General features: G+C 74.1%; 40 protein-coding genes and 1 pseudogene (1 of these 41 running past the window's edge). 22 read left to right on the top strand and 19 right to left on the bottom strand.

The genetic code is table 11. From position 1 onward, the window contains the following. Positions 1 to 129, top strand: the 3' end of a protein-coding gene (locus tag ACIQUT_RS31910) for a peptidase inhibitor family I36 protein (protein ID WP_403568042.1). 285 nt of this gene lie to the left of the window's left edge; the window shows 129 of its 414 coding nt (coding positions 286-414); its start codon lies beyond the left edge, outside the window; the stop codon is at positions 127 to 129. On the opposite strand, the gene ACIQUT_RS31905 is transcribed toward ACIQUT_RS31910, so the two are convergent. Next, positions 123 to 1,205 (bottom strand): GNAT family N-acetyltransferase, encoded by a 1,083-nt coding sequence (locus ACIQUT_RS31905; RefSeq protein WP_403568040.1) that lies wholly within the window; start codon positions 1,203 to 1,205, stop codon positions 123 to 125. The two genes, ACIQUT_RS31910 and ACIQUT_RS31905, sit on opposite strands and share 7 nt — an antisense overlap. Positions 1,206 to 1,309: 104 nt before the next feature. Here ACIQUT_RS31905 and ACIQUT_RS31900 point away from each other — a divergent pair, with 104 nt between their 5' ends. Next, positions 1,310 to 2,476 (top strand): serine hydrolase domain-containing protein, encoded by a 1,167-nt coding sequence (locus ACIQUT_RS31900; protein ID WP_403568038.1) that lies wholly within the window; start codon positions 1,310 to 1,312, stop codon positions 2,474 to 2,476. Between the two features lie 100 nt (positions 2,477 to 2,576). Here ACIQUT_RS31900 and ACIQUT_RS31895 read toward each other — a convergent pair whose 3' ends face one another. After that, entirely contained in the window at positions 2,577 to 4,010 is a 1,434-nt protein-coding gene (locus ACIQUT_RS31895; protein ID WP_403568036.1) for a M64 family metallopeptidase, read from the bottom strand. A gap of 140 nt (positions 4,011 to 4,150) precedes the next feature. Between ACIQUT_RS31895 and ACIQUT_RS31890 the strand changes: the two genes are divergently transcribed. After that, a complete protein-coding gene (locus ACIQUT_RS31890) occupies positions 4,151 to 5,530 on the top strand; it encodes a helix-turn-helix domain-containing protein (RefSeq protein WP_403568034.1) in 1,380 nt (459 codons plus the stop codon). Between the two features lie 135 nt (positions 5,531 to 5,665). Here ACIQUT_RS31890 and ACIQUT_RS31885 read toward each other — a convergent pair whose 3' ends face one another. Next, positions 5,666 to 5,929, bottom strand: a complete 264-nt coding sequence (locus tag ACIQUT_RS31885; RefSeq protein WP_403568032.1) for a DUF6158 family protein — start codon at positions 5,927 to 5,929, stop codon at positions 5,666 to 5,668. A 153-nt stretch (positions 5,930 to 6,082) separates the two neighbouring features. Here ACIQUT_RS31885 and ACIQUT_RS31880 point away from each other — a divergent pair, with 153 nt between their 5' ends. Both ACIQUT_RS31880 and ACIQUT_RS31875 read left to right on the top strand, forming a co-directional pair. Continuing rightward, positions 6,083 to 6,682: a TetR/AcrR family transcriptional regulator gene (locus ACIQUT_RS31880; RefSeq protein WP_403568031.1), complete on the top strand. Its 600-nt coding sequence runs from the start codon at positions 6,083 to 6,085 to the stop codon at positions 6,680 to 6,682. Continuing rightward, positions 6,679 to 7,998: pseudogene (locus ACIQUT_RS31875) on the top strand (MFS transporter); the annotation flags it as partial. The gene ACIQUT_RS31880 and the pseudogene ACIQUT_RS31875, both read left to right, overlap by 4 nt. On the opposite strand, the gene ACIQUT_RS31870 reads toward ACIQUT_RS31875, so the two are convergent. From ACIQUT_RS31870 to ACIQUT_RS31850, 5 genes are all read right to left on the bottom strand, one after another. Next, on the bottom strand, positions 7,957 to 8,865 hold the full coding sequence (locus ACIQUT_RS31870) for a LysR family transcriptional regulator (RefSeq protein ID WP_403568029.1): 909 nt from the start codon (positions 8,863 to 8,865) through the stop codon (positions 7,957 to 7,959). The pseudogene ACIQUT_RS31875 and the gene ACIQUT_RS31870 sit on opposite strands and share 42 nt — an antisense overlap. A gap of 219 nt (positions 8,866 to 9,084) precedes the next feature. Beyond that, positions 9,085 to 11,493, bottom strand: a complete 2,409-nt coding sequence (locus ACIQUT_RS31865; RefSeq protein WP_403568027.1) for a TIM-barrel domain-containing protein — start codon at positions 11,491 to 11,493, stop codon at positions 9,085 to 9,087. 188 nt (positions 11,494 to 11,681) lie between these two features. Continuing rightward, positions 11,682 to 11,870 (bottom strand): hypothetical protein, encoded by a 189-nt coding sequence (locus ACIQUT_RS31860; protein ID WP_403568025.1) that lies wholly within the window; start codon positions 11,868 to 11,870, stop codon positions 11,682 to 11,684. A 146-nt stretch (positions 11,871 to 12,016) separates the two neighbouring features. After that, on the bottom strand, positions 12,017 to 12,700 hold the full coding sequence (locus ACIQUT_RS31855; protein WP_403568023.1) for a response regulator: 684 nt from the start codon (positions 12,698 to 12,700) through the stop codon (positions 12,017 to 12,019). Beyond that, positions 12,697 to 13,944: a sensor histidine kinase gene (locus ACIQUT_RS31850; RefSeq protein WP_403568021.1), complete on the bottom strand. Its 1,248-nt coding sequence runs from the start codon at positions 13,942 to 13,944 to the stop codon at positions 12,697 to 12,699. The genes ACIQUT_RS31855 and ACIQUT_RS31850 overlap by 4 nt, the downstream gene beginning before the upstream one ends. Positions 13,945 to 14,223: 279 nt before the next feature. On the opposite strand from ACIQUT_RS31850, the gene ACIQUT_RS31845 reads away from it, so the two are divergent. Continuing rightward, complete coding sequence (locus ACIQUT_RS31845; RefSeq protein WP_403568019.1) at positions 14,224 to 16,491, top strand: MMPL family transporter; 2,268 nt, start codon at positions 14,224 to 14,226, stop codon at positions 16,489 to 16,491. Here the strand turns inward: ACIQUT_RS31845 and ACIQUT_RS31840 are convergent. Together ACIQUT_RS31840 and ACIQUT_RS31835 are read right to left on the bottom strand one after the other, a co-directional pair. Further along, the gene (locus ACIQUT_RS31840) at positions 16,484 to 17,224 is read right to left on the bottom strand and encodes a GntR family transcriptional regulator (RefSeq protein ID WP_403568017.1); all 741 of its coding nucleotides are present in this window, start codon (positions 17,222 to 17,224) and stop codon (positions 16,484 to 16,486) included. The genes ACIQUT_RS31845 and ACIQUT_RS31840 overlap by 8 nt on opposite strands. 157 nt (positions 17,225 to 17,381) lie before the next feature. Then, positions 17,382 to 18,971, bottom strand: a complete 1,590-nt coding sequence (locus tag ACIQUT_RS31835) for an IucA/IucC family protein (RefSeq protein ID WP_403568015.1) — start codon at positions 18,969 to 18,971, stop codon at positions 17,382 to 17,384. 118 nt (positions 18,972 to 19,089) lie between these two features. Here ACIQUT_RS31835 and ACIQUT_RS31830 point away from each other — a divergent pair, with 118 nt between their 5' ends. The 4 genes from ACIQUT_RS31830 to ACIQUT_RS31815 all read left to right on the top strand — a co-directional run bounded on the left by ACIQUT_RS31830 (position 19,090) and on the right by ACIQUT_RS31815 (position 24,205). After that, the gene (locus tag ACIQUT_RS31830; protein ID WP_403568100.1) at positions 19,090 to 20,670 is read left to right on the top strand and encodes an IucA/IucC family protein; all 1,581 of its coding nucleotides are present in this window, start codon (positions 19,090 to 19,092) and stop codon (positions 20,668 to 20,670) included. A 115-nt stretch (positions 20,671 to 20,785) separates the two neighbouring features. Further along, positions 20,786 to 21,514: a class I SAM-dependent methyltransferase gene (locus ACIQUT_RS31825; RefSeq protein WP_403568014.1), complete on the top strand. Its 729-nt coding sequence runs from the start codon at positions 20,786 to 20,788 to the stop codon at positions 21,512 to 21,514. 97 nt (positions 21,515 to 21,611) lie between these two features. Next, positions 21,612 to 23,252: an FAD-binding oxidoreductase gene (locus ACIQUT_RS31820; protein WP_403568012.1), complete on the top strand. Its 1,641-nt coding sequence runs from the start codon at positions 21,612 to 21,614 to the stop codon at positions 23,250 to 23,252. A 20-nt stretch (positions 23,253 to 23,272) separates the two neighbouring features. Further along, on the top strand, positions 23,273 to 24,205 hold the full coding sequence (locus ACIQUT_RS31815) for a serine protease (RefSeq protein ID WP_403568010.1): 933 nt from the start codon (positions 23,273 to 23,275) through the stop codon (positions 24,203 to 24,205). A 297-nt stretch (positions 24,206 to 24,502) separates the two neighbouring features. Here ACIQUT_RS31815 and ACIQUT_RS31810 read toward each other — a convergent pair whose 3' ends face one another. Further along, positions 24,503 to 25,087, bottom strand: a complete 585-nt coding sequence (locus ACIQUT_RS31810) for an HXXEE domain-containing protein (protein WP_403568008.1) — start codon at positions 25,085 to 25,087, stop codon at positions 24,503 to 24,505. Positions 25,088 to 25,241: 154 nt separating this feature from the next. On the opposite strand from ACIQUT_RS31810, the gene ACIQUT_RS31805 reads away from it, so the two are divergent. The 3 genes from ACIQUT_RS31805 to ACIQUT_RS31795 all read left to right on the top strand — a co-directional run bounded on the left by ACIQUT_RS31805 (position 25,242) and on the right by ACIQUT_RS31795 (position 28,884). Then, a complete protein-coding gene (locus tag ACIQUT_RS31805; RefSeq protein WP_403568006.1) occupies positions 25,242 to 26,723 on the top strand; it encodes a sensor histidine kinase in 1,482 nt (493 codons plus the stop codon). Further along, the gene (locus ACIQUT_RS31800) at positions 26,720 to 27,400 is read left to right on the top strand and encodes a response regulator (RefSeq protein ID WP_403568004.1); all 681 of its coding nucleotides are present in this window, start codon (positions 26,720 to 26,722) and stop codon (positions 27,398 to 27,400) included. Before ACIQUT_RS31805 ends, ACIQUT_RS31800 begins: the two co-directional genes overlap by 4 nt. A gap of 158 nt (positions 27,401 to 27,558) precedes the next feature. Beyond that, positions 27,559 to 28,884, top strand: a complete 1,326-nt coding sequence (locus ACIQUT_RS31795; RefSeq protein WP_403568003.1) for an acyltransferase — start codon at positions 27,559 to 27,561, stop codon at positions 28,882 to 28,884. A 101-nt stretch (positions 28,885 to 28,985) separates the two neighbouring features. Here ACIQUT_RS31795 and ACIQUT_RS31790 read toward each other — a convergent pair whose 3' ends face one another. Beyond that, positions 28,986 to 29,408: a DUF350 domain-containing protein gene (locus ACIQUT_RS31790; protein ID WP_403568001.1), complete on the bottom strand. Its 423-nt coding sequence runs from the start codon at positions 29,406 to 29,408 to the stop codon at positions 28,986 to 28,988. Between the two features lie 198 nt (positions 29,409 to 29,606). Here ACIQUT_RS31790 and ACIQUT_RS31785 point away from each other — a divergent pair, with 198 nt between their 5' ends. Continuing rightward, a complete protein-coding gene (locus ACIQUT_RS31785) occupies positions 29,607 to 31,508 on the top strand; it encodes an ABC transporter ATP-binding protein (RefSeq protein ID WP_403567999.1) in 1,902 nt (633 codons plus the stop codon). 83 nt (positions 31,509 to 31,591) lie between these two features. Then, the gene (locus tag ACIQUT_RS31780) at positions 31,592 to 31,975 is read left to right on the top strand and encodes a VOC family protein (RefSeq protein WP_403567997.1); all 384 of its coding nucleotides are present in this window, start codon (positions 31,592 to 31,594) and stop codon (positions 31,973 to 31,975) included. Between the two features lie 33 nt (positions 31,976 to 32,008). On the opposite strand, the gene ACIQUT_RS31775 is transcribed toward ACIQUT_RS31780, so the two are convergent. Further along, on the bottom strand, positions 32,009 to 32,947 hold the full coding sequence (locus ACIQUT_RS31775) for a hypothetical protein (RefSeq protein ID WP_403567995.1): 939 nt from the start codon (positions 32,945 to 32,947) through the stop codon (positions 32,009 to 32,011). A gap of 223 nt (positions 32,948 to 33,170) precedes the next feature. Here ACIQUT_RS31775 and ACIQUT_RS31770 point away from each other — a divergent pair, with 223 nt between their 5' ends. Beyond that, positions 33,171 to 33,668 carry a gluconokinase gene (locus tag ACIQUT_RS31770; protein WP_403568098.1) on the top strand — a complete coding sequence of 166 codons (498 nt, stop codon included), beginning with the start codon at positions 33,171 to 33,173 and terminating at the stop codon, positions 33,666 to 33,668. A gap of 129 nt (positions 33,669 to 33,797) precedes the next feature. Here the strand turns inward: ACIQUT_RS31770 and ACIQUT_RS31765 are convergent, their stop codons facing one another. From ACIQUT_RS31765 to ACIQUT_RS31745, 5 genes are all read right to left on the bottom strand, one after another. Continuing rightward, positions 33,798 to 34,034: a hypothetical protein gene (locus ACIQUT_RS31765; protein WP_403567993.1), complete on the bottom strand. Its 237-nt coding sequence runs from the start codon at positions 34,032 to 34,034 to the stop codon at positions 33,798 to 33,800. After that, entirely contained in the window at positions 34,031 to 34,921 is an 891-nt protein-coding gene (locus ACIQUT_RS31760; protein WP_403567991.1) for a hypothetical protein, read from the bottom strand. The genes ACIQUT_RS31765 and ACIQUT_RS31760 overlap by 4 nt, the downstream gene beginning before the upstream one ends. A 63-nt stretch (positions 34,922 to 34,984) precedes the next feature. After that, entirely contained in the window at positions 34,985 to 36,226 is a 1,242-nt protein-coding gene (locus tag ACIQUT_RS31755; RefSeq protein WP_403567989.1) for a cytochrome P450, read from the bottom strand. A 391-nt stretch (positions 36,227 to 36,617) separates the two neighbouring features. Further along, complete coding sequence (locus tag ACIQUT_RS31750; protein WP_403567987.1) at positions 36,618 to 37,406, bottom strand: hypothetical protein; 789 nt, start codon at positions 37,404 to 37,406, stop codon at positions 36,618 to 36,620. 165 nt (positions 37,407 to 37,571) lie between these two features. After that, complete coding sequence (locus ACIQUT_RS31745) at positions 37,572 to 41,177, bottom strand: S8 family serine peptidase (protein WP_403567986.1); 3,606 nt, start codon at positions 41,175 to 41,177, stop codon at positions 37,572 to 37,574. A 189-nt stretch (positions 41,178 to 41,366) separates the two neighbouring features. Between ACIQUT_RS31745 and ACIQUT_RS31740 the strand changes: the two genes are divergently transcribed. The 3 genes from ACIQUT_RS31740 (at position 41,367) to ACIQUT_RS31730 (ending at position 45,113) form a co-directional block, all read left to right on the top strand. Then, on the top strand, positions 41,367 to 43,055 hold the full coding sequence (locus ACIQUT_RS31740) for an MFS transporter (RefSeq protein WP_403567984.1): 1,689 nt from the start codon (positions 41,367 to 41,369) through the stop codon (positions 43,053 to 43,055). A gap of 56 nt (positions 43,056 to 43,111) precedes the next feature. Next, on the top strand, positions 43,112 to 43,348 hold the full coding sequence (locus ACIQUT_RS31735) for a DUF6629 family protein (protein ID WP_403567982.1): 237 nt from the start codon (positions 43,112 to 43,114) through the stop codon (positions 43,346 to 43,348). Between the two features lie 91 nt (positions 43,349 to 43,439). Continuing rightward, positions 43,440 to 45,113 carry a GMC oxidoreductase gene (locus tag ACIQUT_RS31730; protein ID WP_403567980.1) on the top strand — a complete coding sequence of 558 codons (1,674 nt, stop codon included), beginning with the start codon at positions 43,440 to 43,442 and terminating at the stop codon, positions 45,111 to 45,113. A 90-nt stretch (positions 45,114 to 45,203) separates the two neighbouring features. Here the strand turns inward: ACIQUT_RS31730 and ACIQUT_RS31725 are convergent, their stop codons facing one another. After that, entirely contained in the window at positions 45,204 to 48,314 is a 3,111-nt protein-coding gene (locus ACIQUT_RS31725; RefSeq protein ID WP_403567978.1) for a DNRLRE domain-containing protein, read from the bottom strand. Positions 48,315 to 48,888: 574 nt separating this feature from the next. Here ACIQUT_RS31725 and ACIQUT_RS31720 point away from each other — a divergent pair. The 3 genes from ACIQUT_RS31720 (at position 48,889) to ACIQUT_RS31710 (ending at position 57,172) form a co-directional block, all read left to right on the top strand. Further along, positions 48,889 to 56,166 (top strand): ricin-type beta-trefoil lectin domain protein, encoded by a 7,278-nt coding sequence (locus ACIQUT_RS31720; RefSeq protein WP_403567977.1) that lies wholly within the window; start codon positions 48,889 to 48,891, stop codon positions 56,164 to 56,166. A gap of 20 nt (positions 56,167 to 56,186) precedes the next feature. Then, positions 56,187 to 56,762, top strand: coding sequence for a hypothetical protein (locus tag ACIQUT_RS31715; protein WP_403567975.1), 576 nt, complete (start codon positions 56,187 to 56,189; stop codon positions 56,760 to 56,762). Positions 56,763 to 57,016: 254 nt separating this feature from the next. Beyond that, positions 57,017 to 57,172: a hypothetical protein gene (locus ACIQUT_RS31710; protein ID WP_403567973.1), complete on the top strand. Its 156-nt coding sequence runs from the start codon at positions 57,017 to 57,019 to the stop codon at positions 57,170 to 57,172. Positions 57,173 to 57,671: the final 499 nt, after the last annotated feature.

Genomic DNA, 57,671 nt, shown 5'->3' with positions numbered 1-57,671 from the left:
CGCGTGTACGAGCACATCGGCTACGGCGGGGCGTCCACCTGTGCGCCGAACGGCTCGGCCGGGAACGTCCCGTGGGAGTGGAACGACCGGATCTCCTCCCACAAGTGGGTCACCAACTGCGGCTACTGACGGCCGCCTCCGGGGGCCCGCAGGGCGTACCGGACCTCTTCTCCGGCGGTTCCGGTGCGCTCGAAGCCGACCCGTTGGACCACCCCGTGGGAGGGGGCGTTGTCCTCGTCGACCCGGGCGTGCAGGACGACGGCCGGATCGGGCTGCCCGAAGGCCCATGCGGTCAGGCCGTTCAGTGCGTCGGTGGCGAAGCCGTTGCCCCGGGCCGACGGGACGAGGTCGTAGCCGACCTCGGCGTTCCCGTCGGCGTCCGGGGCGCTGTGGAAGCCCATGCCGCCGATCGCGCGGCGGTCCTGCGTGCGGACGACCGCGTACGGGCCCCACCCCGGGCGGTAGGTGCCCTCCCGGTACGCCGCGGCCGTCATCCCGGCGGCGAACCGGGTGCCCTGGCCGGGTCCGTCCTCGGGCCAGGCGAAGCCGCCGCTGCCGCCGGCCTGGAGGTCCTCGGCGACGCCCGGGGTGATCTCGCAGAGCACGACGCGGTCGCCGGCCGGGACGGGGTCGGCGTACCAGCGCCAGGCGCCGAGGCGGGGCAGCCCGGGCAGGGCGGTCCGGCCGGTCGCCCACAGCAGGGTCGGCCAGGGGGCGGCGGCGTCGCGGGGCGTGTGGGGGAAGAGCCGGTCCAGGGCGAAGGTGCAGAGCTCCGGGTCGGGGTCGAAGCCGCGCACGCCGAGGGCGTCGAGGACGTCGTGGGTGTGCACCAGGGCTTCGACGACGCCCATCGCGGCGAAGCCGTCCGCGTCGGCCGTGCCGTACGGGTGCCAGGCACGGTCGCCGGGACCGGCCGCGGCCACGGCGGCGGCCAGCCGGGTGCCGGAGGCCGCTATGGCCTCGGCCAGTTCGGCGGGCGGGGCGTCGGGGGCCGTGTACCGCTCGACCTCCAGAGGGCCTTGCGCGCGGGCCGCGAGCCGGGCTGCGTACACGGTGAAGTCGTTGACGATGTGGACGGCCGTGTCGTGGCAGCTCCATTCCAGACCGGCCGCGGGCACGGTCCAGTCGTGGTCGGCCGCGTCGTGGAGTGCCTGCGTGATGAGGGAAACGGCTCGGTCGATGGCGTGGGTGCCGGTGATCTTCATGGGCGGAACCCTAGGATGCGGCAGGTGCCCGGGCCAGCGGATATCGGGCGAACCTGGGCCGCGCGTCCGGAATCCGGCGATGCCGCGGCGGAGAGGCGGAAGTGATGACCGGTCTGCGCGAGGTCCTGGCGCCGTTCGTGGACGGCGGTGCGGTGCCCGGCGCGGTGGCGCTGGTGGACCGCGCCGGCCAGGTGGAGGTCGCCACGGTCGGGTCCGCCGATGCGGAGGGCACCTCCCCGATGGTCCGGGACTCGATCTTCCGGATCGCCTCGCTGACCAAGCCCGTGACGGCCGCCGCGGTGATGATGCTGGTCGAGGAGGGCCGGTGTGCGCTGGACGACCCGGTCGCGCCGTGGCTGCCGGAGCTGGCCTCGCCCGTCGTGGTGCGGACGCCCGCGAGCCCGGTCGACGACGTGGTGCCGGCGGCCCGCCCGGTCACCGTGTTCGACCTGCTCACCTTCCGCGCGGGGATCGGCTTCCCCGACGACTTCTCGCTGCCCGCCGTCGCGCCGCTGTTCGGCGAGCTGCGGCAGGGGCCGCCGCGGCCGCAGGAGGTGCCGGCGCCGGACGCGTGGATGCGGGCCCTGTCGCGGATCCCGCTGCTGCACCAGCCGGGCGAGGCCTGGCTGTACAACACGTGCTCGGACATCCTCGGCGTCCTGGTCGCCAGGGTGTCGGGGAGGCCCCTGCCCGAGTTCCTGGAGGAGCGGGTCTTCGATCCGCTCGGCATGGCCGACACCGGCTTCGAGGTGCCCGCCGCCGATCTGGGCCGGTTCACCAGCCAGTACCGGGAGGCCGGCGGCGGCCGGCTGGAGCTGGTCGACCCGCCCCACGGGCAGTGGAGCAGCGCCCCGGCGTTCCCGTCCGGTGGCGGCGGCCTGGTCTCGACGGTCGACGACGTGGCCGTCTTCTGCCGGATGCTGCTCGCCGGGGGCGCCCTCGACGGGGGCCGGGGCCGGATCCTGACCGAGGGGTCGGTGCAGCGGATGACCACCGACTGGCTGACTCCCGATCAGCGGGCGGGAGCCGAGCTGTTCCTGGAGGGGCAGGGGTGGGGGTTCGGCGGCTCCGTGGACGTGCTGCCGCGGGATCCGTGGAACGTGCAGGGGCGCTACGGCTGGATCGGCGGCACGGGGACGGCGGCCCACATCACCCCGCTGACGGGCACCGTCGCCGTACTGCTGACGCAGGTGGAGCTGAGGGGCCCGGCCGCGCCCGAGGTGATGCGCGCGTTCTGGACGTACGCCGCCCGGCCGGAGCGGGCGGCGTAGCCGGGGCGGGGCGTGGTGCGGGGCGTGGTGCGGGGGCGCGGTGCCGGCGGAACGTGGTGCGGGCGTGCGGTGCCGGCGGGACGTGGTGCGGGCGCGGTGCTCAGAGGCGGACGGTCCAGCCGACGGTGGCGCGCAGGGTGTCGGCCGTCTTCGGGTCGCGCACGGCGGGGGTGCGGTCCTCGACGGTGACGGACAGCCTGTGGCTGCGCAGGTCGAGCAGCCACAGCTCCACCACGGCGACCTCGGTCCGGCCGGCGAAGCGCTTCAGCTCCCGTCCGTCGAGGTGCCAGCGGACGTCGAGCTGCCGCCCGTCGGCGCCGGCGAGCCGGGGTACGGACACCTTGGCCGTGTGGGGCAGCCGCAGGGTGCGGGTGGTCGGGGTGACGGCGGTGACGGGCCGGGCGTGCCGGTAGAAGCCGCCGATCATCCCCTCGGTGCCGGGCAGGTTGAAGGGCTTGCCGAGGACCCGCATGAGCGAGTTGTCGGTGGGCCGGTAGAGGCCGGTGACGTAGTAGCCGCCGCCCTCGTACGTGCCGACGGTGCCGCCGTCGGGTGACGGCTCGCCGAGCCACCGGTGCCACTTGGCCCGCTCGGCGGCCATCCGGTCGGCGGGCAGCGTGGAGCTGTTGGAGTCGGCGGGCTCGGGTCCCTCGTACTTCTCGTAGCCGGGCGTGCCGGGGTAGAAGTACTCGTCGGCGAGCTTGCCGAGGGAGTGGCCGGTCTCGTGGATGGCGACCTGCCCGGACTTGGCGTTGCCGGCGGAGGCGGTGGAGATGCCCTCGTAGCCGAGGGTGGTGCTGCGCTCGTTGTAGCCGGCGCCGCCGTACTTGGCGCTGTTGGCCAGGACGAGGACGAGGTCGGCGTCGGGTGCCTGCGCCACGTACGCGTCCACCTTCGGCTGGTCGATGCACAGCAGCCGCTCGATGTCCTCGCACCAGAAGTACGAGCCGAGGGCGGTGTCGCGGACGGTGGCGGGGGTGGGGTCGCCGGTGACGCCGGAGTCGTGGGAGACGGCGTCGACGGTCCAGACGTTGAAGAGGCTGCGGTAGGTGGTGTACGGCTCGACGGCGGTGATCTCGGCCCATTTGGCCCGGGCGTCGGCGTGGAAGCGGTCCAGCTCGGCGGCGGTGTAGCCGTCGCCGACGACGACGATGTCGAGGCGGTCCGCGGTGGGGCCGCCGTCGACGATCTTGGTGACCCGGCCGTCGGCGGCCCGGTCGGCCCCGGAGAGGCGGGCGCCGTCCTTGGCGCGGCCGGCGGCGGACACCCGGACGTGGCCGGATCCCGCGACGGTGCCGTCCTCCGGCCCCGGCACCTCCACCCGGGGCCCGGTCCCGGCCGCGGCCGGTGCGGCGGGCGAGGCCGGTGCGGCAGGCGCGGGCGAGGACGGCGGTGCGGCCTGTGCGGCGGGCGAGGGCGAGGACGGCGGTGCGGGCGCGGCGGTCGCTCCGGCCGGGCCCGCGGCCAGCAGCAGCGCGGTCGCACCGGCTGCGGCGACGGCCGCGCGCAGGGCCGTCCGGACGGCTCGGTCCATGAAGTCCTCCCCCGGGAAAGGCGGTTAAGCAGTCGAGTAAGCGCAGTGAAGCGGCTGCTTAACCTAGGGGCGGCCCGGGGACGTGTGCAATGGCCTGCCGCCCCTGAATACTGGGGAGTTGGAACCAGCAGGGGGTCTTCATGGACGAACCGGCCGAGATCGGTCGCAGGGTTGCCCGGATGCGGGCCGAACGCGGGCTGACACAGCGGGCGTTGGCGGAACCCTCGTACACCGCCGCCTACATCTCCACCCTGGAGGCGGGCAAGGTCAGGCCCTCGGAGGCGGCGCTGCGCTTCCTCGCCGAGCGGCTCGGGACCTCGTACGAGGAGCTCGCCACCGGCCGCCCCGCCCATCTGGCCACCGAGCTGCGGCTCGCCCTCACCGACGCCCAGCGGACGCTGGCGACCGGCGACGCCGCCGAGGCCGCGGCCCGCTACCGGCAGCTGCTCGCGGACGCCGAACGGCTCGGCCTCCCCGCCGAGCAGGCGGAGGCGCTGCTCGGGCTGGGCGACTGCGCCCTGGAGTCAGGCGAACTGGCCGCGGCGATCGGGCACTTCGAGGCCGCCGAGCGGCTGCTGGCGGGCGAGCCGCTGCCCCGGCGGGCCCGCGCGGTCCGCGGGCGGGCCGTCGCCCACCTGCTCGCCGGGGAGCTGCGATACGCCTGCTACCTGCTGGAATCGGCGATCGACGAGCTGGACGCGAGCGGGCTGGCCGACCCCGAGGCGCTGGTGCTGCTGTACGCGGCGGTGATCGGCCCGTACATCGACATGGGCGCCCACGCCCGGGCGGCCCGCGCAGCCGAGATCGCCCTCGCCCTGGCCCCGCGGGTCGACGACCCGGCCCTGCTGGCGGGGATGCACCGGCAGGTGGCGCGGACGTTCCTGGCTGCGGGCCGCACGGCCGACGCCGACGCCTCCCTCGCCGAGGCGCAGGCGATCTACCGGCAGCTGCGGCTGCGGACGGACCTGGCGCACTGCCACTGGATGCGGGGGTACGTGCAGGCGCAGAACGGCGACCTGGCGGCGGCCGAGGCCGAGTTGCGCACGGCCCGGGACATGCTGGCGGCCCGGCGGGCGGCCCTGTACACGGCGCAGGTGGAGGTGGAGCTCGCGGACGTGCTGCGCCGGATGGGCCGCGGCGAGGAGGCGGCGGAGCTGCTCGCGGGCCTGCTGGAGCTGGGCGACAGCCACGGGGCGGTGCACGCGGGCGGGGCGCACCGGCTGCTCGGCCTGATGGCGGAGGAGCGCGGGGAGGCGGAGTGCGCCGAGCAGCACTACGTGCAGGCGCTGGCCCTGCTGGAGCGGAGCGGGGCGAGCGGGGACCTGGCGGACCTGTGCCGGCTGCTGGGCGACCTGCTGCGGCGCACCGGCCGCACCGAGGCTGCGCTGGACGCGTACCGGACGGGCCTGGGGCACCGTGCGGCCCCGGGCACGACGACGCTGGGCCCGGCCCCGGCCGCCCCGCCGACGCTGCTCGGGGGCAGTCCGCTACGGCCCGGCCGACCGGACCGGGGCGACTGACCGGGCGACCGAGCGGGATCGGTGAAGTCCGGTGCGGTACCGCGCCCCGCAGGGGCGCGGGGAACTGCGCGACCAGCCCCCGCCGGCCCGCGGTTTCATGGGCCCGCAGTCATGACCGGACTCCCGGCGGAGCGCTCAGGTGCCGTCGGGCTTCTCCTGGTCCGCGCCCGTGCGGGCACGGGCGCCTGTGCGGGTGCGCCCTGCCGTCTGGGCGCGCTGCGGGTGGCGGCGCACGTACTCGTGTTCCAGCTCGTTCATCCGCTGCGTGTGGGTGACCAGCGCGTCGTCCGACCCGTGCAGCAGGGTCTCGTGGCGGGTGCGGTGGATGGCCTCCAGCTCCTTGAGCAGTCTGCCTTCCTCCAGCTTCCGCGCCGACGGACCGCCGTCGTGCTCAGCCATGGCCGCTACACCTCCTGCTCTGCGTGGCCGACGGACCCGGTGACTCCATCATCCCCTCCGCGGGTCCTTTCGGCCCGGCCGCGGCCGGGCCGGGGCGCCGTCACCGCGACCATGGAGTAGACACTGTCTACCCGGATCGGGTAGACAGGGGCCATGGACCAGGAGAGACCGCTCCGGGAGCGGCTGATCGACGTGGGCGTCGAGCTCGTGCTGACCGAGGGCACCGCCGCCGTCGGGCTGCGCGAGATCGCCCGGCGGGCCGGCGTGTCCCACGGCGCGCCCCGCCGCCACTTCCCCACCCACCACGCCCTGCTGTCGGCGATCGCCCGGCGCGGCTTCGAAGACCTCGCGGCCCGGGTCGGAGCCGCGATCGCCGGCAGGACGTCGCCGCGGGCCCGGCTCCGGGCCATCGCGCAGGTGTACGTCGGCTACGCGCTGGAGCGGCGCGGCATGTTCGAGCTGATGTTCCGCCACGACCTGCTGGACAGCACGGGACAGGAGGACACCGGGCAGCCGCAACTGCGCACGTCGACGCTGCCGCTGTTCGAGCTGCTCGTCTCGCTGGTCTCCGCGTGCGGTGCGACGGCGGACGCCGAGGTCACGGCGGCCGCGCTGTGGGCCAACCTGCACGGGGTGGCCCAGCTGTGGGCCTTCGGCAGCCTGCCGCTGGTCCTCGGCGCCGACGGGGAGGAGTACGTCGGGCGGCTCGTCGACGCCGCCCTCGACGCCCACCTCGGCGCGGCCGCGTCATGAGGCAGCGGATCGCACTGGTGGTCAGCGTCGCCGGCGCGATGCTCGTCGCCCTCGACGGGACGGTCCTGAGCGTGGCGCAGCCGGCCCTGCGCCGCGATCTCGGGGCGGACGTGGCACAGGTGCAGTGGACCAGTACCGCCTATCTGCTCGCCGTGGCCGCGTTCCTCGTCATCGCCGGCCGCCTCGGCGACCGGTACGGGCACGCCCGGCTGCTGCTGGTCGGCGTCCTCGGCTTCGCCGCGGCCTCGGCGGGCATCGCGGCGGCCCCCGGGGTCGGCTGGGTGATCGCCCTGCGGGCCGTGCAGGGCCTGTTCGGGGCGCTGCTCCAGCCGGCGACGCTGGCCCTGCTGCGGCTGGCGTACCCTGCCGAGCGGCTCGCCGGGCCGGTGGCCGTCCGTACCGGGGCGATCGGGGTGGCCGCGGCCGCCGGACCGCTGCTCGGGGGGCTGCTGGTCGCGCAGGCGGGCTGGCGGTCGGTGTTCTGGCTGAACGTGCCTGTGGCCGTGGTGATCGCCGTCCTGGTGCTCGCCGTACGGGCACCCGCGCCGGACCGGACCGCTCCCGGCGGGCCGCAGCCGGTGGGCGCGGCGCTGCTCGCCGCCGCCCTCGCGGTCCTCGTGCACGCGCTGGCCGGCGTACCGGGGCACGGGTGGCTGTCCGCGCCGACGCTGCTGGGGCTCGGCGGGGCCGCCGGGATCGGCGTGCTGTTCGTGCGCCGCGAACGGCGGGCCGCGGAGCCGCTGGTGCCGCCCGCCGTGGTGCGGTCGGTGCCGGTCACCGCGTCGATGGCGCTGCTGCTGTGCGTCTCCGCGGGCATGTTCGGGGCGCTGTTCACCGCCACCTTCCTGCTCCAGGAGCGGCGGGGGCTGGGCCCGCTGGCCACCGGCCTGCTCGTGCTGCCGCTCACCGCGTGCATGGTCGCCGGCGCGCCGGCGGCGGGGGCGCTGCTGCGGCGGTGGGGGCCGCGGCGGACCGCGCTCGCGGGCACGGCCCTGGTCGCCGCCGGTGTCGCCGGGCTCTGCCTGTGGTCCGGGCCGGCGGTCACGGCGGCGTTCGCGGTGCTCGGTGCGGGCTTCGCCGCCGTCATGGTGACCGCCACCGGGACCGTGGTCGGGGACGCCCCGCCCGGGTACGCGGGGGTCGTCGGGGGGCTCAAGCAGACCGCGATGAACGTGGGGCCCGCGTTCGGGATCGCCGTCGCCGCGAGCGCGGGGGCCTCGTCGGCGGCGCTCCTCGCACTGGCGGCCCTGGCCGGCGTCGGGCTGCTGCCCGCGTCACTGCTGCCGCGCGGCGCGCGCCCGGCAGCTGCGGGCGACGTCGTCGGCGAAGACCCGGGCCAGCGGGGACAGGGCGGACCAGCGGCGGACCGCCCAGCCGACCGGGAGGGGCGGCAGGGCGGGGATCGGGACGAGCCGCAGCGGCCCGCCGGATCCGGGCACCTGCCAGCCGGGCAGGGCGGGCACCACGGCGTGGCCCAGCCCCAGTTCGGCCAGCAGTAGGGCGGTGTCCCAGTCGGCCACGCCGGTGTCGGAGCGGATGGCGATCCCGGCCGCGGCGAGGGCGTTGTCGAGGTGGGCGCGGGAGGTGGAGTTCTCCGGGAGCCTGATGTGGCGGATGTCGGCCAGGTCGGCGGTGTCGATGCGGGGCCGGGCGGCGAGGGGGTCGTCGGCGCCGACCGCGAGGACCCAGGGCAGTTCCATGACGGGGCGCTGCTCGATGCCGCGCACCGGCTTGCCGATGGTGATCCAGGCGAGGTCCAGGTCGGCGGCGGCGAGGGCGTCGAAGCAGCGGCGGCTGGAGTTCTCGGTCTGGAATTCCAGGCTGACGTTCGGGTGGCGGCGGCGGAAGCCGACGACCGCCTCGGACATGAAGTGGCGGACGGTCGTCGCCCCCGTGGTGATGCGGACCGCTCCGGTGTCCCCGCGGACGAGGTCGTCCAGGTGGCGCAGCGCCCCGTCGAGGCCGGCGATGCCGTCGGCGGCGGCCGCCTGGAGGATGCGGCCGGCCTCGGTGGGGAGGACGCCGCGGGCGTGGCGGGCGAGCAGGGCGGTGCCGATCTGCTTCTCCAGGCGGCGGACGTGCTGGCTGACGGCGGACTGGGTGCAGCCGAGGTCGCGGGCGACGGCGCTGAGGCTGCCGGCCCGGCAGACGGCCACGAAGACACGGAGGTCGTCGAGAGTCATGGATCCAAGCTATCGCTTGGAGGTTGACAGTAATTCAGAGGATTGACTTGGGTGTGCGGGTGGACAACGATCGTGGCGGGTCCCAGGGCGGCAACCCGTCCCCGCCCGCGCCGTCGTCCGGACGCGGGGAGCGGGCGGTGACGGGTGCCGACCCGCTCACGAGAACGGAACCGACGGTCGCGAACGAGCTGGACCTCGCCCCCGGGACGGGGGTCCGGGTCAGCGGGCGGGCGGCGGGGCGGGAGCGGCCGGGACGGGGTCGGCGGCCGGGACGGTGGTGCCGGTGGCGGTGAGGGTGAACGCGCCGGAGGCCGTACCGGACTTCACCCACAGGATGCCGCCGCGGTCGGCGGGGTCGAAGAACCAGCCGGTCGCGGCCGCCTCGTAGGCGGCCTTGGAGGTCAGGCGGGCGAGGGCGGAGCCGTCGACGGCGACCCGGCCGGGGGCGGACGCCACGTGGAGGGTGAACTCGTGGCCGCGGGCGGCGGGCTTGCCCGCGTAGTCGCCGACGCGGGCGCCGACCGAGACGGTGACCGTGCCGGATCCGGCGGCCGGGGCGGTGACGTCGATCCGCTGGCGGGAGTACGCGCCGGACAGGTGGGCGCGGGTGAGCCCGTCGTCCTCGTACAGGCTGAACGAGGAGGCTCCGCGCGGGTGGATGTCGTAGGTGAGGGTGGAGACGGGCTTCTCGCCGGTGTGGTTCATCTGCGGCCACATCGGCACGATCGCGCCGCCCTTGACGAACAGCGGCAGGGTGTCGAGGGGCGCCCGGTATCCGTCCAGCCGGCCGGGCCCGGCGTACGTCCTCCCCGTCCAGTAGTCCGTCCACGTGCCGGCGGGCAGGTGGATGCCGTCGCGGACGGTCGTGTCAGAGACGACCGGTGCGACGAGGAAGGAGTCGCCGGCCATGAACTGGCCGCTGGTGAGGTTGCCGCGGGCGACCGGGTCGTCGGGGTATTCGAGGACCATGGCGCGGGTGCTGGGGACGCCGGTCTCGTGGGCGGTGCGGCTCATCGTGTACAGGTACGGCATCAGGCGCATCTTCAGCCGGAGGTACGTCCGGTTGATCGACCGGTAGGGCTCGGCGAACCGCCAGGGCTGCTTGTCCCGGTAGCCGGCGGACGGGTTGGCGGCGCCCCAGCCGGACATGGTCATGAAGGCCGGGGTGAACGCCTTCCACTGCAGGTCCCGGGTGTACGTCTGCGGGCTGCCGCCGAAGATGCCGTCGATGTCGCCGGCGGCGTAGTTGAGGCCGGAGAGGCCGGCCCCGGCGATGGCGGGGACGTGCCAGCGCATGTCGTCCCAGGTGCCGTGGGTGTCTCCGGTCCACACGACGGCGTTGCGCTGGGTGCCGGCCCAGCCGTCGACCGTCCACACGAACCGGCGGGCGTCGGAGTTCCCCTCGATGCCGTCGACGGCCTGCCGCACTCCGTCGAAGGCCTGCTGGTAGCCGCCGCCGATCCAGGCCACGTCGGTCTTCACGGCGCGGGAGCCGGCGGTGCCGACCTCCTGGGCGATGTCCGCCAGCCCGGTGGAGGTCCACAGGCCGGTCCGGAAGCCCCTGGCCTGCAGGGCGTCGACGGTCTCCTTCAGGGGTGCGGTGTAGCCGCAGCCGTAGCCGTCGTTGGGCAGGAACCAGCCCGAGGGCATGTCGGCGGCCCGCGCGTCGTCCGCGTACCCGACCACGTCGGGGGTGGTCTGGTGGCGGGGCCGGCCGTGGTCGCCCTGGTAGTCGGGGTTGGAGGCGTTGAAACAGTCGGCGTTGCCGAGTTCCAGGCCCCACAGCGGGGCGAGGAACGGCTTGCCGCTCACGTCGGTGTAGGCGTCGAGCACGGATTTGGGGGAGTCGCCGGTGAAGTACCAGGCGTCGAACCGCTTCTCGTCGTGGGTGAGGGTGGTGGGCGCGCCGAAGCCGTACGAGCCGGGGGCCCAGGTGTTGCGCATCACGCCGTAGCCGTTGGTGGACATGTAGAAGGGGGCCGGGCTGGCGTTGCCGTTCTCGCGCCAGGTGTTGTCGACGGCGACCGGGACGGTCTTGTCGCGCAGCGCCCATTCCCCGAGGCGGAGGCCGGTGCCGTAGAACTGCTCGTCCGCGCCGCGGGTCAGGTACTGGGTGGTGCGGTTGCCGGTCCATGCGGTGGGCCGGCTCTCGGCCCAGACGAGGGTGGTGTTGTCGGCGCGGTAGACGGAGAAGGTGAGGGGGGACTTGTTGACGCGGATGTTCAGGGAGCCGGTGGTGATCCGGTAGTGGGAGCCCGCGTCGGTCCAGCCTGCGCCGACGGGGCCGAAGTCGGTGGTGGCGGCCAGGTCGGAGCCGGCCGGGTCGTGGGTGAAGGAGCCGTCGGGCGAGAGCCAGAGCCGGAAGATGTCGGCGCGGGCGATGACCACGCGGGCCCTGGCCCCGCTGGACGCGGTGACGGTGAAGGTGTTCCCCGACCGGGAGAACCCGGTGACGTCGCCCGCCGTGGCCGAAGCCGCGGCCGGCCCCGGGGCCGGGGCTGCGGAGGCGGGAAGGATCAGCGGCCCGGCGGCGGCCAGCCCCGCCATGGCCAGGCCCCCGGCGGCCGGCGCGGCCAGGAGGCCGCGCCGCCGCCTGCGCGGGCGCGTGCGGATGCCGAACAGTGTCATGGGGCAGCTCCTCGTGCGGTCCGTGTCACGGACACACCGATGTGGCATGCGCCTGGCAACTTAGCGACCCGCGGAGATCACGTGAAGAAAGCTGCTCGAACTGGCCGATAATCAAGCAGCTTCGAGCATGCCCGGCCACGCTCCCCCTCGCCCTCCCGCATCCGCGTGCCCCCGGAGCGGTGCGCCCCTCACCCGGGCCTGCCGCCGCCGGGCCGGGGCGGGGTGACCGCCAGGGCCGGGGGTGCCGGGGTGGTGTGGTGGTGGCCGCACGGGGTGAAGAGCAGGACCACGGGCCGGCCGGGGCACTGGCGCCAGGAGATGCGTTCCGGCACCTGTACGCACACGGGGCAGCGCGGCAGGGGGTGCGGATCGCGCATGACGGCTCCCGGGTGCGGCGGTCGTGGTCCTGGCACTGTGCCACGGACCGGCCCCCGGTGCACGGGCTGACCGGCCGCCCCGGGCGCACGGGGCGGACCGGCCCGGATCCGGGTGCACGGGGCGGACCGGCCCGGATCCGGGCCGGTCAGCGTGCGTTCTCCCGGGCGGCCACCACGAGACCGGATTCGTAGGCCGCGATCACGGCCTGGGCCCGGTCGCGGACGCCGAGCTTGGTGAAGACGCCCGTGATGTGGTTCTTCACCGTCGAGACGCTGATGTCCAGCTCCCGGGCGATCCCCGCGTTGTCCAGGCCGGTGGCGATCAGCCGCCATATCTCCTGCTCGCGCGGGGTGAGTTCGGCGGGGGCCGCGGGGGCCGCGGCCGCCGCCGGGCCGCGCGGCCGGTCCGGGGTGCGGACGTACGCCGCGATGAGCCGGGTCAGCAGCCGCGGCGCCACCGCCGCCTCCCCGGCGTGCACGGTGCGCACGGCCGCGGTCAGCTCCTCCGGGGAGACGTCCTTCGGGAGGAAGCCGTGGGCTCCGGCGCGCAGGGCGGCGACGACGTACTCGTCCATGTCGAAGGTGCTCAGGGCCAGCACCCGGGCCTCGGGGAGGGTGCAGGCGAGTTCCCCGGTGGCCCCGACCCCGTCGAGGACCGGCATCCGGATGTCCATGACGACGACGTCGGGCCGCAGCCGCCGGGCGAGGGCGACGGCCTCGGCGCCGTCACCGGCCTCGCCCACGACCTCGACGTCCGGGTCCGGGGCCAGGATCAGGGCCAGGCCGCGCCGGACCAGCGGCTGGTCGTCCACGATCAGCACACGGATCACCGGTGCCGCACCTCCTCTGCTCCCCCGGCACGCCCCCGGTCCCCCGCCGCATCGGCGGGGATGCGGGCCGCCACCCGGAAGCCGCCTCCGTCGACGGCTCCCGCCTCCAGGGTTCCGCCCTGCAGGGCGACGCGTTCGCGCATGCCGATCAGACCGTACCCGGACCCGGACCCGGACCCGGGCGCCGGAGCGGGCGCCGGCTCCGCCCGGTCGTTGCGGACCTCGACGCGCACCTCGGCCGGGCGGTAGGTCAGCCGTACGTGGATCCGCGCCTGCCCGGCGTGCCTGCGGGCATTGGTCAGGGCCTCCTGGACGATGCGGAACACCGTCAGGCCCACGCTCGGCGGCAGGGCGCGTACCGGCCCGTCCACGGTGAACCCGGTCTCCGTTCCGGCGAGCCGGGACTCCGTGACGAGCCGGTCGAGGTCCCCGGCCCCGGGCTGCGGCTCCGGCGGCGCCCCCTCCCGGTCCGGCTCGTCACCGGCCGCCCGCAGTACGTCGAGCAGCTGCCGCATCTCGCGCAGCGCGATGCGGCCGGAGTCCTCCAGCGTGATCAGGGCCTCGCGGGCCGCGCCGGGGTCGTGCGTCAGGTTGGCGCGGGCGCCGCCGGCCATCAGCTGCATGGTCGTGATGTGGTGGGCCACGATGTCGTGCAGCTCGCGGGCGATCCGGCGGCGCTCCTCGGCGACGGCGCGGTCGGCGAGGAGGGTGCGGTGGGCCTCGGCCTCCCGGGCCCGGCGGCGCACCGCCGCGCCCGTGCCGGCGCAGAGGAGCGCGGCGACCGTGTTGCCGAGCAGGCCCCACAGCCAGGAGTCCGGGCCGCTGCCGTCGCCGGAGTGGCCGAGCAGGGACAGGGGTACGGTCGCGGCGGCCGCCGCGGCGGCGACGCGCCCGCTGCCGAACCGGGCCACCGAGTAGAGGGCGACGGCGAGGGCGGCGCCGAAGTGCGGGATCAGCGGTGTCGTCAGGTTCAGGAGCACGCCGAGGGCGAGGACGGCCGCCAGCGCCCCGAGCGGATGGCGGCGCCGGAACACCAGGCACAGCCCGGCCGCCACCAGCAGGCCCAGCGCGGGCACGGTCAGGGTCCGGCCTTCGCCGGTGACCCCCAGCGAGTAGCCGGTGAGGTCGACGGCCGCCGCCCCGACGGCCACCAGCGCGTCATTACGGCTCCAGGCGAACACCCGAGCGGGTGCGGGAGTCGGCGCCTGCCGGGAGTCGTGTGTGCTGTCGTGGCGCGTCGGCATGCCCGGGCGGTCCCCTCCCTCGTCATCGGCCCGCCGGATGCCTCGCCCGGGCCGCGTACCGGTCCATTCTCGCAGCGCTTCCCCCGCCCCGCCCCGGGCCCTGAGGAGGGTTCCGACCAGGACCGGAGTCCTGGTCGGAGGGGTGCGCACCGGACCCGGGTCCCGGCGGCGGATCCTCCTTCGCCCCGACGTGGCGGGCCCGGCCGGGTGATGGGCTGAAGGGGTGCCGGGGTGACAGCCCCGGCCGGACCGTCCGCCACCGCACGCAAGGAGTCCCCCGTGATCCGCGCCCTGACCGGCTTCGCGACCCGGAGTCCCTGGAAGGTCATCGCCCTCTGGGCGGTGCTCGGCATCGCCCTGTCCTTCCTCGGCCAGATCCTCGTCTTCCGCGCCACCCAGCCGAGCAACGCCGCGTTCCTGCCCGCGCAGTACGACTCGGCCGCCGCACTGAAGGCCGCCGAACGCCACTTCGGGGTCACCCCGGACACGAACCCGCTGACCGTGCTGGTGGCGCGTACCGACGGCGAACCGCTCTCGGCCGACGACGAACGGCGCATCGACGCCGAGGCCGCGAAGCTCTCCCGGCGGCGGGTCGAGATGCCCGTGACCCGGGACACCCCGCCCCTCTTCGCCCGGGACCACTCCCAGTTCCCCCGGCTCGGCCCCGCGACGACGGCCCCCGACCGGTCCTTCCGGCTGCTGTCGGCCGAGTTGACGGGCAATCCGACCGACCCCGGGCTGCAGGACACCTACCGGGCCTTCCGCGACCATGCGCGGGCCGCCTTCCGGGAGGCGGGGCTGCGGACCGGCTTCACCGGCCCCCTGGCGGACACCGTCGACGCGGGCGACGCGGAGAAGACCCGCTCGCTGGTGGCCGGGCTGGTGGTGGTCGGCGTGATCGTGCTGCTGCACGTACTGGTCTTCCGCAGCCTCCTCGCCGCGCTGCTGCCGCTCCTCGCGGTCTCGGTCGTGGGCGGCGCGGCCGCGGGCGCGGTCGTCGTCGCCGCACTGCTGACCGGCGTCGAACTCTCCCCGTCGACACCCGCGTTGATCAACGTGGTGCTCGTCGGCATCGGCATCGACTACTTCCTGTTCCTGCTGTTCCGCTTCCGCGAGCACCTGCGCGGCCACCCCGGGCAGTCCGGCCGGGCGGCGGCCGCCGTGGTCGCGGGCCGGGTCGGTACGGCGATCACCTCGGCGGCGCTGACCATCGTGGCGGCGTTCGCGACGCTCGGGGTGGCCTCCTTCGGCCAGTTCCGGGTGCTGGGCCCGGCCGTCGCGGTCTCCGTCCTCGTGATGCTGCTGGGCAGCCTGACGCTGCTGCCGGCGCTCCTGGCCGTGTGCGGGCACCGGATGTTCTGGCCCTCGCGCACCCTGGAGCGGCAGCCCCCGGCCGGGGCGGCCGCACGGCTCGGCGGGCTCACGGCCCGGCGCCCGCTGCTCCTCGTCCTCGCCTCCACGGCCCTGCTCGGTGCGCTCGCCGCGGGGCTCGCCGGGATGCGGATGGACTACGGCCAGGGCGGGCCGGGCGGCGGGCGCACCGCGTCCGCGCGCACGGCCGCCGAGATCGCCCGGGCCCTGCCCGCCGGGACGGCGGACCCGGCGACCGTGTTCGTCACCGCCGACGACGGGGGCCCGGTGGCGGTCGAACGGCTGGACGGGCTCACCCGCGCGCTGGCCGAGGTGCACGGGGTGGGCCGCGTGGCCCCGCCCGTGAAGAGCGAGGACGGCCGGGCGGCGCGGATCGACCTGTTCCTGGCGGTCGATCCGCAGCACCCGGAGGCCCGCGACCTCGTGTCCGGGCCGGTCCGGGACGCGGTCGCCGCGCACCGGCCCGCGGGTACCGAGGCGCATGTCGGGGGCACGGCCGCGGTGTTCGCCGACATCTCCGCCGCGGTGGAGAAGGACCTGCGGGTGGTCTTCCCGGTGGCGGCGGCACTGATCGCGCTGATCCTGATCCTGCTCCTGCGGAGCCTGCTCGCGCCGCTGGCCCTGATGGCCGCGGTCGGGTTGGGCTTCGCCGCGACCCTCGGCGCCGCCGCCTTCGTCTGCCGGCACGCGCTGGGCCGGCCGGGCGTGGACTTCACCCTCCCGCTCGTCCTGTTCCTGTTCGTGGTCGCGCTGGGCACCGACTACAACATCCTGGTGGCGGACCGGATCCGGGAGGAGATGGAACGGCCCGGTCCGGCCCGGGCGGCGGTGGCGCGCGCCGTCCGGCACACCGCGCCGGCCATCGCGACGGCCGGCCTGGTGTTGGCCGTTTCCTTCGGGAGCCTTGCCGTGAACCCGGCCCCGTCCACCCGGCAGACCGGGTTCGCGACGGCCCTCGGGATCCTGCTCTCCGCGTTCGTGCTGTCGGTCGTGCTGGTGCCGGCCCTGGCCGCGCTCCTGGGCAGGTCCCTGTGGTGGCCGGGCGCCGCCGCCCCGTCCGCACCCGGCCACCGCAGCGGAGGCCGCGGCTCCGGACCGGGGGCCGAGCCGGGGGCCGGGCAGCGGGCCGGGGACGTCGGCAGCGGGCGGACGCGGCCGCACTCCCCCGTCAGCTGACGCGGAACCCGCCGGCGGCGCGGTCCCGGTGGAAGGTCAGCCGGTCCCAGGTGGGGAAGGCGAGGTCCGTGACGGCGAGCAGCCGGCCGGAGTCGTCGTGCAGCGTGCGGCGCACGGTCAGACCGCAGTCCGGGGCGACGGCCCGGGGATGGCTGCTGCGGGTCATGGTGAGGGTCTCGGCGACGCGGCCCTGCTCGGCGGCCCGCTCCAGCCAGCGGTGCAGGGGGCCGAGGTCCTCGTCGCGCACCCCCGTGCGGTCGCGGTAGGCGGCCAGTTCGGGGGTCTGCGCCACGGCGCGCGGGCAGAGGTAGGTCACGGCGTGCTGCAGCGTCTGCCCCGCCGGGCCGCGCTCGCGGCGGTGGTGCACCAGGGTGCGCTCGCCGCCCCGCATGCCGAGGAGCGGGGCGAGCGCGGGCGGCACGGTCACCCGGGCGAGCCAGCTCTGGGCGACCACGGCCGCCAACGCCCCGGCCGTGCCGGCCGTGGGCGGCGCGGGCAGGGCCGACCTGGTGCCGCGGCGTTCCGTCACGATGAGGCCGCCGTCCCGCAGGTGCTGCAGCGCGGCCCGGACCGTCTGGCGGTTGACCCGGTAGGACGCGGCCAGGGTGCGCTCCGAGGGGAGTCTGCCGCCGGGACCGTGCACGGCGTCTTCGAGCTCCTGCCGCAGCGCTGCTGCGATCCGCTGGTACTTGGGGACGGCGGCCGGGCCGCCGCCCCGCGAAGGGGAGGGCATGGCTTCTCCTCTGACGGATGGTCAAGGAATGCGCGGACTGCCCACCCAACGTAGCATTGGTCTATACCTCTAGTGAGGGGTGGAAGGGGGTTCGTACACCACCTTGGCCGGATCCCGCCCGCCGCCTTCCCCGCGCCTCCGCCTGCGCCCCTGCCCCCTACCGCAGCGGATTCGGCAGCGGGATGTAGCGCGCGTCCGCGCCGTCCGCCCGGGTCCAGCGCAGCAGCAGGTTCGTCTTGGCCGGGAGGGACGGGGCCGCGAGCAGTTCCGCGACCTCCGGCAGGCCCCGCTCGGCGTCGTAGCGCAGGAACTCCTCGCGCACCGCGGGCCACACCACGCCGGCCGCTCCGGGGTGCGCCTCGGCGAGGGCTCCGCCCACCTCCGCCAGGTGGTTGACGACCAGGCAGTAGACCAGGCGCTGCCAGGCGGCCGCCCGCTCCGGTTCCGGCAGCAGCTTCACGCCCTCCGCGTCGCGGAAGAGGGCCTGCACCGGCATGCCCTGCCCGTCGAACGCGACCAGGGTGTTCTGGAGGTGGGCCTCCAGCACGGCCCCGTGCCGGGCGAACAGCTCCAGCACGGGCGGCACGACCTGCCGCAGGTACGCCCGCCACCAGCCGGCCGGGTCGCCGGTGCGGGCGAGCGGGCTGCCGGCGTACCCCTCGGCGAGCGCGGCGGCGAGCACGGGCGCGGCGCCGGGCACCGCATGCGCCCGCAGCCCGTCGCGGACCAGCACCGCGAGCTCCTCGAAGGCGAAGGCGGCGGTGCGGTAGCCGCGGTCGGCGAGCCAGGCCGCATCCGACCCGGTGTGCTGCCGCAGGGCGGCGAAGCCCGCCTCGACGGCCGCGTCCGTCCGGCGGAGTTTCAGCAGGTCGTGCCGCCACAGCCGGCGCACGTCGTTGGTGATCCGGACGTCGAGGCTGAACTTCACGAAGAGGTCTCCGGCCGCACCGCCCCCGCCTCCATCCCCGGCCTCAGCCCCGGCCCCGGGCACGGCCCCGGGCACGTACAGGGTCCGGACCGAGGCGGTGGGCCAGGCGGCCCGCCGCCCCCGGCCCAGGTGCAGCAGCCGCCCGTCGGCGAACGCCGCGCGGACCGCCGGGGAGCCGTCGAGCAGCTCCAGCTGCCACGGGTGGGCGGGCAGGAGCCGGTAGCCGGCGGGCGGGCGGGGGCCGTCCTGCAGTGCGGCCAGGGCGTCGATGGCGTCGGCCGCGGCCGGCCCGCCCTCCTCCACCACCTGGTCCTCGCGCAGCCCGAGGAAGACCAGCGGGAAGCGGGCGTGGGCCTCCGGCGCGTACGGCAGCCAGCTCGCGGCGGGCGCACCGCCCCGGGCCTTGGGGGCGGGGTGGTGCGGGTGGCCCAGGACGAGGGACTGCTCGGACAGGACGTACGGGTCCTCGGGCGGTTCGGCCGCGGACCGGGCGGCCAGCAGGGCGGCGATGGCCTCGCGGCTGTCGGCCATCTCGACCGGGAGCTCGTCGTTCGGTGCACCCGTGTACCGGAGCAGTTCGTCGGCGACGAGCTTCACCAGTTCGGTGTGGGTGAGCGGGTGCCAGCCTCCGCCCGTGCCCAGTTCGGGGTCGGCGGGCCGGCGGCCGGGGCGCACCCGCAGCAGGCGGCCGCTGCCGCGCAGCCGGTGGACACCTCCGCCCTCCGGGTCGGCCGCCTCCCGCAGCAGGCAGTTGAGCAGGGGGGCGGCGGCGCGTGCGTCGGCGACGGCGTTGAGGTCCACGTATTCCATTCGGTCCATCCCATGCGCCGGAGGCCCGCTGGGCGGACCACCGGCCGTGATCATCAGTATCCGCGATGATGACGTGATCACCACAACCATCCGCGAGAGCGAGAGGAACAGGGCCCTGCACCCCAGCATGAACCTCCCCCACTCCCCGGCCGAAGAGGCCGTATCCGCCGAACTGGCCGACGTACGCCCCGCACTCGGCGCCCCGTACGAGTCCGCGCTCGGCGGCGCCCGGGCCGCGGTGCTGACCCGGCTGTGGCGGGCGCTGGCGTACGAACCGCTGCCGTGGGTGGTGCGCCGCGAGCGGGGCTCCGGCGGCCTGGCCCTGCTGCTGTCCGACGGCAGGCGGCTGGAGGGCCCGCCGCCGGACCCCTACGCCACCGGCGGGCACGTGACCGAGCTGCTCCTCGACGGCAGCCCGTACCGGCAGGCCGGGCGGCTGATGGCGGCCCTGCGGGTGCCGCACGGGGACGCGTTCGCCGCCGAGCTCGACGGCAGCACCGCCTCCCTCGCCCTGTCGCGGGCGGGGCAGCCCCCCGCCGGGGAGCCGGACCCGCAGACGGCCCGGGAATGGGAGCAGCGGGTGGTCGACGGGCACCCGTACCACCCGAACTGCCGCTCCCGCCCCGGGTTCTCGGTGGCCGAGCAGCTGGCGTACGCCCCCGAGCACCGGCCGGTCGTCCGGCTCGGGCTGGTGCCCGTACGGGCCGAGGAGTGCCTGGTCACGGGCGCCTGGCCGACGGAGCTGCGGGAGGGGGGCCGGATCCTGCTGCCCGTGCACCCGTGGCAGGCGGAGCACGTCTTGAAGCAGACGAGCCTGAAGCAGACGGGCCCGATGCAGACGGGCCGGGGGCCGGACGCCCTGCGGGCGGGCTGGGCGGCGCATCCTCTGATGGCGCTGCGCACGCTCGCCCCGGCGGCGGGCGGCGCGCACGTCAAGACGGCGCTGAGCACGCGGCTGACCTCCTCCGTACGGGACATCTCGGGCTATTCGATCGAGACGGCGGCGGTGGTGTCCGCCTTCGCACAGGCACTGGCCGGGCGGCTGGACGGGCGGCTGCACATCACCCGCACCCTGGGGGCCGTGTCGGCGCACAGCCCGGACCTGGCCGCGGTGCTGCGCGAGCCGCCGGAGGTGTACGCGGACGCGGCGGCGGGCGAGCGGGTGGTGCCGGTGGCGGCGCTGGCCGGGGCGCCGTTCGCCCGTTCGGCGGACTGGCAGGCCGCGTTCGCCCGGCTCGCGCTCTCCGTGTGCCTGCGGGTGCTGGACCTCGGGGTGGCGCTGGAGGCCCACGGGCAGAACCTCCTCGTGGTCCTGTCCGCCGACGGCACCCCGCTGCGGCTGGTCTACCGGGATCTGGCCGACATCCGGATCAGCCCGGCCCGCCTCGCCCGGCACGGCCTGCCGGTGCCGCCGGTGTCCGGGCGGCTGGTCACCGACGACGTAACGGTCCTGCGGCGCAAGCTGTTCGGCTCCCTCCTGGCCGGGGCCCTGGGGTCCACGGCGGGCTCGGCGGCGGCCTTCGCGGAGGTCCTCGGGCGGGCGGCGGCCGGGCTGGAGCCCACCGCGGACACGGGCGCGCTGCTGGACGCTCCGCTGCCGGTCAAGGCGCTGACCCTGATGCGGCTGAGCCCGGGGATCCCGGGTGACCAGTGGACCTGCCTGGACAACCCGCTGACCGGGCGCGGGCCGGGCGGGCGCGCGGGCTAGTCGTACGGCACCGTGAGGCCGGGGACGCGGCGTCCCGTGCACGCCTCCCGGCGGTGGCCGGGGGAGCGTCGTGAGGCGGTGAACCTTGCCCGCCGGAGCACTAGTCTCCGGGGACATGAGCGAGACCTCGCACCTGAGCTCCGTACGGGCGTCCTACGACGCCGTCGCCGTCGACTACGCCCGGCTGCTCGGGTCGGACCTGGACGGCAGACCGCTCGACCGGGCCATGCTGGCGGCCTTCGCCGAGTGCGTGCGGGGCGAGGGGGGCGGCGGGGCGGCCGGCCGGGTGGTCGCGGACCTGGGCTGCGGTCCGGGCCGGATAACGGCCCACCTGGACGCGCTCGGCCTGCGGGCCTTCGGGGTGGACCTGTCGCCGGCGATGGTCGCGGTGGCCCGGCGGACCTATCCGGGCCTGCGGTTCGAGGTCGGCTCGATGGGCGCGCTGGACGTGGCGGACGGCGTGCTCGGCGGGGTCCTGGCCTGGTACTCCACCGTGCACACCCCGCCGGCCGGGCTGGCGCCGCTGTTCGCGGAGTTCGCCCGGGTCCTGGCGCCGGGCGGCCATCTCCTGATCGCGTTCAAGGCGGGCGACCGGCGGATCCGCCTGGAGGAGGCGTACGGGCACCGGGTCGACCTGGACGTGTACTGGACGCCGCCGGACCTGGTCGCCGGACTCCTCGCCGACGCCGGACTGGCCGAGGTGGCCCGCCTGGTGCGGCAGCCCGGCCCCGGCGAGAAGGGCCCGCAGGGCTTCCTGCTGGCCCGCCGGGCCGGCGACGGGGCAGGGCCGGCCCCGAGGGCGGAACCGGGAGTCGTCCGGCAGGGGGCGGCTCCCGGGCACTGACGGGCCCGCCGGACGGCCGTCGGCCGTTCGGGGGGCAGCGGGGCGGCGGCGGGCCCGCCTGCACGGCGATCGGCACGCGCGATGGCAGGAAGGAGGAATGAGCCTCCACCGACGCCGCCTCCTGGCCGGCGCACCCCTGGCCGTCCTCGCGGCCGTCGGCGCGGCAGCCGGCGCGGCGGCCGGGCCGGGCGCGGGGCCCGCCTCCGGGGCAGGAGCCGGTCCGGGCAGCGGGTCGGCCGCCCGGCCGGGCGCCGGTTCCGGCTCCGGGGCGGCCGCCGGCGCGGGCGGGCCCGCCCGGGGCCCGGACTACGGGGCGCTCGCCCGCGGCATCGACGGGCGGGTCGTCCTGCCGGGCGACCCCGCCTACCCGGAGGCCCGGCAGCTGTTCCAGCCGCGCTACGACACCGTCGCCCCGGCCGCCGTGGCCTATCCGGCGCACGCCGGGGACGTGGCCGTCTGCCTGGACTTCGCCCGCCGTTCGGCGGTGCCGGTCGTCCCGCGCTCCGGCGGGCACAGCTACGCCGGCTGGTCCACCCGCGCGGGCGGCCTCGTCGTCGACGTCAGCGCCATGGACGCGGTGGCCCTGTCGGGGACCGGGGTGCGGGTCGGCGCGGGCGCCCGCCTCGGCGACGTCAACCGGGCCCTCGCCGCGCACGGCCGCTCCATCCCGACCGGCCTGTGCCCCACCGTGGGGATCGCCGGGCTCACCCTGGGCGGCGGGCTGGGCCTCGCCTCCCGGGCGTACGGGGCCACCTGCGACCGCCTCACCGGCGCGACCGCGGTCACCCCGGACGGGGTCGTCCGGGAGGTCGACGCCGCCCGGGACCCGGACCTGTTCTGGGCCCTGCGCGGCGGCGGGGGCGGCAACTTCGCCGTGGTCACCGAACTCCGCTTCGACACCCACCCGGCCGCGGACTGCGCCTACGCCGAACTCCACTGGTCCGCCGCCGACGCCGGCTCGGCGGCCGTGCTCCGCGGCTGGCAGCGCTGGACGGCCGCCCTGCCCGAACCGTTCTGGAGCCAGGTGGAGTTCCTGCTTCCGTCCGGTCCGCCGCCCCCGCCCGCCGTCCGCGTGCTCTGCCTCGACGGGCGCGCCGAGCTCGACCGGCAGCTGACCCGGCTGGCCGACCTGGTCGGCAGCCCGCCCCGCGACTCCTGGACCGCCGTCCGCGGCCACGAGGAGACCCTGCGGGCCATGTCCGGCTGCCTGGAGCGGACCGCCGATCGGTGCCGGCTGCCCGGCACGCTGCCCGGCCGCGGCGCCGAGGGCGGGATCGGCCGGGACTCGTACGGCGCCCGCTCGGACTTCTGGCCGGCCGCGGGCCTCCCGGACGCCGGGGTGGCCGCGGTCCTGGCCCGGATGCGCCGGTACGCCGAGGACGTGCCCGCCGGCGGGATGGGCGTCGTGCAGTTCACCGGGGACTGCGGCGGCGCCGTGAACCGGCCGGCGCCCGCCGACACCGCGTTCGTGCACCGCGACAGCGCCTTCCTCACCCAGTACCTGGCCTACTGGCCGGAGACCGCCACGCCCGCCGAGACGGCCCGGCACCTGGCCTGGCTCGACGCCCTCTGGCAGGACCTGCGCCCCTGGGCGACCGGGCGCGCGTACCAGAACTACACCGATCCGAAGCTGCCCGACTGGCGCACGGCCTACTACGGGCCGAACCTCGCCCGCCTCGAAGAGGTGCGGCGCGCCCACGACCCGGGCCGGCTGTTCCGTTTCCCCCAGGCCGTCTAGCGGAGCCCGAGGAGCCCGACATGCGACGACTGTTGACGGTGGCGGCGTTGGCGGCCGCCCTCCTGCTGCCGAGCGGGCCGCTGCCCGTCGCCGAGGCGGGCAGCGGCCCGCCGCCGGTGACCGGCCGGTGGTCCGCCCGGGAGGCGGAGGCGTTCTGGACGGCGGACCGGATGGCGTCCGCCGCCCCCGTCAACGCGAGCGGCCCCGACGCGCCGGCCGCGGCCGCCGACCCGGGCACCGGCAAGGACTTCGACGGGATCCCGGTCGTCGGCCGGATGTTCGTCATGAAGGGCGGCGGCGCGTACTTCTGCACCGCCAGCGTGGTCTCCTCCCCCGGCCGCAACCTGGTGCTCAGCGCGGCGCACTGCCTGCTCGGCACCGATGCCCGGCAGGTGGCGTTCGTCCCGCTGTACACGGCGGAGAACCCGCAGCCGTACGGCATGTTCCCGGTGCTGCGGGACGCGCAGGGACGGTCGAAGGTGTGGATCGACCCGCGCTACAAGAGCCTCGGGGCGGACCGGGCAGCCACCCTCGACGTGGCGTTCGCCCAGGTCGGGCCGGACGCCGACGGGTTCCCGGTCGAGGAGGTGGTCGGCGGGAACCGGCTGGCCACCGACGCGGGCTACGCGCACGCGCAGGTGACGCTGATCGGCTACCCGGCGTCCGCGGCCCGGCCGCGGCTGTGCGTGAACCGCACGACGAAGTTCACCAGCACCGATCCGGGCATCCCCGGGTCGTTCCTGCGGATCGACTGCACCGGCTACCCGGGCGGGACCAGCGGCGGCCCGTTCCTGACCCACTACGACAAGGAGACCGAGACGGGGAACGTGGTCGGGGTCATCGGCGGCTGGAAGACCGGCGGGGACACCGCGGACACCTCGTACAGCTCCTACTTCGGAGCCGACGTCAGGAAGCTGTACCAGAAGGCTGTTGCCGAGGCCGCGGTGGGGTGACCCCCCGCACCCGGCGGATCCGCCGCGGGTTGCCCACGCTGCGGGCCGCCGCCTCGGCCGCCGTACGGCTCCACCCGCCGGCCCGGGCGGAACTCCAGGGGGCGACGGCGTCGTAGAGGTGGCACGCGGCGTCGGCCCGCCCACCCACGCCCCGGGCCGCGATGGTCGGCACCTGCTCCATGCCGGGGGTCAACGAGCGGGACGGCTGCGGGGAACGAGCCGACCGCCCGCCCGCCCGGCGCCGGGCGGGCGGGGTTGCGGCGGCCGGCGGGGTTCGGGCCGGCCCGCCGGCCCCCGTCAGACGGCCGCCCCGCCACGGCGCAGGATCCGCCGGGCGGCGGCCTGCGCGCCCGCCGCCGTGGCGGCGGCCAAGGCCAGCCCGAGCGCCGCATCGCGCGGCCGCGCCGGCCGCAGCACCCCGGCGCGCCGGAGCCGGCCGCGGGCCCAGACGGTGAACGGGACCACGAGCAGCGGCGAGGTGGCCACGCCGGGGGTGTAGCCGCGGGTGGCGGCGGCCTGTGCGACGTGGACCAGGCCGTGCAGGCCGAAGGCGTTCAGGGAGGCCTGGTAGAAGGCGGACCGCCCGCCGGTGCGGTACCCGTCGGCGGCGGCCGCGCCCACGACGACGGCCGCGACGGCGACCGCGGTGGCGAACTCCCGCCCGTCCACCGACCCGAGGCGGTCCCACACCCGGTCGGGCACCCGGGGGTGGCGTGCGCGCAGGACGGGGACCCGGTCGCGGGACCAGCGCCCCATCGTCGCGATCTCCTCCGTGTCGTGCAGGGCCCAGGCGGCGAAGAGGCCGAGCGTGGCGGCAGCGGTGACACCGGCGGAAGCGGTGGCCGGTGCGTGGGGCGTGACGGTGGTTCCGGGTGCGCTCATGGGCCACAGTCTGCAAGATCGACAGCCGTGGCAGGGGCGAGATCCAGCCGAACTCCCTTTGCCCGGCGGCGTGATGCGGGTCCGGTCGGTCTGCGGTTCCGCGTCCGGGCCCGGACCGGAGCCGGCGGTGCGCGGCGCATACGCTGGGCGGACCATGAGCGATCGCGATGAGCCCCGCCGCCGTTCCCGGTTCCGCCGGGGCCCCCGTACGCCCGAGCCCGCCGCCGCCGCGCGGGCGGTCCCGGCCCCGCCCGCGGCCGGTGCCGCAGCGCCCGCCGCCGCCCCGGCCGCCCCCGCTCCGGCCGCCGCGTCGCGGGGCGCGCGGTCGGCGGCGCGGCTCGGCCGGGTGCTGCGCTCCCCCGCCCGCCCGGGGGAGCCCCTGTTCGCGCAGGCGCCGAAGGCCTGGCAGCGGCTGCTGCCCTTCGCGGTCACCGCGGCGTTCGTGGCGTCCCTCCTGCCCGTCACGGTCGTGGTGCTGATCGACACGTACGGGGTCGGCGGCGGCTGGGCGGGGGCGCTGGGCGTGGCCCAGACCGTGCCGCTGCTGCTGGCCGTGACCCGGCCGGTGCGGGCCTGGGCGATCGTGCTGGCCGCGGACGCGGTGGGGGCGCTGCTGGTGCTCGGGTCCGAGAGCCCGGCGGGACTCGCCTGGCCGTGGACCCCGATGGGCATCGTCGGCTACCTGGTGGTGATGGTGTGCCTGGGGCTCCGCGAGCCCGTCAGGACGCTGATCGGGGTCTGGTTGGCGACGGGTGCGGCCGGGGTGGTGCTGGGGTTCTTCCAGTCGGCCGTGACGACGAACACCGCCGCCCTCCTCTTCGTCCTGAGCGGGGCCCTGCTCGCGGTGACGGGATCCCTGCGCGGACTCGGCGACGCCCAGCAGCGGGTCGCCGAGCAGGAGAGCATCAGCGAGGCGGAGCGGGCCCGGCGCACGCTTCTGGAGGAACGGGCCCGGATCGCCCGGGAGTTGCACGATGTGGTGGCCCACCACATGTCGGTGATCACCGTGCAGGCGGACTCCGCGCCGTACCGGCTGCCGGGCATGGCGGAGCCGGTGCGGGAGGAGTTCGCGGCGATCGCGGCGAGCGCGCGGGAGTCGCTGGGCGAGATGCGGCGGCTGCTGACCGTCCTGCGCAGCGACCGGGCGAACGGGGCGAACGCGAACGGAGCGGCCGGATCCGGCGGCGGCCCGGGCGGCGGGGACGGCGCCGAGCGGGCCCCGCAGCCCGGCATCGGCCGCATCCAGCAGCTCGTCGAGGCGACCGTACGGGCCGGGCAGCCGGTGGAGTTGTCGCTGGCCGCCGGGGCGGACGAGGCGGCGCCGCCGGCCGTGGACCTGTCGGCGTACCGGATCGTGCAGGAGGCCCTCGCGAACGTGGTGCGGCACGCCCCCGGGGCACGGGCCCGCGTCTCGGTGACGTACGACGCGCAGGAGGTCATCGTCCTCGTCGTCAACGGGCCGGGGCGGGACGGTGCGCCGGTGCTGGAGACCGCGGGCACCGGGCACGGACTGGTGGGGATGCGGGAGCGCGTACGGTTGACGGGCGGGACGCTGGACACCGGTCCGCTGCCCGACGGCGGCTTCCGGGTCGCCGCCCGCCTGCCCCTGAACGAACCGAGCGAGGACGCCAGTTGACCATCCGAGTGATCGTCGTCGACGACCAGGCCATGGTGCGTGCGGGGTTCGCCGCACTGCTGTCGGCGCAGGCCGACATCGATGTGGTGGGCGAGGCCCCCGACGGGCGGCATGGGGTGGCCCTGGCCCGGTCCGTCCACCCCGACGTGGTGCTGATGGACGTGCGGATGCCGGAGCTGGACGGGCTGAGCGCGGCCCGGGAGATCCTCGATCCGCCGCCCGGGGTGCTGCACCGGCCGAAGGTGCTGATGCTGACCACCTTCGACATCGACGACTACGTGTACGAGGCGCTGCGCGCCGGCGCGTCCGGGTTCCTGCTGAAGGACGCCCCGCCGGCCGACCTGATCTCGGCGGTCCGGGTCGTCGCGTCGGGCGAGGCGCTGCTGGCGCCCTCGGTGACGCGGCGTCTGATCGCGGACTTCGTGCAGCGGCGGCCGGCCCCGCGCCGGGACCCGGCGCTCCGGCTGAACGGGCTGACCCCGCGGGAGAGCGAGGTGCTGGAGCTGATCGCGCGGGGGCTGTCGAACCAGGAGATCGCCGGGCAGCTGGTGGTGGCCGAGCAGACGGTGAAGACGCACATCGGGCGGGTGCTGGCCAAGCTGGACCTCCGCGACCGGGCGCAGGCCGTCATCTTCGCGTACGAGGCCGGAGTGGTGCGGCCCGGCGACGGCGGCTGACCTCCCCGCCCCGGCCCTCCCCGCGCCCGGCCTTTCCCACTCCCGGGGCTCCGCCACCCCCTACCGGAGTATGACATCCGGCTTGGCTCCCCGGTCCGACGTGCCGGCGGGCACCTCCTTCCTACCTTCCTCGGCGTCACGAGGAGAGGAGAAGGGGAATGCGCCGCTTCGGGAGGATCCCGGCCACTGCCGCGCCGGCGGTGGCCGCGGCCGCGGGGACCGCGGACGTGCCGGACGCGGCGTTCGCCGCGATCGCGAAGGCAGGAGGTCCGGCGAGCGCCGCGGCGGCGCTGCGGCGGGCGGCCGACCGCATCGAGCGGCGAACGCCCGCCCACCGGGACCGGGCGGTCGACGGGCTGCGGGCCCTCGCCCTGCTGGCCGTCCCGACCGGGCACTGGATGCTCGGCGGCTTCACCCTCGACCCCGAGGGCGGCCTGCACAACGCGAGCCCGCTCTCCGCGCTCCCGGTGCTCGCGCCGGCGAGCTGGGTGCTGCAGATGCTCGGCATCTTCTTCCTGGTCGGCGGCTACGCCTCGGTGCTGTCGTACCGCCGGCGCGAGGGGTCCACCGGGGCCTGGCTGCGGGGCCGGGTCGCCCGGCTGGGGCGGCCGGTGCTCGGGGTCACGGCGGTGTGGGCGCTGGCCGCGCCGCTCCTGTACGCGGCCGGGGTGCCGGAGGCGACGCTGCGGACCGCGGCGACGCTGGTGATCCAGCCGCTGTGGTTCGTCGGGGTGTACCTGGTGGTGACCGCGCTGACCCCGTACTGCGTGCGGGCCGCCCGGCGGCTCGGCGGGTGGGCGGCGGCCCCGCTGCTCGCCTCGGTCGCGGCGGTGGACTTCCTGCGGTACGGGCCGTTCGCCGGGTCCGTGCCGTCCTGGCTGGCGGTGCTGAACATCCTGCCGGGCTGGCTGTTCGCCTACCAGCTCGGGGTGTCGTGGGGCGAGCGGCGGATCGGGCGGCGCGGGGCCTGGCTGCTGCTGGCGGGCGGGGGCGTGCTGTTCGCGGTGCTGCTCGCGGTGTTCCACTACCCGGCGTCGATGGTCGGCGTACCGGGCGCGGAGCGGACCAATTCGCACCCGCCGTCGCTGCTGGTGCTCGCGCTGGCCGCGGCGCAGTCGGGGGCGGCGATGCTGCTGCGGGAGCGGCTGGCGCGGCTGCTGGCGCAGCCGGCGCTGTGGGCGCCGGTGGTGGTGGTCAACCTGTGCGCGATGACGATCCTGTGCTGGCATCAGACGGCCATGCTGGCGGCGGCCGTTCCCGGCTCGTTCGCGGGCGGGGTGGCGGGGCTGACGACCGCTCCGGACAGCCCGGCCTGGATCGCGGCACGGCTGCTGTGGCTGCCGTTGTTCGCGGTGCTGCTGGCAGGAATTGCCCGGTATGCACGGCGGTTCGAGGAGCCGTGGACGGGGGCGACGGCGGTGCGGCGGACGGCGGCCGGGCTACTGGCGGCGGGGTACGGGGTGTTCGCGCTGGGCCTGGCCTGATCCCGCGATGACAACGAGAGCGCCGCTCCCTTCCGGGGGCGGCGCTCTCGTGCGGGGCGAGGGGCCCGGTGCGGGGCCGTTGTTGCCGGCGGTCGGCCGGGTCAGGCGATCGAGGCCGCGACGATGGCGGCCACCGCCAGGTTGCAGCAGGCCGTCACCCAGACCGCCGGGTGCGGCTCCGGGTCGACCACTATGGCGCCGAGCTTGCCCGGGGTCACCAGGTCCAGCACCAGGAAGGCCAGCGCCATCAGGACCAGGCCGAGGATGCCGAAGGCCGCGGTGGACAGCAGGCCCTTGGCGAAGTCGTCGTACGTCGTCCAGATCGAGGTGAACACGATCCCGCCGATGCCGAGGAGGGCCGAGCTCAGCGTGATGGCCGCGTTGCGGTTGCGCTCCTCCCAGATCTGCTTCGGGAGCTTCCCGGGGGTCAGCACGTCCACCAGGACGATCCCGAGGATCAGCAGGACCAGGCCCAGGGCGCCGTAGGCGCCGGTGCGGCCAAGTCCGTTGACGATGTCGCTCATTGTGAAGCCTGTCTTCGCGGGGGTGGAAGGGACCCGGTGGGAGGGGCCGGGAGTGGCCGAATCTATCGCACTGCCCGGCGGCGGACCATGGGGAGGTCAGGAACGGGTAAAGGCCACGGGCGGGCAGCGGAGTTCACCGTTCGCCCTCCCCACCCGACCCTTGACCTCAAGATTGGTTGAGGTTCTAGCGTTCCCCTCATGGACATGGAAGTCACCGCCTGGACCTCCCTGCGCAGCGCGATCGACGCCCAGCAGGACCGCCGCCCCGTCTCCCGGGCGAGCCTGCGCCGCATCGCCGCGTTCGCCCGCCCGCACCGCCGCGGGCTGACCCTGTTCCTCCTCCTCAGCATCGTGACCGCCCTGCTCGCGGTCGCCACCCCGGTCCTCGCCAGCCGGGTCGTCACCGCGATCGTCGACGGCCGGGAGTCCTCCGCCGTCGTCCGGTTCGCCCTGCTCATCGCGGTCATCGCGGTCGCGGAGGCCGGACTCGGGCTGCTGACCCGCAAACTGTCGGCCACCCTCGGCGAGGGCCTGATCCTGGACCTGCGGACGGCGGTCTTCGACCACGTCCAGCGGATGCCGGTCGCCTTCTTCACCCGGACCCGGACCGGCGCCCTGGTCAGCCGGCTCAACAACGACGTCATCGGCGCCCAGCGGGCGTTCAGCAACACCCTGTCCGGGGTGGTCGCCAACACCGTGACCCTGCTGCTGACGCTGGCCGTCATGCTGGGCATCTCCTGGCAGATCACCCTCCTCGCCCTGCTGCTCCTGCCGGTGTTCGTGGTCCCGGCCCGCCGGACGGGGGCGCGGATGGCCGCGCTCCAGCGGGAGGCGTCCGCCCTCAACGCCGCCATGGGCACCCAGATGACCGAGCGGTTCTCCGCACCCGGCGCCACCCTGGTCAAGCTGTTCGGGCGGCCGGCCGACGAGTCCGCCGAGTTCGCGGCCCGGGCGGGCCGGGTGCGCGACATCGGCATCCGCACGGCGATGGCGCAGTCGGCGTTCATCACCGCGCTCACCCTGGTCTCGGCCCTCGCCCTCGCCCTGGTCTACGGGCTCGGCGGCTACTACGCGCTGCGCGGCACCCTGGACGCGGGGAGCGTCGTCGCCCTGGCCCTGCTGCTCACCCGCCTGTACGCCCCGCTGACCGCGCTGGCCGGCGCCCGCGTGGAGGTGATGAGCGCCCTCGTGAGCTTCGAGCGGGTCTTCGAGATCCTCGACCTGGAACCGCTCATCGCGCAGAAGCCGGACGCCCGCCGGGTCCCGGAGGGGCCGGTCTCCGTCGAGTTCGACCGGGTCTCCTTCGGCTACCCCTCCCCCGACAAGGTCTCGCTCGCCTCCCTGGAGGAGGTCGCGGCCCTCGACGCCCGCGGCGGCGGCCAGGTCCTGCACGAGGTGTCGTTCCGGGCCGAGCCCGGCCGGATGATCGCCCTGGTCGGCTCCTCCGGCGCCGGGAAGTCCACCATCGCGCAGCTGCTGCCCCGCCTGTACGACGCGGACGCGGGCGCCGTGCGCCTCGGCGGGGTCGACGTACGGGACCTCAGCGCCGAGTCGATCCGCGAGACCCTCGGCATGGTCACCCAGGACGGGCACCTCTTCCACGAGTCGGTACGGGCCAACCTGCTGCTGGCCCGGCCCGGGGCGACCGAGGAGGAGCTGTGGGAGGCGCTGCGCCGTTCGCGGTTGGACGGGCTGGTCGCCTCGCTCCCGGACGGCCTGGACACGGTGGTCGGCGAGCGCGGGTACCGGCTGTCGGGCGGGGAGCGGCAGCGGCTGACCATCGCGCGGCTGCTGCTGGCCCGGCAGCGGGTGGTGATCCTGGACGAGGCCACCGCGCACCTGGACTCCACCTCCGAGGCGGCGGTGCAGGAGGCGCTGGGCGAGGCCCTGGCGGGCCGGACCGCCGTGGTGATCGCGCACCGGCTGTCGACCGTGCAGGCGGCCGACCAGATCCTGGTGGTCGAGGACGGCCGGATCGTGGAGCGCGGCACGCACACCGGGCTGCTGGCCGCGGGCGGACGGTACGAGGAGCTGTACCGGACCCAGTTCGCCCCGGCCGGGGACGCGACTGCCGCCGGGACGGCGCCGACGGGAGCCTGAGGCGCGTGCCTGGCGGCCGGCGCCGGCCGACGGCAGCATGATGCGGACAGGCCCCGCACCGAACAGGCAACGTGGAGCAGCAGATGGACATCAAGCTGGAGCTGGTCGCCGTCCCCGTCACCGACGTCGACCGGGCCAAGGCCTTCTACGAGCAGGTCGGCTTCCAGGCCGACCACGACGTCACCGTCAGCGAGGAGATCCGCTTCGTGCAGCTGACCCCGCCCGGGTCGGCCTGCTCGATCGCCCTGGGCAAGGGGCTCACCCGGATGGCCCCGGGATCGCTGGACAACATGCAGGTGGTCGTGGCGGACATCGAGGAGGCGTACGCGGACCTGAAGGGGCGGGGCGTGGAGGTGAGCGAGATCGAGGACCTGCCCTGGGGCTCGTTCGTCCGCTTCGCGGACCCGGACGGCAACCGCTGGGCGGTGCAGCAGACCACCCCGCGCACGGCGGCCCCCGGCCGGTGAGCGGCCGGGGGCGGGGCGGCCGCGCCGGGACCGTCAGGCCGGGCCGGCGCTGGGGGCCGCTGAGACCAGGCTCCGCAGCACGTCCATCAGCTCCGCCGGCGGCTCGACGGAGATCGACCGGGTGGCCTCGTCGATCCGGGTCAGGTTGGTGATGGCGCCGCGGTGCCACCAGTACAGGCGCGGCGAGAGCGGGCCCGGGTTGTCCCGGTGGGCGCCGAGGCCGAAGGCGGCGAGGTCGTTGACGGCGTCCTGGACGTGGTGGTCCGCCAGCGGGTGGAAGACCAGGAAGCTCCGGCTGGGCACGGTGAACAGGGCGCCCGCGTCCGGCAGGGGACGGCCCGTCACGGCGTGGGCGACCTCGTCGAGGACCAGCGCCTTGCTCGCGACGAACAGCGATGCGCCCGACAGGACGTGCAGCAGCCCGCCGCCCCGCATGGGGAGGGTCTCGTACTCCGCGGGCTCGTTCAGCAGGTTGGTGCGGCCGGCCGCGCGCAGGGCCTCCGGGCCGGCGGCGGCGACGTCCCGGTCGTCGAGGAGCCGCACGGAGTCGGGGAGGTCCAGCGCGAGGGCCTCCGTGAGCCCGGTCGCGACGGGGCGCACGTAGCCGAACGAGGCGGCGGCCTCCGGCGGGAGGGCGTCGTCGGGTATGAGCCGCAGGAAGGCGCGGCGCAGCAGGTCGTCGGGGGCGGCCGGGGCCGAGGCCGACTCGCGCGCGGAGGCGAGGTCCGTGCAGTGGCGCTCCACGATGCGGGGCCAGTCCCGCGGGTCGGCGCGGCGGACGTACTCGGCGAGGTTGTACAGCGCGGTGGTGCCCTGGGGTGTGCGGACGGTGTCGCCGTCGACGGTGGCCTGTTCGCCGCGGTCGGCGTGGTACCGGCCCACCAGATCGCGCAGGTGATCGGCCTGTCGGGCGGTCAGGGCGGTGAGGTGGGGATCAGGCGTGTCGGTGGATGCGGGACTGGAGAACGTCATGATCCAACTCTAGGCGGACCGCTGAATGGCTCGTTCCGGTCCGTCGGCGCGGTCCGTGCCGGGGCCACGCCGCGGTACGGGTCCGGTGGCGCCCGGAACGTATGGCTTAATCGGCGTCAGGGTGACGGCGCACGGCCCACGGGCCCGAAGGCGACGAGGGATGGGGAGGTGGCGGGCGGTGCCAGGCCATGACGGCGGCAGCCGACACGTGACGGTGGTGGTCATGGGGGTGACCGGCACGGGGAAGACGACCGTGGGCCGGCTGCTCGCGGACGCCCTCGGCGCCTCGTACACGGAAGGCGACGACCTCCACCCGCCGGCCAACATCGCCAAGATGTCCGCCGGCATCCCGCTGGACGACGAGGACCGCCGGCCCTGGCTGGACGCGATCGCGGACCGGCTCCGCCGGCGGCCGGCCGACCGGGGCGCCGTCGTGTCGTGCTCCGCGCTCAAGCGGGCCTACCGCGACCGGCTGCGGGTCGCGGCGCCGGACGCGGTGTTCGTCCACCTCACCGGCGAACGCGCGCTGATCGAGCGGCGGATGGCGGCGCGGACGGGGCACTTCATGCCCGCCGCCCTGCTGGACTCGCAGTTCGCCACGCTGGAGCCGCTCCGGACGGACGAGTCCGGCGTCGCCGTCGACGTCTCCGGCAGCCCCGAGGAGACCGCCGGGCGGGCCCTCGCGGCCCTGGCCGCACTGCCCTCCCCCCACCGCCCCTGACCCTGCCGGGCCCGGGGGTCAGCGGCCGGGGGCCGGGGGTCAGCAGTCGGGGTCGGGGTCAGCAGTCGGGAGTCGGGGGCGGGGGATCAGAGCCGGCCCGGCGTCGGCGGCCGCCCCCGGCTCGGTCCTTCACCGGCCCTGGAGCCGGGCCACGGCGAGGGCGAGACCGCTCGCGGCGGTCGCGCAGCGCTCGGCCAGCGCCGCGACCTCGGCCCGGAAGGCGTCGGCGTGCGGGCTGTCCTGCCGCTCCAGTTCGCCGGCGGCGGCGGCCAGCCGGTCGGCGTGGGCGCGCAGGGCCGCGCAGTGGGCGCGCAGCCCCTCGACCGGGTCCGGCCGGGACGGCCGCAGCCGCAGGGCCGCCCTCACCGGGCGCGCCAGGGCTGGACGAGCAGGAGGCCGCCGGTGCCGAGGAGCCCCATGGTGTGGACGCAGCCGCGGTGCCCGGCGGGCGGGGGTGGGGCGGGGGCGGCCCCGGGGCCACGGCCCGCCTTCCGCCCGGCTCCGCGGCCGGCGGCACGGCGGCCCGGGGCACGGCGGCCCGAGGTACGAACCGGAGCGCGGCCGCGGGCGCCGTCGCGGTGCAGGAAGGCCCGGACGGCGGCGCCGAGGCCGAGGAGCGGCTCGGCGGTGGCGGCCCGGCCGGTCGCCACCTGCCATCCCGCGTGGTCGTTGAACGGGTTCGCGTCGGTCAGGGCGCGCCAGGCGAACACGTCGGCGAAGGCCGGGGCCAGCACGGTGAAGGCGTGCTCGGGGCCCTGCTCCCGCACCACCCGGCGGAACACGCGGGCCGCCGCGGCCTGCCGGTCCTCGTCCACGGCCCGCAGCAGCGCCGCCCCGTCGGGGTCGGCCAGCAGCTCGGGGCGGTCGATGCCGGTCGCCCGGATCCGGGCCTTGAGCCCGCACACGGCGAGGCTGACGGCGAGGCTCTCGCGGCCGGTGAGGATCCCGGCGAGCCAGCCGGCCCGCGCGACGCCCCGGCCGCGCGGGGCCCAGCCCAGGCCCGCCGGATCGGTGAGGGTGCGCAGCAGGGCCCGGCGGGCGAGCCGGCTCCGGCCGCCGCGGCTCCGGTCGGCGGGAGGGTCGGTGGTGCGGCCGGGGGCGGCGGCCGGGAAGCGGGGGCCGAGGGCCAGTTCGGAGGCGTAGCGGGCGGCCTCCGCGACGGCGTCGGCGGCCTCGGCGAGTTCGCGGGACACGGCACCCAGCAGATCGGCGTCCGGGTCGGTGGACACGGAGGAGGTCGCGGCGTCGGACATGGAAATCCTCGCGGGATGTGAGGGGGCAAGGAGAGAGGCGGGTGTGCCGTCGGCGGCGGTGCGTCAGCGGCGGGTGAGGGTCAGCCGGATGGCGCGCGGGTCAAGGACCGCGGGCAGCGGACCCGGCGGGTCCAGCACCGGCCGGGTGCCCGTGATCCGGCGGCGGCGCAGCACCTCGGCGCACAGCCCCGCGGTCACCAGCAGTGCCAGCCGGCTGCCCGGGCAGCGGCCGGTGCCGTGGCCGAACGGGGACATCCGGATGTCCTCGTCCGCGCCGGGCGTTTTCCAGCGGCCCGGGACGAAGACGTGCGCGGCGGGCACGTGTGCGGGATCGCGCTGGAGGAAGTGGACGGGCAGCAGCACGCGGGTCCCGGCCGGATACCGCACCCCGCGCCACTCGGTCTCGGTCCGGGTGACCCGGACCAGGTCGGGCACCGCCGGGTACAGCCGCAGCGACTCCCGGACACAGGCGTCCAGCCGGGCGAGGCCCTCGGGCGTGGCGCACCCGGCGGCCTCCGCGGCCGCCGCCTCCTGCTCGGCGGGATGGGCGCCGAGCAGCAGCAGCGTGCGCAGGACCGTCGCGGGGACGGTGTCCATCGCGCGCAGCCAGGGGTGGAGGGGGCCGGCGGGTTCGGCGTTCGGGGTGCTGCGCCCGGCCGGGACGTGCCCGTCGGCAGGGGCCCCGTGCTCGGCCCGGCCGCGGCGGCGCAGCAGGCCGAGCAGGCCCGCGGATCCGCGGTCCCGCGGCCCGGCGACCGGCGCGGGGACGGGTACGGGCACGGGCACGGGTACGGGTACGGGTACGGCGCCCCGGTCGACGGGCACGATCCGCCGGGCGGCGCGGGCCACGGCCTGCCGGACGCGGACCAGTTCGAGGGTGGTGGCCGCGGCCAGCTGCCGGGCCTCCTCGGCGATCGCGGTGTGCAGCGCCTCGCCGGAGAACGGCACGGGCTCGGCGGCGGCGCGGCCCGCCCCGGCCGGGGCGCCGGCCCCGCCGACCGGTTCGGCGGCCTGTTCGGCGTAGAACTGCCGCAGTTCGCGGGGGTCCAGCAGGACGAGCACGGTGCCGGACAGGCCGCGCACGGGGACCGGCGCCCCGCCGTGGCGGGCCCGGAGCTCCCGCAGGGTCTCCGCGGAGAACGCCGGGCGGGCGCCGGGGACGCTGCGGACGAAGAAGGGGATCGCCCGGGTGGCGGCGAACCGCACGGACTCGGCGCGCCCGGCGCGTTCCGTCGGCCCGCGTCTCCCCCGTGTGACGGCCGCCCGGGTCGGCCCGCCGGGGGCGGCGTGGTGGAGCATGCGCATCCGGTACCTCCGCACAGCCGGGAACCAGCGGTCGGTGACTTCGAGCTCACCGTACGTCGATCTTGGAGGGCCCGCGCTCCGAGCACGGCGGGTGGGGTCCGGGCGGGTGGGGTCCGTCCGGGCGCGCCCGGGCCGTGGCGGCGGGGCGGGCCCTGCGGCCACGGGCGGAGCCGTACGGGCGACGGGTGTCTGCTGTGGAGGCCGATGGGCAGACGGCCCCGCAGGAGCGGCGGGATGTGGCTCCGCCGGACGTTCGGCCGACGGGCCGGTGAGTGGCTCGTGCACCAGCGCAACCTGCCGGGACGGGCCGTTGGGGCTGGGGTGAGCCTTCGGCTTCCCGTTTCGGGGGGTAGGGCCGCTTCCGCGCCGCCGTGACGGCGGCGGCCGGGGCTCAGGGGCCGGGCGGGGGTGCGAACACCGCGTCGCGGAAGGGCCTGCGCAGGGGGCCGCGGGGGTCGGTCGGGAGCAGGACCGCCCAGCGTCGGCGGCCGGGATGGACCCAGACGGCGGCGGTGTCGCCGTGGGTCCAGGTGCCGTGCGCGGCGGGGCGCCACAGGAGGCCGCGGGGAGGGGTGAGTTCGCCGGTCCGGATGCGCAGGGACTCGGCGGTCCAGGCGCGCGGGACGGGGTGGTCCGCCGGGGACAGCAGGTGGCCGAGGAAGCGGGCGAGGTCGGGCAGGGGGGCGTACAGGGTGCCGTCGGCGCAGCGGGTGCCGGCCATGCCGAGGGGCCGCCAGACACGGGCGGCGGCGAGTTCGGGGAGCGGGCCGCCGCCGAGGTGCTCGGCGAGGCGGGTGAGTGCGGCGGCCGCGGCGGGGGCGGAGCGGCCGCCCGCACGGGTGAGGAGGTGGTGGGTGGTGGTGCCGGCGGGGGTGCCGGCGGCGGCCCCGGCCCCGTAGGCGGTCAGCGGGGTGTGCAGGTGCAGGGCCTCTTCGGCGACGAGGCTGCCGATCACAGGCCACAGGGCGAGGACACCGGCGAGGGCGCCGGTGTCGTGCCCGGGGGCGTCGTACCCCGTTCCGCCGTGCCCCGGGCCGGTCCCGGGGCCGTCCGAGCGGGCCAGGATCCCGTCCGGTCCGCCGACCGCCCAGACGGCCTCCGGGTCGGCGGCGTCCAGTGCCCGCCGGATCCGGTCCGCCGCGTCGCCGCAGCCCGTTCGGTCGTCGCTCAGGAGCGTCATGGTGCCCCACGCTAGCGACGCCGGGCCGCCCGCCCGGGCAGGCCGCAGCAGGGCCCGCCGCCCGCCACCCGAATGCACCGCGGCAGCGGAAGGGGGCGGGACCCCCGCGGCGCCCCGCCCCCGGTCGGCCGATGAGGCCGTGCTCGCTCGCCCGGGCTGTCCGGCCTACCTGGCCGGCCGGCTGCCCGGCTGGTTCCTGTCGGGCCGGTCCGTCACCTTCAGCGTGTTCAGCAGGGGCTTGCCGAAGCCGGTGTGGGTGACGAAGCGGAGGTTGAGGACCCCGTCCGTGACCGTGACCGTGTAGGTGCGGGTCAGGGCCTTGTAGCTGCCCGCCTCCAGGGCGATGTCCAGGGACGGCAGGATCTGCGTGCCCTCGGCGAGGACGTCGAAGACCCGCTTGTTCGGCTTGGTGGACGACAGCTCCGCGAAGCCGAGTTCCACCGTGTACGTGCCGTTCGGGACGTTGTCGAAGCGGTACTCGTACATGCCCTCGCGGGCGCTGCGGAACAGCTGCTGCTCGTCCGTCCCGGCGATGCCGCGGCCGGTGGAGCGCACCGAGCCGCTGCCCTGGTGGCCGTACGAGCCGGGGGTGTACTTGCGGTCCGGGGACCAGCTGTCGCCCAGGGTGTCCGTGACCGCGCGGTCGGAGCCGGCGTCCAGGGCGACCTGGTAGCGCGGGACGACCACCTTGACCGGGACGGTGAGCACCGGGCTGCGGCCGCTGACCGAGCCGATCCGCAGGTCGGTGGTGAGGACCGAGCCGGCCGCCAGGCCGGTGGTGTCGACGTTCAGGGTGATCGTGGCCTTGCCTCCGACCGGCAGGTTCGCCGTGTCGGCGGCGGCCGTCAGCCAGGGCGCGTCCTCGGCCACGGTGAAGGCCGTGTCGATGGTGCCCGTGTTGGTGAGGCCGAGGGTGCGGGTGCGCTTCCGGTCGGCGGTGAGGACGACCTCCACCGACGGCTGGGAGGCGGCGACCCGGCCCGTGGCCAAGGACGGCGCGACCGTGGTGACGCCGCCCGCCTCGACGTTCAGCGCCTCGGTGAGCCCCCGGTAGTTCTCGGCCAGGACCGTGACGCTGTTCCGGCCGGCGCGGGCCTGGAGGGCGTAGCTGCCGTCGGCCGCGGTGGTCGCCGTGACGGCGTCCGCACCGATGCCGACGGTGACGGTCGCGCCGCCGATGCCGCCGCCGTCGTTGGCGTCGAGCACCCGGCCCGCGACGACACCGGTCTTCGTGGTGCGGAAGGAGACGGTCATGCCGTCGCTGATGACGGGCGTGTTGAAGGAGTACTTGAAGGCGTCGGTGCCGGTCGCGTTCTCCACGCCGACCGTGGCCGTGGAGCCGCCCTTGATGCCGGAGCCGCCGGTGCCCTTGTAGGCGTAGGTGACGCTGCCGTCCTCGCCGACCGACGCGGAGAACGAGAACTTGTCGGCCTGGGCGGACCAGTGGGCCACGTCCCGCCACTCGATCACGTACTGCCGGTGCGGTGCGGTGCCGGTGACGGCGGTGAAGACGCCCGAGCCGCTGCCGGCCGGGCCGACGACGAGGTCGTCCCAGAAGGGGTAGAGCGCGGCGTTGGGCGTGGCCGTGCTCGGGAGGTCGCCGTTGATGTCGCCGGTGTGGGCGCCGCCGAAGCTGACCGTGCCGTTCGTGCCGATCCAGGCCTGCCCGTACGTCTTCCCGTACAGCGGGAGCGGGAAGGGCAGGTCGACGCGCTCGGTGGTGTTGTCGCCGGTCAGCGCGAGCTGCCGGGTGCCGGCCTGGTAGGGGCGGCCGCCCGGGGTGGAGCAGGCGTAGCCGTAGCCGTCCGTGCGCTCGGGCAGGGTGACGGCGACGGTGGTGTCGCCCGCGACGACCGCCTGCGCACTGCCGCCGGTGACGCAGCGGGAGGCGTGCGAGGCCCGGATCTCGTACGTGCCGTGCGGCAGGGTGACCTCGAAGCGGCCCTGGTCGTCGGCGGTCGCGGTGACGGGGGTGTCGGCGACCGTGACGGCGGCGCCCGCGGCCGGCCCGGCGGGCGCGGTGACCGTGCCGGTGACCTTGCCGGAGGGGGCCTGGGTGAGGGTGAAGTCGCCGGTGGCGGTGGTGTTCTCGGTGACCGTCGCGGTGGCGGTCTCCTGCCCGTAGCCGAACTTGGCGGCCGTCAGGGCGTACGAGCCCACCGACAGGGAGCGGAAGGTGTAGGTGCCGTCGGCGGCGGTGGTCGCCGTACGGGCGATCGGGCCGGTGGCGGTGACCTTGACGCCGGCGAGCGGGGTGCCGCCGGAGCGGACGGTGCCGCTCAGGGCGCCGGTCGCGCCGCGCGGGGCGTTGGTGACGGCGGCGAGCGCGTCGAGCTTGCCCTCGCCGAAGACGTTGTTGTTGGCCGTGGTGCCGCCGCACTGGTTGTTGTCGGTGTCCTGGGCGGTGGCGCCGAGCAGCGCCTCGGTCTGCGCGATGTCGCCTTCCAGGGCTGGGGCGGCGGACCAGAGCAGGGCGACGGTGGCCGCGGTGTGCGGGGAGGCCATCGAGGTGCCGGAGAAGGCCTCGTAGCCGCCGCCGGGGACCGAGGAGCGCACGTTCACGCCGGGCGCGGCGATGTTCGGCTTGACGATGCCGCCGGGGCCGGCGCCGCGCGAGGAGAACGCGGCGATGGTGCCGTTGATGTCGAAGGCCCCGGAGCTGTAGGAGGCGGCGTAGTCGCCGGGGGAACCGCTCGTGGAGCAGTTGGGGCCGGCGTTGCCGTTGGAGAAGGCGGGGAAGATGCCGGCGGCCCGCCAGGCGTCGACGATCTGGCGGTACCAGTCGTCGTGCGCGGCGCTGCCCCAGGAGTTGTTGACGATGTGCGGGGCGAGGTCGGGGCGCGGGTTCTGCCCGTTCAGGTCGGTCGGGGCGACGATCCACTGGCCGGCGGCGAGGAGGGAGGCCTCGGAGCAGGAGTTGGTCTCGCAGCCCTTCGCGGCGATCCAGCGGGCGCCGGGGGCCACGCCGATCCGGTTGGTGCCGTCGTCGCCGACCATGGTGCCCATGGTGTGGGTGCCGTGGTCGTTGTTGTCGCAGGGGGCGGCCGTGGGACAGACGCCGGCGGGGTCGAACCAGTTGTGGTTGTGGTCGTAGGTGCCGTCGGCGTTCCGGCCCCGGTACCGGTCGCTCACCGCCGGGTGGGCGTGGTCCACGCCGCTGTCGATGTTGGCGACGACGATGCCCTCGCCGCGCACGCCGAACTGGTCCCACACCTGCGGGGCCTTGATCCGGTCGATGTTCCACTCGACGGCGTCGGCCGCCGTCTTCTCCCGCGTCCCCTCGGCGGGCGCGGGCAGGGTGACCTTGTCGTCGGCGTCGATGCGGGAGACCTCGGTGCGCTGGGCGAGCGTGCCGGCGAGCTTCTCGGTGCCGACGACGCGGACCGCGTTGACGATCCAGTACGAGGTGTACTCGGCCCGGGCGCCGTCCAGGGCCTTGATCAGCCCGGCCTGGGAGCGCGCGGCGTGCTCGCGCTTGGTCTTGAGGACCGTTTCCGCCTTGGCCGCCCGGGTGGTCTGCCGCTGCGCGGCGCTCAGGTCGGCGGCGCTGTCGAGGTAGACCCAGAAGGCGGCTTTGCCGGAGTCGCCGAGCTGGGAGCGGAGCTTGGGCTCGATCTTGCGCTCGGCCGCACTCGGGGTGGGGCCGGGTTCGGGTGCGGCGGCCGCGGCGCCCGCGCCGAGGGGCAGGAGCAGGGCTGCGGTGAGGGCGGCGAGCGCCGCGCGTAAGGGGTGCCGGGACCGACGGGATTGTCGGGTGTCGCGTTGGGCCACGTGTGTCTCCTCGTACGCCGTGTGCAGGTCGTGCGGATAGGACGTGCGTGACGTGCGCGGCAATGGTGAAGGAGGCGTCATGCTCACTACAAGAGTGCCTAATGAGCCGGAGCCGCCGGCGGCCCGGCCGGGGCGTCCGGTTCGGGCGTACGGGTGGCCCTTCCGCGGCACGCGAGCGAGGCTGAGGGCATGACCGGTCCAGCTCCTCGCGAGCCGGCGCCGGACGGCGGGCCGCAGGGGCCCGACGCCGGCCCCGGAGCACCCTCCGGCGCGACGCCCGGCGCCGGGCCGGGTGCTGTGCCGGGTGCCGGGCCGGGTGCCGGGCCGGGTGCCGGGCCGGGTGCCGGGCCGGGTGCCGGGCCGGGTGCTGTGCCGGGCGCCGTGCCCGTCGGCGCTCCCGTCGGCGCGGGCGGGCCCGGGGTGGCGCTCGGCACCGCCCGGGGCCGGTGGATCGTGCTGGTCACGGTGCTCGGCTCGACGATGGCCCTGCTCGACTCCACCGTGGTGAACGTCGCCCTGCCCAGCATCGGCCGGGACTTCGGCGCGGACATGGCCGTCCTCCAGTGGATCGTGAACGCCTACCTGCTGACCCTGGCCGGGCTGATCCTGGTCGGCGGGGCGCTCGGCGACCGGTTCGGGCGGCGCCGGATCTTCGTGCTCGGGGTGGTGTGGTTCGCCGCCGCCTCCCTGCTGTGCGGCGTCGCCCCCGACGAGGGCGTCCTGATCGCGGCCCGCGCCCTGCAGGGCGTGGGCGGGGCGCTGCTCACCCCGGGATCCCTGGCGTTGATCCAGGGCTCGATCGCGTCCGCGGACCGGGCCCGGGCCGTCGGCCTGTGGTCGGGGTTCGGCGGCGTGGGCGCGGCCGTGGGGCCGTTCCTGGGCGGCTGGCTGGTGGACGGGCCCGGCTGGCGCTGGGTGTTCCTGCTGAACGTGCCCGTGGCCGCGGTGTGCGTGCCGGTGGCCCTGCGGCACGTTCCCGAATCACGGGACCCGGCGGCGCGCGGGCGGTTCGACGTGCTCGGGGCGGCCCTGGGCGCGGTGGCCCTCGGCCTGGTGACGTACGCGCTGATCGAGGCGCGCTCCGGTTCGCCCGCGGTGGTCGCGTCGGCGGTCGTCGGCGTCCTGCTGGCGGTCGCGTTCGTCTGGGTCGAGCGGCGGCGGGCCGAGCCGATGATGCCGCCGGACATCTTCGCGTCCCGGCAGTTCACCGCGGTCAATCTGGTCACGCTGTTCGTGTACGCGGCCTTCGGCGGGTTCTTCTTCCTGATCGTGCTCCAGCTCCAGGTGGTCTCCGGGTACTCGGCCCTGGCCGCCGGGGCCGCGCTGCTGCCGACGACGGCGCTGATGCTGCTGCTGTCCTCCCGGGCGGGGGCGCTCGGGGAGCGGATCGGGCCGCGGATCCCGCTGACGGTGGGGCCGCTGCTGTGCGCGGCCGGACTGCTGCTGATGCTGCGGGTGGGGCCCGATGCCTCGTACGTGCAGGACGTGCTGCCGGGGATGGTCGTGCTGGGCATGGGCATGGTGACGCTGGTGGCACCGCTGACCGAGGCCGTGCTGGCCTCGGTGGACCCGGGCCGGGCGGGCCTCGCCAGCGGGATCAACAACGCCGCGGCGCGGGTCGCGGGGCTGCTGGCCGTGGCGGCACTGCCGCTGCTGGCGGGGATGGGGCCGGACGCCTACCTCTCGGCGGCCCTGTTCGACAGCGCCTTCGGGCGGGCCATGGTGTGGTGCGCGGGGGCGCTGGCCGTCGGCGCCGCCCTGGCCTGGGCGACCGTACGCGCACCCCGGCCCGGGGCGTGCCATCCGCGGTGCCGCACCCACTGCGCGCTGACCGCTCCCCCGCTGGAGCCGCCGGAGGAGACCCCGCCGCGCGCATGACCGAGATCATCCGCCGGCGGCCGGGATCCACGGACACACACGTGCGTACGGCGTGAATGTTCCGTGGACACCGCCCGGCCCGGGGCCGGCCCTCCGCCACGCTCGGTGCCCTCCCGTCCGCCCCGGACCCCCGGCTGCGCCCCCTCGACGGGGTGCCGGCCGCCGGGGCCCCGGCCTGCTCAGCGCTGCGGAGGCCGGAATTCGCCTCCGCCCGGTGCGCCTCCGCCGCGGTCGCCTCCCTGCTCGCACCGGGGCCGGTGCGGTGCGGGGAGCCGCCGCCGCGCACGGCGTGAGCGGCCGAAAGTTTCCCGTTCACGGGTCGTGACTTCGCAACCGTGCAGCAGTAGAACTCGTTCCCATTCCGTAGAGAGTGAGGAACGTCACATGAGTGACAGAACCCTGCACGGAAACCACTCCGAGGGAATCTCGCGGCGCGGATTCATGGCGGGAACAGGTTCCCTTCTCGGGGCCGCCGCCCTCGCCGGGCACAGCCGGCCGGCCCACGCCCGCAACCGCACCGCAGCACCGGCCCCGGCAGCCGGGCCGATCGAGTCCGGGGCCCGCGTGCCGTCCTTGGTCATCGGCACCGGCTACGGGGGCTCCGTCGCCGCCCTGCGGCTCGCCGAGGCCGGCGTCGACGTCCACATGGTCGAGATGGGCATGGCCTGGGACACCCCCGGCCCCGACGGCAAGGTGTTCTGCAACACCACCAGCCCGGACTACCGCGCGTACTGGCTGCGGACCCGCACGAAGCAGCCGCTGAGCAACTTCCTCGGCTTCCCCCTCGACAAGGACGTCCCCCGCCACACCGGGATCCTCGACGCCGAGGAGATGGGCGGCATCACCGTCTACCAGGGCCGCGGCGTCGGCGGCGGCTCACTGGTCAACGGGGGCATGGCCGTCACCCCGAGACGGGCGAACTTCCCCGCCATCCTGCCGTCGGTGGACCCCGCCGAGATGTACGCCACCTACTACCCGCGCGCCAACGCCGGCCTCGGCGTCGGCCTGGTCGACCCCGCCTGGTTCGACACGGTGGACTGCTACCGGTTCGCGCGCGTCGGCCGCAAGCACGCCCAGCGCTCCGGATTCCCCTTCCTCTTCGTCCCCGACGTCTACGACTGGGACTACATGAAGCGGGAGGCCGCCGGCACCGCCCCGAAGTCGGCGGTGGCCGGCGAGATCCTCTACGGCAACAACCACGGCAAGAAGTCCCTCCAGCAGACCTACCTGGCCCGCGCCCGAGCCACCGGACGGGTCACCGTCTCCCCCCTCCACAAGGTCACTTCGGTGACCCCGGCCCCCGGCGGCGGCTACACCGTCACCATCGAACAGATCGACACCACGGGCACCACCACCGCCACCAAGACCGTGACGGCCGACCGGGTCTTCTTCGCGGCCGGCAGCGTCGGCACCAGCAAGCTGCTCGTCAGGCTGAAGGCCACCGGCGCCCTCCCCGGCCTGAACGGCGAGATCGGCAAGGGCTGGGGCGACAACGGCAACGTCATGTGCGGCCGCGCCAACCACCTCTGGGACCCCACCGGCAAGGTCCAGGCGTCCATCCCCTGCGGCGGCATCGACAACTGGGACGCCGGCGGGGCCTTCGCCGAGATCGCGCCGCTGCCGACCGGCATCGAGACGTACGCCTCCTTCTACCTGTCGATCACCCGCAACCCGCATCGCGCCGAGTTCACGTACAACGCGGCCGCGGGCCGGGTCGAGCTGAACTGGCAGACCGCCTGGAAGCAGCCGTCCATCGACATGGCCCGGACCATCTTCGACCGCATCAACGCACGGGAGGGGACGATCTACCGCAGCGACCTGTTCGGCCTGAACAAGGTCTGGGGCGACCACCTCACCTACCACCCGCTCGGCGGCGCCGTCCTGGACAAGGCCACCGACAACCACGGCCGCCTCCACGGCCACCCCGGCCTGTACGTGATCGACGGCGCGCTGATCCCCGGCAACACCAGCGTGAACCCGTTCGTCACCATCACGGCCCTCGCCGAACGCAACATCGAAAACATCATCGCCACCGACCTCCAGCAAGGCGAGCGGTAGGGCCAAAGCGGAGAAAGCAAAACGCCAGGCGGCCGGTCCGGTGTGTCGTCCGGGCCGGCCGCCGTGCGGGTGCGCGGTGCGGTGGCTGGGCTATCCGATGGTGAGGAAGCTGCCCCAGCCGTCTTCGTCGCGGCCGATGGCGCCGCCGACGACGGCGGTGCCTCCTGCGTAGAGGTACTGGTGGCCGGTTTCGGCGTTCACGCCCCAGATATCGGGGATGCCGTCGCCGTTCGTGTCCGGTGTGCCGAGGACCAGGGGGAAGGCGGTCCTGCCCCAGCCCTTGGTGGCGTAGGTGATGTCGTTACCACCGTTGGAGTTGGTTGCGGACTGCAGCGAGGCGATGTCGGCTCCGCCGTTGGCGCCGGGCTTGCCCTTGCGCAGGGCGAGGGTGCGGTCGGCGTTGGAGTTGTCGCGGAACAGCAGGTCGGGCACCTTGTCGCCGGAGACGTCGCGGACTCCGACGAGGTCACGGGCAGCCCAGCCCGCGGCCAGCTTGCGGTAGGAGGAGAAGCTGGACCCCGTATAGCCGGAGAAGAACCAGAATCCGTCGTCGTCGAGTGCGAACAGGTCCCCGAGCCCGTCGCCGTCGGTGTCTTCGGTCACGACGATCTGCCTGAACGTGGCGGGCGCGGGGGCGCTGAGCGGGAGGATGACTTCGGTGCGGCGGCCGACGTCGAACTGGCCGGTACCGGTCCCCGGGTAGATGTACATCTTGCCGTCGGGCATCCGGGCGATCAGGTCGGTGATGCCGTCGCCGGGGAACCAGTCGGTCGCGTGTCCGATCAGCGCGGGCTTTCCGGTGGCAGGGTCCTTCCAGTAGCCGTTGGCGACGGGCTTGCCGTTCTCGACGGCGCCGGGGATGTAGGCGTCGGTGTCGCCTTGCCGGTCGCCTGCGTAGGTGCGCAGGTTTCCTGCCGCGTCGATGGCGAGGAGGTCCGGGAAGCCGTCGCCGGTGACGTCGCCGGGCTTGTCGATGCCTGCCCCCGGTCGGACGTAGAAGAGGTACTCGGTCGGAGTCGAGATGTTCCCGGCCTTGTTGACCGCACGGACGTAGAGGATGTTGGGGCCCGCAGTGTCGGCCTGCAGCTTGAGTTGCGCAAGGTCGTTGTCGGCGGGGGCGGCCTTCTGGTCGTAGAGGGGACGGTTCAGGCTCCACTGGTACTCGCGGATGTCCGCGGCAGGCGTGCCGTTTCCGCGCACCTCGATGACCTGGTCCTTCGTGCCTGCGGGGTTGACGCTCCACTCGGCGGCGTCGGGGCCGGGCGCGGGGAAGTGCGCGGAGCTGACGGCGGGGGAGGCCGGGGCGGTGTGGTCGACGGTGAAGGTGCACCAGCCGCCGCCTCCGGAATCCAGGGGGCCGCTGCCGCGGGATCCCAAGCCGTCCCGGTCCACCGCGCGGGCGAGCCAGTAATACGTTCGTCCAGAGGTGAACTTCTCCCGGTCGACTTCGCGAGTGACCACGCCGTCGCTGTTGACACGGAGCCACTCGCTGTAGACGACCTTGCCGCTCCCGTCCCAGACCTCGATCTGGAGTTCGTGGAGGTTGCTGTCGCGGTCGGTGCCCTTGACCTGGAACGTCACATTCGTCTTGCCGATGGTCGAGCCGTTGCCACCGGTCAGGCATGCACCTCCGGGCGAGGTGCTCATGTTCGCGGCGACCGGGACCTCCGGAGGATTGTTGTAGAGGATCTCCAGGTACGGGGCGCTCTCACCGTTGGCGATGAACTTCTTCCAGTAGTACGGGTCCGACTCGTTCGGCGCCTTGAAGCCCAGCGAGAGCGCGCCCCAACGGCCATTGGCGGCCTCCGTGACCAGACCCGTGATGTCGGGCGCGACCCAGTTGTCCGGGCAAGAGCTGTTGTAGCCGTAGCCTGCGGTCTCGGTGGCGACCTTCTTGCCCCACCAGTCCGTCGTGTTGTTCCACGTGCTCGACGACGTCACGTACGGGGTCGAGTAGATGTCCATGGCTTTGCGGTCGCACGACCACGAGTACGTCTGCAGGGCGCGGACACTGGCCGAGAGGATGCCGGCCCCGTGGAGCTCGCCGCCGAAGTCGAAGTTGAAAACGGACCGGGATGTTCCGCCGCTGGTGGATTCGTATCCCACGCGGGCTTCGTTCGTGCCGCTCGCGTTGTAGTTCTGACCGTTGTAGAAGCTGGAGCTGCCGGCCGTCTCGTAGAGCAGCGACCAGGACTGCTTGTGCCCCTTGAAGGAGGGGTCCACGAACACCGGATAAACGGTGTCGGCCGCGTTGAGGAGCGCGGAGTCCGGCTTCAGCGACAGGGTTCCGTCGGCGAAGGACGCCTTGGCCACCGCGAGGTGGGCGCCCTCGGCCCCGGTGATGCCCGGCAGTCCGAGCGTCGGATGCTCCTTTGCGGCCGGGCCCGGCCTCCGGTCGGGGACACTGTCGGTGGCGGCGACCTTGCCGGACGAGTCCCACATCAGGGGGGAAGGCGAGCCCGCTATCTCCTCGCCCTTGCCGTTGCGGGCACTGAGGGCACCCGACTCCGGGTCCAGCTGGAACGTCAGGTCGGGCGAGGCCAGCCGGGTGTTCAGCTCCTGCAGCATCGGGTCGGCGGCTGCTTGCCTGTCCTTGACCACCAGCAATTGCGAGTAGCCGCCGTCCTGGGCGGTCATCAGCAGGTCGATACCGGGCCGGACGTTCTCGTACAGCGCCCTGGGCCCGTCAACCACCGGCGCCGGCAGTGCACCGGGCCAGCTGACGACCATCTCGTGGCCGTTCGTATTGAGGCGGACCAGCTCGCTCCACACCTGCCCCGGCGCGTCCGCTGCCACAGCAGCACGCGCCGTACTGCGTGAGGCCCGCCCCTCGCTCCCGCCCTGGCTGTTGGACCCGGCACTGAAAACGACTCGGCCGTTGACCGCCTTGGCCGCGTAGCCGCCGTCCACCCGCCCCAGACCGGTGTCGACCGGCCCCCACTGGCCGCCCACTCGCGCGCGGACCGCGGCACTGGAGATGCGCTTCTTGAACGTGCCGTCGGGCAGCGCCCAGGTGGTGGTGTTGGCGCTGCGCTCAGCGGTGACCTCCACCTCCTTGCCGCTCGCTGCCGCCGACTTCCGGGCTTCGGGCATGGCGACCGCTCCGCCCGCCTCACCGCCCGGCGCACTTCCGGGCTCCTGACCGCCGCTCAGCTGTACGCCGACGGGGACCGCCACCGCCGCGGCGAGCAGAGCCGCCAACCCGCCCATGGTCTTCCGCCGTCTATACCAACGCCGGGTCGGGGCAGGGCCCCGTGTGCCGGCTTCCGCTGTCGGGGGACTTCCGTCCACGGGATCGCTCACAGCCATGGTTCTTTCACTCCCCCCTCGGGCGCGTGCGTCTGCGGCCCTCGGTGCTCACTGGTGGTCGGGCATCGCCCCGCGGCGTGAGCGGTTTGATTGCCGCTCGTTCCCCTCGCGATGGGACGTGCGAGCTGAGCATGAGCCATCCGGAGCTGATCGTCACTCCCCGGTAGCGCACAGCAGTGCCCCGCTTTAACCCCTTTCTTATCGATTGTCCTGATATTTACTGATGCTAAAGTGATTAAGGCCACATGCGGTAATCGCGTGGTGGCGCTTTCGAGCTCAGGGGCCACAGAATCAACTGACCAATCGTCAGTATCCTGCCGTGCGTGTGCCCTTGCCGCGCCGGCAGAGCGTGGGGGGTTCCACCATGTCGCCGTTCTCGGCGGACAGTTTTCGCCTGCCCGGAAACAGACGGGCTCGCGCAATGCGCGCGCGCCTGGCCGGGCGCACCGGCATCACCGTATCCGTGATGCTGGTCGCATCTCTTCTGCCCGTTCAGGCCTGGGCGGCGCCACCCGGCGACCGCGCCGGCGTCCAGCTGCCGGGCCTTCAAGAAGACCTCAAGGCCAAGCTCGACAAGGTCGAGGCGGCCAAGCTCGAAGGATGGGCCGGAGCACCGGTCCAGCCGCCTGCCGGGTACGAGCCCGCAAAGGCCACCCCGCCGGCCGCCGGCACGGTGAGCGTTGCCCTGAGCGGGGACCAGCTCGTCCAGGCCGGCTCGCTGCCGGTCAGCATCGGCAAGGCCTCGCCGACCGAGGACAACCCGGCACCGCCGGCTCCGTCGGGCACCTGGTCGGTGGCGGTCGAGACCCGCACCGCAACCGAAGCGGCGAACGTCGACGGTGCCCTCATCAAGGTCACACCTCCGGCGGCCGGCGCGACTCCCGTGGACGTCCAGCTGGACTACAAGCAGTTCAAGGACCTGTTCGGTACGGAGTGGTCCTCCCGCCTGGAGCTCAAGATGCTCCCGGCGTGCTTCCTGACCACCCCCGACCGTCCCGAGTGCACCGCGGCCAAGGCCGTGCCCAGCAGAAACGATCCGGCGACGGGCACGGTCCGTGCGACCGTGGACCCGGCCACCGCGCCCGGCCAGGGCATGCGCACGATGGCGGTCGGGGGCGGTGGGCCGATGGTCCTGGCCGCCTCGGACTCGGCCTCGGGTGCGGGCGGAACCTACACCGCGACCCCTCTCGCGGCCTCCGCCAGCTGGTCGGCCGGCGGCAGCAGCGGCGGCTTCTCCTGGACCTACCCCCTCGGGATCCCGGCTCCCGCGGCCGGCCCCGTGCCGAAGATCGATTTCAGCTACTCGTCCCAGTCCGTCGACGGCAAGACGTCCGTGGCGAACAGCCAGGCGTCCTGGATCGGTGACGGCTGGGACTACAGCCCCGGCTTCATCGAGCGCCGCTACCGCAGCTGCTCCGACGACCTCAAGGCGACGTCCGGCAAGCCCAACAACGACAACGCCACGGACAAGAAGAAGGGCGACCTCTGCTGGGCCGGCGACAACATGGTGATGTCGCTCGGCGGGAACAGCACCGAGCTCGTCCGTGACGCGGCCACCGGACAATGGATCCCCGCGGGCGACGACGGGTCCCGGGTCGAGCGCAAGACCGACACCTCGGTCGTCAACGGTGCCAAGGACGGCGAGTACTGGGTCGTCACCACGCCGAACGGCACGCGCTACTTCTTCGGCCGCCACGACGTCGACGGCGCGGGCACCCGCGCCGTGACCGACTCGGTCTTCACCGTCCCGGTCTTCGGCAACCACCCCAGCGAGCCGTGCCACCAGGCGGCCTTCGCCGACTCCTCCTGCCAGCAGGCGTGGCGGTGGAACCTCGACTACGTCGAGGACGTCCACGGCAACGCGATGGTCATCGACTGGAAGAAGGAGACCAACCACTACGCCAAGAACGACAAGGTGAAGGACAAGGCCGCCTACACCCGCGGCGGCCACCCGTCCCAGATCACCTACGGTCTGCGTACGAACAACCTCGGCGGCGCGCCCAGCGGCAAGGTCGAGTTCACCGTGGACGAGCGCTGCATCAAGGAGGGTGCCGCGAAGTGCTCCGACACCGAGTTCGAGTCGAAGAACTACGGGGACAAGCAGCCTTGGTGGGACACTCCGTCGACCCTGCACTGCAAGTCGGACGCCAAGGAGTGCTTCTCCACCGCGCCGAGCTTCTGGACGCGCAAGCGCCTGACCGCAGTCACCACCTACGCCCAGCGCACTGAGGGCTCCACCGCCCTGTCGTTCGTGGACCGGTGGACCCTGACCCAGTCCTTCCCCAAGCAGCGCACCGACACGCACCCGCCGCTGTGGCTCGAGTCCATCACCCGCACCGGCTACGGCACCGCCAAGGACACTGCCGGCAACCAGCTGAGCACCCCGCTGCCGGCGGTGTCCTTCATCGCCAACGTGAAGGACATGCCCAACCGGGTCGCCACCGGTCCCAAGGACCCGACCCCGGACTTCGACCGTCTGCGCGTGGAGACCATCCGCAACGAGACCGGCGGCGAGATCTACGTCGACTACTCGGACCCGTGTCCGCTCGGCACGACGCACCCCAAGCCCGAGGAGAACACCTCCCGCTGCTATCCGGTCCACTGGTCTCCGGACAGCGAGGCGGAGACGCCCCCGATCGCCTGGTTCAACAAGTACGTCGTCGACCGCGTGGTCGAGAAGGACCGGGTGGCCCGCCAGCCCGACCAGGTCACCACCTACACCTATGAGGGCGACGCGGCCTGGGCCAAGGACTCCGACGAGTTCACCAAGCCGGAACTGCGCACGTACAACATGTGGCGCGGCTACGCCTCCGTCATGGTCAAGAGCGGCACGACGGCGAACGCCGGCAAGGCCGACGCGACCGAGGAGACCCAGTCCCGCACCCGCTACTTCCGCGGCATGTCAGGCGACGCCGGACGCGCGAAGGTCACCGTCAAGGACTCCTCCGGCAACGAGACGCTCGGCGAGGACCTCCCCCACTACCAGGGCCGCACGGCCGAGGAGATCACGTACTCGAAGGCCGGCGGCACGGTCGACAAGCGGGTCCTGAACTGGCCCTGGAGCCAGAAGACCGCGACCCGTCCGCGGGACGGCACCACCCCGCTGGAGGCCTACCGCATCAACACCGCACGGACCGACACGATCCAGCCGATCAGCGGCGGCCGGGTCCGGGTGGGCCGCTCCCTCAACACCTTCGAGCCCACCTACGGCCTCCTGCAGTCCGCACAGACCGAAGCACGCACCGAGGGCGGCAGCACCGGCTCCGTCCTGGTCGAGCAGAACTGCACGGTCACCACCTATGTGCACAACACCGGCGCCTACCTGATCGGACTGCCCCAGCGGGTCCGGGTGACCGCAGGAGAGTGCAGCCAGGCGGCCAGCGCGGCGATGCTCTCCGACCTGCGCACTTCCTACGACGCGCTCAACGCCTTCGGCACCGCGCCCGTCAAGGGCTTCCCGGTCCAGGTGGACAGCGCCGACGCCACCGGCACCGGCTGGGTGACCACGACGCGCACCGAGTACGACTCCCTGGGCAGGACCGTCAAGGTCCAAGACGCCGCGGGCAACGCCACCACCACCGCCTTCACCCCCGCCACGGGCGTGCCGTTCAGCACGAAGACGACGAACCCCCTGGGCCACTCGTCCACCGTCAAGGCCGACCCCGGCCGCGGCAGCGCCCTGGAGAGCACCGATGCCAACGGGCGCAAGACGACGGTGGCCTACGACAACCTGGGCCGGACCACCGGCGTGTGGACCCCCTCCCAGAAGACCACGGACAAGCCGGCACAGGCCTTCGAGTACCGGATCGAGGAACACCAGGCGCCGGTCGTCACCAGCAAGACGCTGCGCGACAACGGCACGTACGCCACCTCGGTCGCGATCTACGACGGCCGGCTCCGGCCCCGCCAGACCCAGGCCGACGCCGTGGGCGGCGGCCGGCTGATCACCGACACCCTCTACAACACCAACGGAACGGTCCGGCAGACCAACAACGGATACGCAGCCGAAGGCAAGCCCGACAACAAGATCTTCGTGCCCGAGTCGGTCTACCAGATCCCGAACTCCACGAAGACCGCCTACGACGGCCTCGGCCGCCCGGTCCGCACGATCACCCTGAACGCCGACGCGGCACAGAACTCCACCACCAACGAGTACGGCGGTGACTGGACCCTCTCCCGCACCGGCATGTCCGCGGACGGCACCGCGCCGCTCCCCGGCAGCCGCGCGGCCAAGACCTGGACCGACGGCGCAGGCCGGACCACGCTGATCCAGCACTACACGGCCACCGACCTGACCACCTCGACCGATACCAAGTACAGCTACAACCAGCGCGGCAAGCTCGCCACCGTCACCGACGCCGCCGGCAACGCGTGGACGTACGGATACGACGGCCGCGGCCGCATGGTCTCGTCCGACGACCCCGACGCGGGCAAGTCGACGTTCGCCTACAACAACCTCGACCAGAAGATCTCCACCACCGACTCCTCCGGGCGCGCCCAGTTCACCACGTACGACGTGCTGGGCCGCACGACGGAGCTTCGGGACAACGCCGCCGACGGCCCGCTGATCGCCTCCTGGACGTTCGACTCGCTGCCCGGCGCCAAGGGGCTTCCGGTCGCCTCCACGCGCTTCGAGGGCATCGCCGCCTTCAAGAGCGAGGTCACCGGGTACGACACCGAGTACCGCCCCACCGGAACGAAGATCACGATTCCGGAGGTGCCCACGACGAAGGGCCTCGCCGGCACCTACGCCTACACCACCGCCTACACCCCGACCGGCCAGGTCCAGTCGACGACCGTACCGGCCACGCCGGGCGGCCTGGCAGCCGAGAAGCTGATCACGCGGTACGACGCGGAGGGCATGGTCAAGAGCTTCTCCGGCCTGTCCTGGTACACCTCGGACGTCGTCTACAGCCCCTACGGACAGGTGCTGCGCACGGCCTCGGGCAACGCCCCCAACCGGGTGTGGACGACCACCCTCTACAACCGCAACACCAGCCGTGTCGAGCAGTCGATCAGCGACCGCGAGACCGCCAACCCCAACCGCGTCTCCGCCCTCTCCTACACCTACGACACCGTCGGAAACCCGACGTCCATCACCGACGCCCAGGCGGGCGGCCGGGTGGACCGCCAGTGCTTCTCGTACGACGCGATGGGGCAGCTGACCAAGGCGTGGACGGCCAAGAACCCGAACTGCCCCGCCCCGAGCACGACCGAGGTCACCGCCGGGCCGGACGGCGACGGCTACTGGTACGAGTACCAGTTCGACGCCATCGGCAACCGCACCAAGCTCATCGACCGCGACCTGACCAACGGGGCGCTGGACGACGAGACCAAGTACACCTACGGCGTACCGGTCGCGGGCAACGGGACGCAGCCGCAGACCACCACCCAGCCGCACGCCCTGACCAAGGCGGAGAAGACCACCAGGACCGCCACCTCCACCGTCAATTCCCTCTCGACCTACGAGTACGACGCGGCGGGCAACACCAAGAGCCGGCGCATCGGCGGCGACACGCAGACCCTGAACTGGGACCGGCGCAACAAGCTCGTCTCGGCGAGCAGCCCCGGAATCGGCGCGGTCTCGGTCATAGGCCTGTCCGGCAAGTGCCTCGACGTCGAGGGCGGCAACTCCGCGGACGGCACGCGCGTCCAGCTGTGGTCCTGCAAGAACGTCAAGGCCCAGCAGTGGCGCCTGACGGACAACACCGTCCGCGCCCTCGGAAAGTGCCTCACCGCGGAGAACGGCGAGGCCCGCATCGCCGCCTGCGACGGGAGCGACAAGCAGAAGTTCGTCTACCGTCCCGGTGACAAGACGCTCTACAACCAGGCCGCGAACGCCTGCATCGACGTCCCCGGCGGCAACACCACCGACGGCACCAACCTGCTGGTGTACACGTGCAACGGCAAGACCAACCAGCAGTGGACGTTCGACAGCACCACCACCTACCTCTACGACGCCTCCGGCAGCCGCCTCATCGAGGAGACCGCCACTACGCGCACCCTCTACCTCGGCGAGGCAGTGGTCACCGTCGACAAGGCCGGCGAGGCCATCGACGCCGTCCGCTACTACAGCGGACCGGGCGGCGTCACCACGCGCCGCACGGACGGAAGGGCAACCGGCCACAAGCTCAGCTTCCTCCTGTCCGACCACCACAACACGGCGACGGCCTCGATCGACCAGGCCGCAGGCCAGCAGGTCACCCGCCGAAAGTCCGACCCGTACGGCAACGTCCGCGGGGCGGAGGCCGGGAACTGGCCCGGCGACCGGACCTTCCTCGGCACCGGCGTCGACGACTCCACCACCGGCCTCACCCACATAGGAGCACGCGAGTACGACCCAAGCACCGGCCGCTTCATCTCGGTCGACCCGGTCATCGACATCACCGACCCGCTCCAGATGAACGGCTACACGTACTCCAACGGCAACCCCGTCACCAACTGGGACCCGTCAGGTCTGGCACTCGAAGAGTGCGCCAGCGGCATGTACACGTGCACCAACCGCGGCACGAAGCCGACCGGAACGGGCAAGAACTACAACCGCATCGTCACCGAAAACAGGGCGGTGGAGCGGCAGCACTCCATCAACCGCCAGTACTCCGCGCGCTACGGGAACTCGTGGAGGGCCCAATACGCCTACGACCGGGCCGTCGCCATGGTCACGTCCGGCAAGAAGCCCCCCAAATGGGACGACACCCTGCAAGCAGAGTTGCGCAAGATGCGGTTCAAGTACGACCCGACGAGCGCAAGCGTAACCAAGCAAGTCGCGTACAAGATGTACGAGTACGGCGCCTCGATCGAGGACGTCGAGTACTTCGCCGACCACTACTGTGACTTCCTGGCGTGCAACGATTGGGAGAACGCCCTTGCCACCGGGAAGCAATCCGACAGCCCGCTCTATGAGCCGACCGCCAGTGAAAGAATTGGCGAGGCATTCGCCTCGGGCCTGGCAGCGCGCGTGGGAGCCCAGCCTGCGGGCAAGGCTCGCTGGAAGCCCTGCGTCACAAACAGCTTTGTGGCAGGAACCCCGGTCCTCATGGCCGACGGCTCCACCAAGCCGATCGAGGAACTCAGCGCCGACGACGTCGTACTGGCGACAAACCCTGAAACCGGCGAAACAGCGGCCCGGAGCGTCGCCGCCACGATCTACACCAAGGACGACAAGTCCTACGTCGACATCACAGTGGCAACCCCCGAGGGCGCGGCGAACATAACGGCGACGGGTCACCACCCGTTCTGGTCGGAATCCGAGCACGCATGGCTCAACGCCGACCAGCTCCGCCCCGGCATGACCCTCCGCACCGACGAAGGCACGACCGTTCCCGTAGCCGGTACGCGCATCTACACCGGCGTCAACGACACCTACAACCTGACCGTCACGGACCTGCACACGTACTATGTGCTGGTAGGGAAAACACCGGTTCTGGTTCACAATGCTGGCAGTGATCCAACAACGCCGAAAATCATTCTGCGCGGAATACAGCAGATTGAGGATGGAACTCTGCAGCAGCGCACAAATCCCGGCCATACGCCCAGCAATCCCAAATTGGACTACTTTACAAACAAAGAAAAAAACAAGAAGAATAACTGGTGGGTAGGCGCCAAGATCTATGCACCGGATCCCAATAATAACGACTATCGCATCCTCGAGAAGGATGGCCAGTATAAATGGGTGGGCCCGAAGGGGAACGTAAAGGGTGCAGGTCACTACTACGGCAAGCTAATGGATATTCCAGGGTGCTGAGGGATGAGGGAGTAGCGGTCGTGGATACTGAGATCCTGGCACAGGCAATGAAGGATTGCGGTCTGAGGTTTCTGGGATTCAGGCGCGGAACGGGAGTCCCTCCCTATGTCGCGGGGATGGTTACGTCCTGCAGCACTGACGAAGGCCGCCGGGATCGGACTACCGCACTTGATGACCCTGCGCGAGTTACCAAGGCAAACGCCGACTGGTTCGAATTGGCAACAGCATTCGGATTGTTCTCCGTCGACCGTCAGTTTCTGCTCTCCATCAGCGTGCCGAACCCCGATGCGGTTGACGATACGGATGTTGAGGGAGTCTGGGGACTTGTCGAACTTATGGATGACTGGGACATCATGGGTGCAGGCTGTGCGGCCGGCATCACAGGGAGCCCATACGGCTGTCCCGCGTTCGTCATGTCTACTCTCGACGGATCTGCCTTCGTGCAAGGCACGGTGTGGCAGGACAGTATCGGGACTGCTGCCCTCCGAAACCCTCATCGTGTTCAGTCTCTCCGGGATGTTGCCCGCCTGAACCTCGGGAAGCCCTACCGGTCAGCCGCTGAAAATGAGGACACGCTGGCTTGGCTCGCCAGGTAGCCTGATCGGATTTATTACCCTCTAGCAGAGCCGGAAAAAGGAGCCCCACCGAGTCGCACTCGGTGGGGCTCCTGTGTTATGCCGGCAGCGGTGGCGTTGCGGCAACACAGATGTACCGGCCACGTCGATGAGTGAGGAGTTCTGGAAAGCTCAGAATCGATGTTCCCTCAGATACCTGCCGGTGGCTGCTGCGGTCGGCCGTGGACAGTGATGGCGCTCGTCGTGCAACTGATGCATCGCTTTGGGACTCGCTAATGTTCGCCGGGATCGACGATGTGGATGTCGAGGCGGTTACGGCCGCGGTCGGCGAGATCGAGGTGGCGGCGAGTGGTCCGTGGAATTGTCGGAGCGCGCCGAGCGCCCATGAAATGGAGCGGATTGGCGCCCTGCTTCCCCGTAAAGAACTCTGACTCGGAGTCTTCCACTGGAACGACATGCCAGTCGCATTCCTTGTGGAACTACTCGACGCGGTTTCTTTCGTCCGCCACTCGGAGGGAAGGCGCAGGAGAGTAAGGCTCTTCGATGGTCCGTTCTGGATCGATCTGGTTGGTCAGGGCGATGGCGCCATGAGCGTTTCGGCTAATGCCCACGGTGCAGACAAGCAGGCGACGGTCAGCGCTCACGACATGGCTCGATCATTGGGGGAGGTTCGGATCGAGTTGGTCCGCGTGTGCCTGGAGCGCGGATGGGGTGAGCAGATGGACGTCCGCCGTTTGCAAGCCCAGTAACAGACATCTGACGGGAGGCTTGGAGGCTTCACAACTGCATATCTGAAGCCCCGCCAGGTGCGCCCTGGCGGGGCTTCTGCGTGGGATGACGCTGAGGTTGAAAGGGTGGGGTGACAGCGGGCGTTGGCGGTGCTACATCCTCGTCATGAGGTACGCGGATGGCGGCGGACTGACCGCCGCG

It is taken from the genome of Streptomyces sp. NPDC090445 (assembly GCF_044769385.1).
In the GTDB taxonomy this organism is placed as follows: domain Bacteria; phylum Actinomycetota; class Actinomycetes; order Streptomycetales; family Streptomycetaceae; genus Streptomyces.
The sequence above is the reverse complement of the archived record's forward strand: the minus strand, read 5'-3'. Positions and strand labels throughout refer to the sequence as shown.

What these genes read in the sequence shown, in the direction of transcription:
- ACIQUT_RS31860 (WP_403568025.1), bottom strand. Translation starts at nt 11,870, where the DNA reads ATGCGCGATCCGCACCCCCTGCCGCGCTGCCCCGTGTGCGTACAGGTG.
- ACIQUT_RS31795 (WP_403568003.1), top strand. Translation starts at nt 27,559, where the DNA reads ATGCGCCGCTTCGGGAGGATCCCGGCCACTGCCGCGCCGGCGGTGGCC.
- ACIQUT_RS31720 (WP_403567977.1), top strand. Translation starts at nt 48,889, where the DNA reads ATGCTGGTCGCATCTCTTCTGCCCGTTCAGGCCTGGGCGGCGCCACCC.
- ACIQUT_RS31740 (WP_403567984.1), top strand. Translation starts at nt 41,367, where the DNA reads ATGACCGGTCCAGCTCCTCGCGAGCCGGCGCCGGACGGCGGGCCGCAG.
- ACIQUT_RS31730 (WP_403567980.1), top strand. Translation starts at nt 43,440, where the DNA reads ATGAGTGACAGAACCCTGCACGGAAACCACTCCGAGGGAATCTCGCGG.
- ACIQUT_RS31820 (WP_403568012.1), top strand. Translation starts at nt 21,612, where the DNA reads ATGAGCCTCCACCGACGCCGCCTCCTGGCCGGCGCACCCCTGGCCGTC.
- ACIQUT_RS31840 (WP_403568017.1), bottom strand. Translation starts at nt 17,224, where the DNA reads ATGCCCTCCCCTTCGCGGGGCGGCGGCCCGGCCGCCGTCCCCAAGTAC.
- ACIQUT_RS31755 (WP_403567989.1), bottom strand. Translation starts at nt 36,226, where the DNA reads ATGCGCATGCTCCACCACGCCGCCCCCGGCGGGCCGACCCGGGCGGCC.
- ACIQUT_RS31750 (WP_403567987.1), bottom strand. Translation starts at nt 37,406, where the DNA reads ATGACGCTCCTGAGCGACGACCGAACGGGCTGCGGCGACGCGGCGGAC.
- ACIQUT_RS31870 (WP_403568029.1), bottom strand. Translation starts at nt 8,865, where the DNA reads ATGACTCTCGACGACCTCCGTGTCTTCGTGGCCGTCTGCCGGGCCGGC.
- ACIQUT_RS31830 (WP_403568100.1), top strand. Translation starts at nt 19,090, where the DNA reads ATGAACCTCCCCCACTCCCCGGCCGAAGAGGCCGTATCCGCCGAACTG.
- ACIQUT_RS31895 (WP_403568036.1), bottom strand. Translation starts at nt 4,010, where the DNA reads ATGGACCGAGCCGTCCGGACGGCCCTGCGCGCGGCCGTCGCCGCAGCC.
- ACIQUT_RS31790 (WP_403568001.1), bottom strand. Translation starts at nt 29,408, where the DNA reads ATGAGCGACATCGTCAACGGACTTGGCCGCACCGGCGCCTACGGCGCC.
- ACIQUT_RS31815 (WP_403568010.1), top strand. Translation starts at nt 23,273, where the DNA reads ATGCGACGACTGTTGACGGTGGCGGCGTTGGCGGCCGCCCTCCTGCTG.
- ACIQUT_RS31710 (WP_403567973.1), top strand. Translation starts at nt 57,017, where the DNA reads ATGTTCGCCGGGATCGACGATGTGGATGTCGAGGCGGTTACGGCCGCG.
- ACIQUT_RS31900 (WP_403568038.1), top strand. Translation starts at nt 1,310, where the DNA reads ATGACCGGTCTGCGCGAGGTCCTGGCGCCGTTCGTGGACGGCGGTGCG.
- ACIQUT_RS31850 (WP_403568021.1), bottom strand. Translation starts at nt 13,944, where the DNA reads ATGCCGACGCGCCACGACAGCACACACGACTCCCGGCAGGCGCCGACT.
- ACIQUT_RS31735 (WP_403567982.1), top strand. Translation starts at nt 43,112, where the DNA reads ATGTTCCGTGGACACCGCCCGGCCCGGGGCCGGCCCTCCGCCACGCTC.
- ACIQUT_RS31775 (WP_403567995.1), bottom strand. Translation starts at nt 32,947, where the DNA reads ATGACGTTCTCCAGTCCCGCATCCACCGACACGCCTGATCCCCACCTC.
- ACIQUT_RS31785 (WP_403567999.1), top strand. Translation starts at nt 29,607, where the DNA reads ATGGACATGGAAGTCACCGCCTGGACCTCCCTGCGCAGCGCGATCGAC.
- ACIQUT_RS31835 (WP_403568015.1), bottom strand. Translation starts at nt 18,971, where the DNA reads ATGGACCGAATGGAATACGTGGACCTCAACGCCGTCGCCGACGCACGC.
- ACIQUT_RS31760 (WP_403567991.1), bottom strand. Translation starts at nt 34,921, where the DNA reads ATGTCCGACGCCGCGACCTCCTCCGTGTCCACCGACCCGGACGCCGAT.
- ACIQUT_RS31770 (WP_403568098.1), top strand. Translation starts at nt 33,171, where the DNA reads ATGGGGGTGACCGGCACGGGGAAGACGACCGTGGGCCGGCTGCTCGCG.
- ACIQUT_RS31885 (WP_403568032.1), bottom strand. Translation starts at nt 5,929, where the DNA reads ATGGCTGAGCACGACGGCGGTCCGTCGGCGCGGAAGCTGGAGGAAGGC.
- ACIQUT_RS31880 (WP_403568031.1), top strand. Translation starts at nt 6,083, where the DNA reads ATGGACCAGGAGAGACCGCTCCGGGAGCGGCTGATCGACGTGGGCGTC.
- ACIQUT_RS31865 (WP_403568027.1), bottom strand. Translation starts at nt 11,493, where the DNA reads ATGACACTGTTCGGCATCCGCACGCGCCCGCGCAGGCGGCGGCGCGGC.
- ACIQUT_RS31825 (WP_403568014.1), top strand. Translation starts at nt 20,786, where the DNA reads ATGAGCGAGACCTCGCACCTGAGCTCCGTACGGGCGTCCTACGACGCC.
- ACIQUT_RS31805 (WP_403568006.1), top strand. Translation starts at nt 25,242, where the DNA reads ATGAGCGATCGCGATGAGCCCCGCCGCCGTTCCCGGTTCCGCCGGGGC.
- ACIQUT_RS31780 (WP_403567997.1), top strand. Translation starts at nt 31,592, where the DNA reads ATGGACATCAAGCTGGAGCTGGTCGCCGTCCCCGTCACCGACGTCGAC.
- ACIQUT_RS31905 (WP_403568040.1), bottom strand. Translation starts at nt 1,205, where the DNA reads ATGAAGATCACCGGCACCCACGCCATCGACCGAGCCGTTTCCCTCATC.
- ACIQUT_RS31890 (WP_403568034.1), top strand. Translation starts at nt 4,151, where the DNA reads ATGGACGAACCGGCCGAGATCGGTCGCAGGGTTGCCCGGATGCGGGCC.
- ACIQUT_RS31810 (WP_403568008.1), bottom strand. Translation starts at nt 25,087, where the DNA reads ATGAGCGCACCCGGAACCACCGTCACGCCCCACGCACCGGCCACCGCT.